The organism is Alcanivorax sp. UBA3183, assembly GCF_002364155.1.
In the GTDB taxonomy this organism is placed as follows: domain Bacteria; phylum Pseudomonadota; class Gammaproteobacteria; order Pseudomonadales; family Alcanivoracaceae; genus Alcanivorax; species Alcanivorax jadensis.
In genome coordinates, this window is the sequence record NZ_DEXN01000003.1 from 4,689 (window position 1) to 62,359 (window position 57,671).

Consider the following 57,671-nt stretch of genomic DNA (forward strand, 5'->3'; position numbering starts at 1 on the left):
ATACTCGCAGAGCACAGAGAGCGCCGCTCCTACGGCGACATCCATCATCAGGGTTGATAGAACGGTTGGTCGAGGAGTTGTTTGTGTTGGCGCCAGTCGGGCATGCGGGCGTCCATGAGGGCGTGGAAGCCGGGGCCGTGATCCATGTGTTGCAGGTGACACAGCTCGTGCATGACCACGTAATCCAGCGCTGCCGGCGGGTACTGCAGCAGGGCCATGTTCAGGTTGATGTAGCCCTTGGCCGACAATGATCCCCAGCGGGTACGCATTTTCTTCACCCGCAATGCCGGCCGCGAATAACCCTGGCTGGCGAACCAGGAAAACTGGCGGGTGATGCTGTCTTCGAACAGGGACCGTGCCTGCTTGCGCAACCAGCCTTCCAGCGTCTGTTGCACTGCCGCCTCGCTGTCCGGGTCCGCTACCCGAATCTGCAGATAGCCACCGGACACGGCCACCGCGCTGCGCCCGGCAGACACATCCATGGTCAGAGGCTGCCCCCGGAACGGGAATGACGCCCCATCCTGCCAACGCTGGCGAGGCCGGCTGGCCTGGCGCTGCTGCTGACTGTGAATCCACTGGCTGCGACTGTCCACAAACGCCTGCACCATGCGCAACGACGCCCGCTGCGGCGCCCGCACTTGCACCCGGCCATCTTCCAGCACACGCAGCTCCAGGCTGCGACGTTTGCTGCGGATCAGTTCGTAGTCGGTCATGGTTCCTGTAGAGCGTTCTGTAGGAGCGGCGCTTGAGCCGCGAACCGTACTTGGGAAAGCCTACCTCGCTACGCTCGGTTCGCGGCTCAAGCGCCGCTCCTACGGATTATCCATCCTGGCTTTCGTTCACTGCCATCTCTTTATCCAGCTGCTGCTTCACTGCATCCGCCGACGAGGCATAGGGTGCCAGCCACTGGTACAACACCGGAATAATAAAGAGTGTCAGCACGGTGGCAAAGAGCAAGCCGCCGAGAATCACCACGCCGATGGTGAAGCGGCTTTCCGCGCCGGCACCGGTGGCCAGCACCAGAGGGATGGCACCGAAGATGGTGGAGACGCCGGTCATCAATACCGGGCGGAAGCGCACGATGGCGCCCTGGTAAACCGCCTCTTTCACCGCCAGCCCCTGGTCGCGCAACTGGTTGGCGAATTCCACGATGAGAATGCCGTTCTTGGCCATCAACCCCAGCAGCATGATCATGCCGATCTGGCTGTAAATGTTCAGGCTGTCGCCAGTGACCCAGATCGCCAGCACCGCCCCGGCCAGGGCCAGGGGTACGGTGAGCATGATGATCAGCGGATGGATCCAGCTTTCAAACTGGGCGGCCAATACCAAGAACACGATCACCAACGCCAGCGCAAAGGTGACCAGGATGGCGGCGGCGGATTCCTGCAATTCTTCGGCCATGCCCTTGTAGCCAATGCGTGCTTCCAGGGGCCGGCGTTCACGGGCCTGGTCTTCCACATAGGTCATGGCGGACACCAGATCATAGCCATCCGCCAGGTTGGCGGACAGGGTGATGGCCGGCAGCCGATCCACCCGGCGCAGTTCCGGGGCATCGCCGGTGGTGGTCAGCTCCACCACGCTGGAGAACGGCACCAGCTCACCGTTGGCGGCGCGCAGATAAATCGGCAACACATCGTCCGGGCCCTGGCTGTTGCGTTTTTCCGCTTCCAGCAGCACATCGTATTCGCGGCCTCGATCCACATAGGTGGAGGCCGTGAGGGTGGCGAACATGGCTTGCAGGGTCTGACCCACATCGGTAGCGGTGATGCCCAGATCCGCCGCACGCTCCCGGTCCAGCTTCACGTCCAACTGTGGCTGAGTCTGCTCGAAATCTGTATCAATACTGGTCAGCCCCGGATTCTCCTCCATGGCCTCCATCAGTGTTTCGCTCCAGACCAACACCTGATCGTAGTCCGGCCCGGCCACTACCACTTCCAGGGCCTGGTTAAAGGCACTCTGGCCCAGCCCTGGCGGGTTCACCGCAAAGGCACGCAGGCCCGCCACCTGGGACAGCTTGCCCCGCACTTCATTGACGATCTCCTGCTGGGAGCGGTCACGGTCGCCCCAGTCCTTGAGCCGCACGATACTGAAGGCCCTTTCGGTGACGCCACGAAAACCGACGATGGACAGGGCCCGTTCCGCCTCGCCGCTTTCCACCAGCGGCGCCATGATGTTTTCCACTTCCTTCACATGATGCAGGCTGTATTCGGCGGTGGAACCCTGGGGCGCTGACGCGGGGATAATAAAGACACCCCGGTCTTCGGTGGGAGCGAGTTCCTGGGGCAAACCCCGGAATACCAGCAACGCCACCACGCACAGGGCCACGCAGCCCACCACCAGCGGCCAGGGTTTACCCAGGGCCGCCGCCAGACTGCGGGCATAGCCGTTGTTGAGTTTTTGCAGGCCACGTTCGAAGGCATTGCCCTCGCCTTGCAGTTCCTTGACGCTGTGCCGGTGCAGCCAGCGGGAACAGAGCATGGGCGCCAGACTCAGAGCGACGATGCTGGAGATGATCACCGCGGAGGCCAGGGTAAAGCCGAACTCGCCAAACAGCCGACCCACGTCACCGCCCATGAAGGAGATCGGCACGAACACCGCCACCAGGGTCAGGGTGGTGGCCACCACCGCAAAGGCCACCTGGCGGGCACCGCGATAGGCGGCCACCAACCGGGTTTCCCCTTCGTCGATGCGCCGCTGGATGTTTTCCAGCATGACGATGGCATCGTCCACCACCAGGCCAATGGCCAGGATCAACGCCAGCAGGGTAAGCACGTTGATGGAGAAATCCATGATGCCCAGGCCGATAAAGGCACCAATGATCGATACCGGAATGGTCACCGCCGGAATCAGGGTAGCGCGCAGATTACCCAGGAAGGCGAAGATCACCGCGATCACCAGCGCCACGGAAATGCCCAGGGTGACCAGCACTTCCTTGATGGAGGCGCGAATAAACAGGGATTCGTCGTAGTTCACATCCAGGCTGATATCCGCCGGCAAGCTGCTCCTCACCGCCTCGATTTCTGCCTGCACGTTATCGGATACCGCCACGGTATTGGCCTTGGACTGGCGAATGATACCCAGGCCGATGGCGGTCTCGCCGTTGGCACGCAGCACGGTGTCATCGCTTTCCACGCCCAGCTCCACCCGGGCTACATCGCCCACCCGCAGCAGGTAATTGCCCTGGCGACGCACCACCAGATCCTCAAACTCATTCACCGAGGACAGACGATTGTCGGCACGGACGGTAAAGGCACGGGACTGGGATTCCAGGCGCCCGGCGGGCAGCTCCACATTGTTGCTGCGCAGGGCCTGTTCGATATCAGTGACGGTGACCTGGTTGGCGGCCATGCTCTGGCGGTCCAGCCAGACGCGCATGGCATAGCGGCGCTCGCCGCCGATGAAGACTTCCGACACCCCGTCCAGCACCGCGAAACGATCCACCAGGGAACGCTCGGCAAAGTCGGTGAGTTCCTCGGGCGCCAGGGTGCTGCTGGTCAACGTTACCCAGATGATGGGCCGGGCATCGGCGTCGGATTTGGCGATTACCGGGGTGTCCGCTTCTTCCGGCAGACGGTTGAGCACCCGCGACACCGCGTCACGCAGGTCGTTGGCCGCCACGTCCACATCCCGGTCCAGATTGAATTCCACACTGGTACGGGCGGAGCCCAGCCGGCTGCGCGATTCGATCTTGCGCACCCCTTCCACCCCGGCCACGGCCCCTTCGATCACCTGGATAATCTGGGTATCAATGACTTCCGGCGCGGCGCCAGCATAGTCCACCGAAATAGACACTTCCGGCGGATCGATGTCCGGGTATTCGCGCACCGACAATTTCATCAAGGCGCTGATGCCGAATACCACAATCAACAGACTGATGACCGTGGCGAAGACCGGTCGCTTGATGGAGATATCGGAAAGAATCATGCAGCGGCCTCGCTGTCCGCCTTATCGGCGTCCGGCGAAGCAGGCTTCAGCAGGGCCCGCTGGCCCGGCAGCAAGGCCTCCGGGTTATCCAGCACCTGCACCGCCTGGCCGCTGCCCAGACGAGAATGGCCGTTGACCACCACGTCCGGCTTGCCGGTCAGGCCACTGGTGATTTCTACCCAGCCGTCACGACGGCCACCCAGGGTGACCGGGTGGCGCTCGGCAGTGTTGTCCGCGGTGACGGTGAACACATAGCTCTGCGCCCCCTGGGTAATGATCGATTGCTCAGGCACCAGCAGGGCATCGCGCTCGGCCAGCTGCACGGACACGCGCAGGAATTGCCCGGGACGAATCCGGTCCTGGGGGTTTTCCAGCCGCGCCCGCGCAGTGAGGCTGCGGCTGGCCGTGCTGACCCGGGAATCCAGATCGGTGATGTTGCCTTCGAACACCTGATCCGGAAAGGCTTCGTTGCGAGCCTGCACCGGCAGGCCGGAAACCAGCCGGGCCAGGTAGCGTTCCGGCACCTGAAAATCCACTTCGATATAACCCAGATTATCCAGGGTGGTGATGGCATCGCCGGTTTGCAGGTAGCCACCCGCATCCACCTGACGCAACCCCACCACGCCGGCAAAGGGAGCGCGGATGGTGTGATCGTTGAAATTGGCCCGGGCGGCATCGCGGCTGGCCTTGGCACCATCCAGGGTGGTGCGGAAGGTATCCACTTCGGACTGGGAAATAGCGCGGCTCTTGACCAGTTTCTGGCCGCGCTGGAAATCATTCAGCGCGCGCTGGTATTCCGCTTCGCTGCGCGCCAGCTCGGCGCTGGCATTGCGGTCATCCAGAGTGACCAGCACCTTACCCTGTTCCACCTTTTGCCCCTGGCGGAAATGGATCTTCGCCACCCGGCCGGGGACTTCGGTAAGGATGGTCACTGCCTGGGCGGCCCGCGCCGTACCCACCGCTTCCACCCGATCAAACAGGGAACGTTCGATACTCGGCGCCAGGTTGACCACCGTGGGCGGACGCTGCCCCATGGGTGCCGGCGCCGGCGCCAGGGCCCACCAGAGGCCAGCACCTACCAGCACCACCAGAATCAGGGCGGCGATAATCCGCTTCATGAACGTCTCCAAGATATATGATTCACAACAAGCCGTAGGGGAAGTCTAGCGCCCAATTATGCAAGCAATTTGTAGAGGGAGCGTTAAAGTGACAAAGAATTATGAAGGAAATTCAGTTTACGCGCAGATTCTTGCCCTAGGAGCGGAAAAGCAACGGCACTTTCACCACAAAGGGCACAGAGCACACCGAGAAAACCCAGTTCTTTTGTTTATCGCAAATTTGCTCCTGGCGGATGACAGCACCTGCGATCTGAATCCCTGCCCACCGCCACAGATTGCGTAGGGTGCACTGAGCTCAAGGCGAACTGCACCACAACCACCATCTCCAGCAAGTTGGTACAGCAGCCATTTTTCACTCTACTCCACGATAAATCTTCTTTGCCTCTGTGTGCTCAGTGCCCTCTGTGGTGAAAAGGCTTTTGATCATGACCTGCTTTGTTCGCCAATAAAAAGCCCGCCGGGAGGCGGGCTTCTAAGTAGTGTGACGCCGTGGAGACACTACACCATTTCGGCGCGCATCTTCTTCTTGTCCAGCTTGCCCACAGACGTGCGCGGCAGCTCATCCACGAAAATGACGCGGTCGGGGATGCCATAACGGCTGATGATGCCCTTGTCGGCGTAATCGGCCATCAGGGCCTTGATGCCCTCTTCGTCCGCGTCGCCATTCTTGACCACCAGGGCCACCGGACGCTCGCCCCATTTCTCGTCAGGCACACCGACCACGGCACATTCGCCGACGCCGGCGTGCTGCAGGATCATGCCTTCCAGGTCGATGGAGGACACCCACTCGCCGCCGGTCTTGATCACGTCCTTGATGCGGTCGACGATCTTCAGCCAACCATCCTCGCTCATCACCGCCACATCACCGGTGTGCAGCCAGCCGCCGGCCCACAGCTCCTCGGATTTTTCCTTGTCGTGGAGATAGCCCTGAGTCAGCCACGGGGCACGCACTACCACTTCGCCCTGGCTCTTGCCGTCGTGGGGCACGTCGTTCATTTCCGCATCGACGATACGCAGCTGCACCATGGCCACCGGGCGACCAGTGCGGGTACGGTAGTCCGCCTGGGTTTCCAGGTCAGCCTTTTCCAGTTCCGGGGTCAGTTGCGCCAGGGTCAGCAGCGGGCAGGTTTCGCTCATGCCGTAGCCGGTGTAGATATCGATGCCGCGCTCCAGCGCGCCCATGGCCAGAGCCTTGGGCAAGGCGGAGCCACCGATGATCACTTTCCAGCCGCTCAGGTCGATGCTCTTGGCCGCTTCCGCCTGCAACAACATCTGGATGATGGTGGGCACGCAGTGGGAGAAGGTGACCTTCTTGGTAACCAGCAATTTGAGCAGGGAGGCCGGCTCGTAACGACCCGGGTACACCTGCTGCACGCCCATCAGGGTGGCCATGTAGGGAATACCCCAGGCATGCACGTGGAACATGGGGGTAATCGGCATGTAGACGTCGTCTTCGTTGAAACGTCCCTGACCCACACCGGCCATGGAGGAGCGGCCGGCGAAGGTGTGCAGCACCAGCTGACGATGGGAGAAGTACACGCCCTTGGGCAGGCCGGTGGTGCCGGTGGTGTAGAAGGTGGTGGCGCGGGTGTTTTCGTCCAGCTCCGGGAACTCGAAGCGGGCCGGTGCCTTGGCCAGCAGCTCTTCGTATTCGCCGGCCAGGGGCAGCGCATCGCTGCTTTTTACACCATCGTCGTCGAGCAGGATGTAGGTCTTCACCGGCTCGATGCGATCCTTGATGGCTTCCAGGATCGGCAGGAATTCGCTGTTCACCAGGATGGCATCATCCTCGGCGTGGTTGATGGTGTAGAGCACCTGCTCCGGGCTCAGGCGCACGTTCACGGTGTGCAGCACCGCGCCCATCATGGGGATGGCAAAGAACGCTTCCAGGTAACGGTTGGTGTCCCAGTCCATCACTGCCACGGTATCGCCGGGCTTGATGCCCTGGGCGGCCAGCGCGCCAGCCAGACGATGCACCCGCTCTTCAAATTCCCGGTAGGTAAAATCCCGGTCGCCGTAGGTGATGGTCTGTTCCGGCGCCTTTTGCACGCCCGCTTCGAGAATACGGTTGATCACCAGCGGCGGCTCCACGGCGGAAGGGGTGCGCTGGATGGTGAGGTTACTGCTCATAGTGGCTCCGTTACCCTGTTATTCTGGCGATATGGGCGGGGCGAGGCGTCCATACCTGTGAGTATGTAAGGCGTCCCAGACTGACACAGTCCCCCGCACGGGTCATCCGTTCAGCTACGCCTGAGGTAACAAAATACTACTCGGTGTAGACGCTGTGTCTAGGGATAAAAGCACAAAGCAATGAGGGAGACGCAGGGTGTACTGCGCTGGAGGCGAGCCAATGGTGCAGTTCGCCTTGGGCTCAGTACACCCTGCGGATTCAGGGACGGGTCAGGCGTTTCGGGTCCAGCAGTTTTTCCAGCTCCTGCCGTGACAGGTCGGACTGTGCCTCGGCCACGTCGATCACCGGCCGGCCGCTGGCAAAGGCTTCCTTGGCGATCTTCGCGGCCTTCTCATAACCGATCACCGGATTCAGGGCGGTGACCAGAATCGGGTTCTTGCCCACGCCCTCGGCCAGACGGTCTTCATTGAAGGTCATGCCGGTGATCGCCCGGTCGGCCAGGTTACGGCAGCTGTTGGCCAGCCACGCGGTCATGTCCAGCAGGTTGCTGGCCACCAGCGGCAGCATCACATTGAGCTGGAAGTTGCCGCTCTGGGCCGCCACCGCATTGGCCTGATCCAGCCCCATCACCTGGGCCGCCACCATGGTCACCGATTCGCAGATCACCGGGTTCACCTTGCCGGGCATGATCGAGGAACCAGGCTGGGTGGCCGGCAGCTGCAGCTCGCCCAGGCCATGGATGGGGCCTGAGTTCATCCAGCGCAGGTCGTTGCTGATCTTCATCATCACCACTGCCAGCCCGCGCAAGGCCGCGGACAGATTCAGCGGCGCATCCAGAGCGCTCTGGGCCACAAAGGGATGCGGCAAGGGCTTAAAGCCCAGGCCGGTTTCGTCCGCCAGTTGCTCCGCAAAGGTGGTCGCAAAATCCGGGTGGGCATTGATACCGCTGCCTACCGCCGTACCGCCCTGGGGGATGGCCAGCAGCTCATCCCGGGCGCGGGCCAGCCGGCTGCTGGCATCCTGTAACTGCAGCACCCAGGTCTGCAGCTCCTGCTCCACCGTCACCGGCATGGCATCCATCAGATGGGTGCGGCCGGTCTTGACCAACTCGCGACCTTCGCGGGCACGCAGCCCCAGAGTCGCGATCAGGTGTTCCAGACCGGGGAGCAATTGCTCGGTGACAGCCAGTACGGACGACACATGAATCGCAGTGGGAACAGTGTCGTTGCTGCTCTGCCCCAGATTCACATCATCATTGGGATGAATCTCGGCGCCGGCATCCGCGCACAGGTGGGCAATCACCTCGTTCACGTTCATGTTGGTGCTGGTACCGGAACCGGTCTGGAAAATATCCACCGGGAACTGATCCAGATGGTGGCCGTCGAGCAGATCATTACAGGCGCCGACGATGGCAGCCTGCTTGTCCGCCGGCAATTGTTCTAGCTTGAGATTGGCTTCCGCTGCGCAGCGCTTGATGCGAACCACCGCAAGAATGAAACGCTCCGGCAACGGGCGACCGCTGATGGGGAAATTATCCACTGCTCGCTGGGTCTGGGCGCCCCAGCGAGCGGCTTTGGGTACCTGCACCTGGCCCAGGGAATCGGTTTCGATACGGGTGTCGGTGTCGTGGCCGCTCATGGTTGCCTCCTGGCAATGCATTTTCTCCATCATGGCACGGTAAAAATATCAGATCATCCATCTCGCCTTCACCACATCATGGCGTTTCCCCATGGACACTACCGGCATGTACCCAGATTCAGATGCCTCCCCGGTCGACCCGGGCCTGTTTGCTGACCTGCCCACCCTCCCCGGCATTTACCGGTTTTTTGGCGAGCAGGACGAACTACTCTATGTGGGTAAAAGCATCAATTTGCGGCAACGGGTAAAAAGCCATTTTTCTGCCCGGCATCGGGATAAGAAGGAAGGGCGGCTGTGCTACCTCACTCGCCGCATCGAGCATCAGGTCACCGCCGGCGAACTGGGCGCGCTGCTGCTGGAGAATCGGGAAATCAAACAACGCCAGCCGATTTTCAACCGTCGCCAGCGCCGGTATCGGCAGCTGCACACCTGGCGACTGGAAATCGATGCCCGCGGTTTTCTGGTTCCGGTTTTATACCGACCGCTGGTGGATGACGATGGCTGGCAACAGGACAGCTTCGGCCTGTTTCGCAGCCCTCGCCAGGCAAAGACCATGCTGGACAGCAAAGTGCGCGACGCCGCTCTTTGCCCGCGTATCTGCGGGATGGAAACGGGACGCCACGGTGCCTGCTTTGCGCACCAGCTGGGCCGCTGTCAGGGTGCCTGTTGTGGCAAGGAAACCAGGAATAGCCATAACCAGCGGTTGCGGAAAACGCTTGAAGACCAGCATATCCACGCCTGGCCTTACTCTGGAATGCTGGTGATTCGTGAAGAGAGCCCCCGGCAAACCGACTACCATCTGATTGATCAGTGGTGTCATCTCACTACCTTGCAGCGTCAGCCTGAATCCGCTGTGATTACGCCGGATGCGGATGCCAGCTTTGATCTGGACAGCTACCGCATGTTGATCCGGTTTCTGGATCAGGGTGTCGAGCATTTTGTGTTGCCGCCGGAAACCTAGGGCGGAGGCACCTTGGCAATGATTTCACTGTGCCAGGTGCCACCGGGCATGGCGATGCGACCATACTGCTGATCGCCGAATCCCACCTGCCCGACCAGCGGGTTGCCACCGCCGCTCTGACCAAAGTCGGCACTCTGCCCCAGCAACAGTTCGTTTTCGATGGTCAGGCTGGGCAAGCCGTCACTGTTCTGATCGCCGGATTTCAGCACCACGTTGCCGTTTCGCCAGCCGATACTACCGCTGACATTGGATAGCCGGAACGCTGACTGGGGGCTGGATACTTCTGCCAGTGACAGGTACGCATTGCCATCCAGATTCATATAGCCCTCAAAGCCCAGAGTTGCCAGACCATCGGCAGTGGCCGGGTAGAGCACGAAACGAAACTGGTCCGCGGACAGATTGAAATCCCACAGTGCCACATTGGCGGTGGTTCCCCCCAGGTCACTGAGACTGCCCGCCCCGAGCAGGCCCCGTACCTGGTAGTGAGACAGGGTATCGGTGCGCAGCATGATCCCTGACGCCAGATCCGGAAAGGCCGGGTCGGTGTCCCCCAACGTAAGGTACAGGTCCCGGGCTTCCCAGAGCAGGTCATTATTGAGCAGGCCTACCGCCACATCGCTGGCGGTGTTGGCGAACAGGAAATGGGAATGGGTCTGCCAGTTATCCGCCGCCGCCGCGCGCACCAACGGATCTGCGCTATTCGCCGCGTCCCAGAATCCTGGCGACTGCACCATAACGGTAGCGTCTGCCCGCAGACCCACATTGCCGGCGGGCCCTTGCGGATAAGCCAGGATATCGGCATCGAGCTTGCCCAGAGTGAGAACAACGCCCCAGTCATAACTGTCCGACCAGCCGCTGGTGGGGTTGGCAACGGTCAACTGTTCACTGTAGGCATGCAGATGGCCATTGCGCAGCAGGACGGCAAACGCCGATTCCCCGGCGGCGACCCGGGTCGGATGAAACACGCCCCCCGCACTGGTACACAAACCACTATCCGGCTGCCCGCCGCTAAAGCCGCCACCAAAGCACAATCCAGCCGGGCCGTTGTTGTTCTGCACCACATCCAGAATGGCATCCAGTGCGAACATGGGACCGGAACCATTTCCCAGTCGGCGCCAGTTCACCAGTTCCATGCGGGTACGGTCACCGTCCGCATGGCCCAGGCGAAGCTGGAAATCCGTGTCGTAATCCCACTGGGTCTGTATCGTCAGTCCTTCTGAGCGGGGGGTATTGATTCCGGCATAATCCCAGTTGCCATTTGGCGCTGTACCATCATAGCCATAGCCGAGCCCACCAGCAGACACCCGCACACGAGCGTCCTTCAGCCCACCGAGCCAGGCGCCGTAGAGCAGAGGCTGACGATCCGTTCGATCAAAATTTGTCGGCGCTGCCTTGTACATCAGGTCGAATTCCAGCGCGGTATAAGTGTGATCCGCTTCCAGCAACAAGCCATTGCTGTCGATACCGATGACGCCAGTGGCTGGTGCATGCCCCCCGGCGGGGCCGTTGGTAAACCGGTTCTGTATGATCAGATTACCAATGCTCATCTCCGCACTGCCGGCTCCGCCCTGGCGGTATATCCAGTCACCAGTCATGGAAAAGTCCAGATTGGCATGCTGGCCATTCGTGCTAAATAGCCCTTGGTTCACCAACGTCAGGTTGCCTTGCGAATACAACCCAACCTGGCCCAGAGAGTGGCCCGCATAAGCCGGATTGGTCCCGGTTTGCAGGGTCATCCCGTCCAGGGTGAACAAGGAAGGCTGCCAGTCATACTGCAATGCCAGTAACGGAACGCCGCCATCGCTGCCCACATCCAGCTGTAGTTGTGCACTCAGAGGATTGCCGTCACCTTGCAGGGTGAGGCCATTCAGTTGTGTGCAGGCATGCTGGTCAGTCACACCGCCACTGCAGGTACCGGCTGGTGCGTTACCCCTATCGGTTATCCAGTTCAGCTGTTGGGCTTGAATGGCGCCATTGCTTTCCAGATTGACGGTGAGACCGTCCTGACCGCGGATATCAGCCAGACCACTGTCATCAATAGGCGTCATGGCAGTGACCGCAGCGGACAGTGGCAATAGAGTCAGGATCCACAGACGTCGGTGATCAGAAACCATACAGAAACGCCCTCCCGTCAAAACGCATCTGCATGTCGCCGTTGGCGCTCGCCGAATCACTCATTCGAAACGCCAGTGCACTACCAGGATTGTTATCCAGCATGAAACCGGGCGTAGCGCCATCGTCCACTTCCACAGCCATGCGTCCGATATTCAGAAAGGTATGCATATCCTGGTATTCGCCCGGCCCTTTCGCAAAGGGGTAATCCAGCTGAATTGCCGGCAGACCATCAGGGTTACAGGGGGAAAGCAGGCAGTTACCGTCAGCATCTTCAAAACGACTCAGGTCACGGTAGCTGGATCCGCTATTACTCAGATATGCCCCTTCCAACCGGACATCTTCAATGGCCAGGCTGCCGTAGAATTCTTTCAATACCAGCCAGTTTCCTTCCCTGGCGACAAACTCCAACCCAAGACGACAGGGGTCCGGGGTGCCGCCACATGCAGTATCCGGTGCATTGTCCTCACCAACATTATTTCGCAGCCGCAGGGTTAGCTGAATGGCATCACCGCCAGTGACTGACTGAAGCTCACTGTCGTTAAGAGGAACCATGGAATCGGTTTTCCCCGTCTGCGGATAAATAATGCTTAGCAGCAACCATAGCGCCACAAACATAAAAGGGATGTATTTCGATGGCATACCATATCCAGACATATTTCCCTCTCTCAGCAGAACATGGTGCTGCCGTAGCAGTTTTGTTTCGGCGCCAGATCAAACTCGGGGTGCTCCAGCAGCAACCCCGGCGCCCCCAGCAATGCAATGGCTTCATCAATGCCGCGGTTACCAAGATCCGCATTGGGGTTGTAAACATCCAGCAGCTTCACGGAAGGGGCGTTGAGCCACCATCCGGTATTCGCCGGAACCGCATAACTGCTTGAGCAACGGGGGGTAGCATTACTGGTGGCACAGATATCAAAAGCGCCAGGAGGCAACTCTTCCGTCGGCGTCAATTTGCTGTAACGGGGGTATGCAATGGGCTCTCTCTGGAAGGAAAGAAAGAAATCCGAGGTATCTTCAAATGTCAGTTTATGAACGTTACGAAGATCGGTATTGAGGCTGGCGAAAACCGTATCCATTACTGCTTCAGCGGCACAGGCAAGGGGGTTAAAAAAACCACAACTTCCCCCCAGGAACTCAAGGTTGTTGGTTTTCAGTTCTGCAGCTTGCAGGCCAAGCGTCTGCATTCTTGTGCCGGCAATATCAACAAAGAGTGCATCAGAAAGATTATTGCCACAGTCATCATGTCCTATGCTGGTCCTTCCCGTACATCCTGTTGCTCTTATTGTAAAAATACTCAGCAACCGAGCCTCAATATCCATGGTCAGTGATAACTCAGAACCCAGAAATCCGCTGACACTGTTTATCCCGGAATGGCACCCCACAACGCCAGAACCTGTTACGGCACTGGGGTTACAGGTAGTGGCAAACGCTGTATTTTCCTGATTCACCGCATTGTTCGTGTAGTACCGCCGCCCTGCACTGATGGCTCCATCTGCGGATTGCGCGCCAATCTTTATGCCGGCAATCTCCCGCAAAGTTGTGGAATTGTCATTCTTTACCGCAAATTCAATATAGGGCCTGTCCAGTGTAAATGGGCTTCCTGGATCGCCGATATCCGTGCCGTTTCTTCCCATCAGGCTCAGGTAATCAATATCGATATCACAACCTGCATGGCCGGAAAGGTGGTCGTTAATTCCACCGCAACCAAGTTGCAACTTTGAAACGTTAAGATTCAACTGAAGCTCACCGTCCAGGCCAATTCGATAAAACTCAAAGGGTGTGGAGTAGGCATTAGGATTCGACAATGCGTTGCCTGATATTTTGTCGGAAACGATCAGTCCCTGACCCGTAACAGCTCTCATCTGATCCTCATCAAGAGGACTCATACCTCCAGCATTGAACGCGTAGGAAGATGAAAACCAGAACAATATGAGCGCAGCTGATATTTTTACTGACGGAATTTTTTTTGTTTTATTTTCCATAAAAATTCTCTAATTCCCTGCACCATAGCTGGTAAATTTCATGTAATTCACCTGTAAACCTTCTGCTCTGGCATCTCCAAGGTTTGCAACACCAGTATGAATAACGGGAAGGGTGTTGGTACCGGGAACCCCCAACAACGTTGATGGGTTCATCTTGTTCACCGTGGTGTAATCAGACCCGGCACTGATGTTGTAGCTGCCTCCATAGCCACATTGGTAATCACTCCCGCTATTAGCGGTACAATTAACTGCCTGACGATAATAGCGATCCGCAACACCTCCGGAGCCTCCACGCGGGGCATAATCACCACAGTTGCTTCCCCCCGGGCAGGAGTACTGATCCTGTCCTGGCCGAACATCCACCGCCGTGATCATGTAAGCGAACGCATCAAAGTCATCGCAGCTTTCACACTTGCGAAAGAAGATGCCGTCATCGGTATCGTTGTAGGTATTGCGATTGGGAGAAACCGTTGTCGATACCGCTGGACAACCAACCCCACGACAGGGATACCAGTCCCCCCAACGTGAGTAGCCATGGGTAACAAAGTAGGAATCATCCACCGCATGAGAAGGCGTTGCGCCAGGGGTGTTGCTCAATAACGCTGCCCGGGCAGTGATATAGCCCGCATCCGCACTGTCCGGTACGGCCAGCGAGTAGAAATGATCATGAACCGCTGTATGGGTAGGGACATCGGGTAGACGCGGAATTTCCAGAATGAAATTACCGTCCTGAGACGGCACCGTATCCAGGGTCAGCGCCTGATAGTAAAGCTGTCCCAGCGGAACATAGGCATCCACATTTTTGAAATGCAGACCTTCGAGGGCATCAAACCTCACCGGTTGCCCCACCACATCGCTGGCGCCCGGACCATCATGCTGTGCTGCAGAAAACCGGAAGTCGCCCTGCAGGCGACTGTGGTAAAGGATGGCAAAGGTTTCGTTACCCGGTTGGGTAAACTGGAAAAGGCGGAAGGCTGAATTGGCCGCATTACCGCGAATGATGGTCTGGGTTTTCAGCAAATCCCCGGTACCGACGGCCAGGTTGTCATTATTACCGGAGCGACCTACTTCCAGTTCTCCCCAAAAGGAAAAGGTGTATTCCGGCTGGGCACTGGGCGCCAGATATTCATAGATGGTGCTGTCCGGGTTATTGGGATCACTGTTGAGGACGGTGCCATCGTAGCTGACCCCGCGGGGCGAAAATGCGCGCAACAGGTACGGGTTATCATGGGGCGCAAAGTCACTGATCAGTCCACCACGAGGGCAGCCGAGGCTGGAGGCATCACAGGACGTGCCGAAATTGCCGCCGCTTTCATCCCAGTGAAATCCCCCGCTACCCGCACCGGAGATGTTCACGCCATACCAGCGCAGGTCCCCCCGTTGCAACGTGGTGCTGCCTACCGGATCCGAGCCTACCTGCTCGAAATAACTGGTGGGCTTGATCAGCCAGCGAAAATCCTCGAAGCCGATAGCCAGGCCCGTGCCGGTCACCTGAGACAGGCTTTCTTCATCCAGGGATTCCAGTGCAGCCTTACCCACCATGGGGCCAGCCGCGAGGACAACCAGCAAAACACGGAATAACCTTATGCAGTGTCTGTATTTGGGTCTGGTGAGCATGCTCACCTCATTGCGTTGTTATTGTTTTATGTACAGCCGTTCACTTTTGTGACCGCCCGGTCACAACCAAACCTAGCGCAATGAATATGCAACTCAATGCTCAAAAAAAACAATATGTTTACCAGGCAGATAGGCTTTTGATTTGAAAGGGCTTCGCCACTTATTTCTGTGATGAGCGGTTTGGTCAGGAATGGGGGATATTTGGCCAACCGGGAAGGTTGTGGGTAACTATTGCGGACGGGAGAGTGCTCCGCCCTGAATCCACGGCGGCTATGGCTCTTTCTTATTTACCAATACAGAAGGAGGAAAAGATACGCCCCAGCAGATCATCGGCAGTAAAGGCACCGGTAATTTCTTCCAGGGCTTTTTGAGCGGCGCGCAGGTCTTCGGCCAGCAGTTCGCCGGCGGCATGGCCGTGCAGTTGCTGCTCCCCTTTGTCCAGGGCGGCCAGGGCTTGCTCCAGAGCAGTGATGTGGCGGCGGCGGGCGGAGAACCGGCTCTGCCCTTCGCCCTGGCCCGCACCTTTAAACCCCGCAGCGGCTTTCAGGTGATCGCGCAGATCAGGGAGTCCATCACCGGTGGTCGCAGAGATCACGAAACAGTCGCTATCAAGGGGGCCAGTGGCCATACCGGACAAATCTGCCTTGTTGAGCACCACGGTGACCGGCAGATCCAGGTTTTCCAGTTGTTGCTGACTCTGCGGCAACAAGCTGTGGATATCTTGTGGATTAACCTCACCCTCACGGGAATCCACCATCACCAGCAAACGGTCCGCTTTTCTCATTTCTGCGTAGGCGCGGCGAATCCCCTCCTGCTCCACCACGTCAGCGCTGTCACGCAGGCCGGCGGTGTCGATCAGGTTAAGCGGCATACCATCGAGCTGGATGGATTCGCGCAACACATCCCGGGTAGTGCCAGCGATATCTGTGACGATGGCGGCATCGAAACCCGCCAGGGCATTCATCAGCGAAGACTTGCCCGCATTGGGTTTACCGGCGATTACCAGAGTCATGCCCTCGCGGACCAGGCGGCCCTGGTTGGCTTCATCCAGTACCCGCAGGCACTGCGCTCGCAGTTCGCGCAGATCGCCGGCCACCTTGCCGTCGGAAAGAAAGTCTATCTCCTCTTCCGGGAAATCGATCGCTGCTTCCACATAGATACGCAGGCCGATCAGGTCTTCCACCAGGCGATTCACTTCGTCGGAGAACACCCCCTGCAGGGAATGTAGAGCGGCACGGGCCGAGGCGCTGGTACCTGCGTCAATCAGATCGGCAATGGCCTCGGCCTGGGTCAGATCCATCTTGTCATTGAGGAACGCCCGCTGGGAAAACTCCCCGGCACGGGCCTGGCGGGCGCCGGCGGCAATGCAGGCCGCCACCAGCATATCCAGGATCACCGGACCGCCGTGGCCTTGTAGCTCCACCACATCTTCGCCGGTAAAGGAATGGGGGGCGGGAAAGGCAATCACCAGCCCCTCATCGATAACCTCGCCACCCGCACCCCGGAATCTGGCGAAATGCGCCATTCTCGGGGTCAGTGAGCGATCACGAACAATCTTGCCCGCGATACCTTCAGCGTCAGGCCCTGACAGACGCACCACGCCAACACCACCTCGCCCGGGCGCAGTGGCAATCGCAACAATGGTGTCCTGGGCTGTATTCGACATGAAGTGATTCTGAAAGGCCGGAAAAGGAGCATCAGCATAAAACAAAACCGGCCGGGAAATCCCGGCCGGCTTGCAAAGAATAGCGGGTTGAGCCCGTTATCCCTCGTTTTCGATCTTGCGGGTGATTACCCACTGCTGGGCAATGGAGAGAATGTTGTTGGTCAGCCAGTACAGCACCAGACCGGCAGGGAACCACAACATGAACACGGAGAACACCACCGGCATCCACTTCATCACCTGGGCCTGCATGGGGTCGGCCGGGGTCGGATTGAGGCGAGTCTGCAGGAACATAGAGGCGCCCATCAGGATCGGCAGGACGAAGTACGGATCCATTACTGACAGATCGTTGATCCACAGGAAGAAAGGTGCCTGACGCAGCTCCACGGATTCCAGCAACACATAGTAAAGAGCGATAAACACCGGCATCTGAACCAACATCGGCAGACAACCACCAAGCGGGTTGATCTTTTCGCGCTGGAACAACTTCATGGTTTCCATTTGCGCTTTCTGCTTGTCGTTCTTGTTCTGCTCCTTGATGCGCTGCATTTCCGGCGCCACCTTGCGCATTTTCGCCATGGAGCGATAACTGGTGGCGCTGAGCTTGAAGAAGATCGCCTTGATAATGAGCGTGAGCAGGATAATGGCAACACCCCAGTTACCGACGCCCATACCAATATCGATATCCATGCCGAACACGGACACTTCACCACTTTGCAGGAATACCAGCAGGGCGAAGATGGGCTGGGAGATAAACCACAACCAGCCGTAATCCACAGTCATATTCAGACCGGGGCTAATTGCCTCCAGCTTGTCCTGCTGCTTGGGCCCGGCATAGAACTCGGCGTAAAGCACCTTCTCTTCGCCTGGTGCCACCTTGAGGGTAGGAGACACAAACCGCAGCAGGTACTGACCGCGTTTTTCCAGGTGCACGCTGGAGTAATGGTTCTTCTGCTGGGCATCAGGCACCCAGGCAGTCACAAAATAGTGCTGCGCCATGGCCAGCCAGCCGCCCTGGACCGTCAGGTCCAGCGGGTTTTCTGACATGTCTTCAAAATCGAGTTTGTTGTAAGGCTTTTTACTGTCCCAGTAGGCCCCCCCCAGATAGGTGGGCATGGGGATAAAGCCACTGTTGGACAGACCAGGATCTTCGCTGCCATCACGCTTGATCTGGCCATACAAGGCACCGGACCACTCGCTGTTGCCCTGGTTACGGACAATATGGCTAACGCGCACCAGGTAGCTGCCGCGTTCAAAGGTGAAACGCTTGACCAGCTCGGCGCCATTATCCTGACGCAAGGTCAGGTCCACGTTCAGTTCCTGGGTGCCTTCATCCAGCTGGTAGCTCTGTTTGGCTGCACTCCATAGTGGACGGCCGGCGCTGGAATCGGTGCCGTTCTTGCCAATCAGGCCACTCTGAGCCACATAGGTGCGGCTGGCATCCTGCTCAAGCAACACGAAGGGCTGGTCCGGGGTATCCACATGATGGGGGAACTCAGGCAGCGCCAGGCGAACGATATCACCGCCCTGGGGATCGATTTCCACTCGCAACACATCGGTGTTGACCCGAATGCGTTGCTGGCGAGTTGTGGTTTCCGTGGATTCGGAAGAAGGGGCTTCAACCCGCTCTGACTGTGCAGAGGGAATACCGTTATCCACCTCATCTGCCTGAGGGGAAGGCAGGTCGAGTCCGTCGCCATTGCCTTGCGCGCTCTGCGCAACCTCCTCAACGGGGGCTGGCTGGGTCGGGTTGGCATAATCCTGTTGCCAGGCCTGAATCATCAGGTAGGAAACGATGGCAATGCCGGTAATTACAAGGGCGCGCTGGATTTCCATAACAGACTATTCTGTGGCGAGAAAAACGGGCCGCAGTTTCTCAAGCTTGCCCGCACTTAGCAAGCAGCTTGTCGAATAGCTTGCCAAGCTGGTCGGTGACTTCTGCCGGGTCCGGATGATCCACTCGTCCGCGAACCAGCAAAATAATGTCCAGACCTGCCAGTTGATCCTGCCGCAATCGGAACTGTTCCCGGGCTCTGCGTTTGACGCAACCACGGTCAACGGCACGTTTGGCACGCTTGCGACCAATCACCAGTCCCAACCGGGGCAGAGCCTGCTGGTTGGGGCAGGCCAATAGCAAAAACGCCGCATTCCCCACCTTCCATTTGGAGTGGTCGAATACGGTCTGATATTGGGGTCCGGTGAGAAGTCTGTGCTGGCGGGTAAAAGCCCGGGTTATTGGCACTGTTACCTCAGCCAGGAGGGCAGAGTAAAACGGTTGGCTCAGGCAGCCAACCGCTTACGACCCTTGGCACGACGAGCGGCCAGGATTTTGCGACCGTTTTTGGTCGCCATGCGAGCACGGAAACCGTGGGCACGTTTGCGCTTGAGTACGCTGGGCTGAAATGTGCGTTTCATGGTGTCTTCCCCATGGAATGAGACAGCAATTGGAAGGCCGGCAAGTCTAGGGAAAGCGAAATCCCCTGTCAATCAGCTTTTCAGGCAAGTTCGAGACGTGCTGGAGAGAACTGTTAATAGAACTTAAATATTTAAATGTTTTTTGTAGTAGTAGTTATTATAGGGGAAAGCACTTTTTGTGGATAAGCGTGAAATCCCTATTTATATCATAAGTTTGCGTCGTTAATAACTTGCGTACCATTGTGTGTAAGTACTGGGGACGAGCGGGGGACGACCTGTCATTAAATGTGGGTATAAGTTGTACATCCAGTTGTCCACCGGGTTGTACCTGCATTCCCGCACAGGGTTATGGTCCTAGTTATCCACAGAAATAAAGCCGGAAAAATCCCGGCTGCCCTGTGGATAGTTATCGCTCTGAGGGGGTAGAATAACGGGCTCGATTCCGGTTCTTTGACCGAATTTTCATTCAGTTCATAAAAGACGATTCAGGGCCCAAGAGTGCCGCTGGACTGTGATTTCTGTCGCGGTCGGGTCCCTTGTTCTTCCTCTTTTTGCCTTCGTGTAGAGAGAGGGGCGCAGTATCGTTCCAGGATAATAAGGCGTGTGCGTGTCTGAAGAGCTCTGGCAACGCTGCCTGACTCGACTCGAGGATGAGTTGCCGTCACAGCAGTACAATATGTGGATTCGGCCATTACAGGTGGCTGCATCTGCGGATGGCGCCGAGCTGACGCTGTTTGCACCCAATCGGTTTGTGGTTGACTGGGTTCGTGACAAGTACATGGATCGCATCGGCGAGGTACTGGGCGAGCTGCAAAGTGGCGCGCTGCCCCAGTTGCGGCTGGAGGTGGGATCCAGCCGGATGCCTGCTCCGTCTGCCCAGTCGTCCTCCCCTGCCCCTGCCAGCCCCGCTACGCCATCTTCCGGTCATATGCGTACACCGGAGCTGGCGGAGAGCAAACCGCAGCCTACGGAGCTGGGAGGCGCCCGCAAGCATCGCAGTAATCTCAACACCGGGTTCACCTTTGCCACCTTTGTGGAGGGCAAGTCCAACCGCATGGCGGCGGCGGCGGCCCAGCAGGTGGCTGAGAACCCGGCCAGCCACGGCTACAACCCCCTGCTGTTGTACGGGGGCGTGGGCCTGGGTAAGACCCACTTGATGCATGCGGTGGGCAACGAGTTGCTGCGACGCAACCCCAACGCCAAGGTGGTGTATCTACACAGTGAGCGTTTTGTCGCGGATATGATCTCGGCCCTGCGCAACAAGACCATCAATGAGTTCAAGCGCTTCTACCGGTCAGTGGATGCGCTGCTGATCGATGATATTCAATTCTTTGCAGGTAAAGAGCAGTCCCAGGAAGAGTTCTTCCACACCTTCAATGCGCTGCTGGAAAATGGCCAGCAGATCATTCTGACCTGTGACAAGTTTCCCAAGGAAGTGGATGGTCTCGAGGAGCGCCTCAAGAGTCGGTTCGGCTGGGGGTTGTCCCAGCCCATGGAGCCACCGGAGCTGGAAACGCGGGTAGCGATCCTGAAAAAGAAGGCGGAAGAAGCCAAGGTGGATCTGCCCAATGACGCGGCCTTCTTTATCGCGCAACGAATCCGTTCTAATGTACGGGAACTGGAAGGGGCGTTGCGCCGGGTGATCGCCCATGTGCGTTTCACTGGTGCACAGATAGATATCGGCCTGATCAAGGAAGCGCTGAAGGATCTGATTGCCCTGCAGGCGCGACAGATCAGCATCGACAATATTCAGCGTGTGGTGGCCGAGTACTACAAGATCAAGATCAATGATCTACTCTCTCCACGACGGACCCGTTCGGTGGCGAGACCGCGGCAGGTGGCCATGGCGTTGTCCAAGGAACTGACCAGCCACAGCCTGCCGGAGATCGGTGAAAATTTTGGTGGCCGTGATCACACCACCGTGTTGCATGCTTGTCGTAAGGTGTTGCAGCTGCGGGAATCCAATCCGGAAATCGAGGAAGATTACCAGAGCCTGTTACGGACGCTGACGTCCTGACAGGGCCCCGGCCCGGTGGCCGGCTCTGTGCATCATATGTAAAGGAAGGGCCTGGGAGCCTCTGGCCCAAATAACCAGAACGGGAAAGCGCGATGAAATTCTCAATCAATAGAGAACAACTGCTCAAGCCCCTGCAACAGGTGGCTGCAGTGGTGGAAAAACGGCAAACCCTGCCGGTGCTGTCCAATGTCCTGCTGGAGGTGGGGGATGGGCAGCTTTCCATGACAGGCACCGATCTGGAACTGGAGCTGGTGGCTCGCCTGCCACTGGAAGGGGAGCATCAGGCCGGGGAAACTACGGTACCGGCACGCAAGCTGGTGGACATTGCCAAGAGTCTGCCGGCGGAAGCCGACATCCGTTTCGAGGTGGATGGCGAGCGCATGCTGGTTCGTTCCGGTCGCAGCCGTTTCACTCTCTCCACCCTGCCCGCGTCCGAGTTCCCCAATCTGGAAGAAGATGCTGCCGGTTCCAGCCTGGATATCCAGCCAGGCGTATTGCGCAGCCTGATCGACCGTACTGCCTTTTCCATGGCCCAGCAGGACGTGCGCTATTACCTCAATGGCATGCTGTTCGAGCTCAAGCCGGGCCGTCTGCGTGCCGTGGCTACCGATGGCCACCGCCTTGCCCTGTGCGATGCGGAGCTGGATGTGCCGGTAGAAGAAGCCTCGGTGATCCTGCCACGCAAAGGGGTGATGGAGCTGTCCCGTATCCTGGGTGATGCTGGCGAAAATGCCCGCCTGACTGTGGGTCGCAACCATGTCCGTATTGTGGTGGGCGCGATTACGTTTACCTCCAAACTGGTTGATGGCAAGTTCCCCGAGTATGACCGGGTGATTCCCAAGGAAGGCTCGCGCACCATCATTGCCGACCGGGAAACCCTGCGCCAGGCCCTGGCCAGGGTAGCGATTCTGTCCAATGAGAAATACCGGGGTGTGCGGGTTCAGTTGTCCGAAGGCAGCCTGCGCATCGTGGCCAACAACCCGGAGCAGGAAGAAGCGGAAGAAGAAGTGTCCGTAGACTTCAATGGGCAGCCCCTGGAGATTGGTTTCAACGTGAGCTACCTGCTGGACGTGCTCAACACCATGGCAGGGACCCAGGCAGAGCTGGAGATGGGCGACAGCAACAGCAGCGCCCTGGTGCTGGATCCCGAGAGCAAGGCTGCCCTGTATGTGGTCATGCCCATGCGGCTCTGATCAGCAAGCCCCCGCTCCTCCCCAATACCCGGCCATCGCGCCGGGTATTTTTTTGCCCGGCATCAGCCGGCTGCGGTAAAGGTATCGTTACCACAGAGCGCTCAGGGGTGAGATCCTTTGCGAAGCAACACGGCGCCCTTTTGGTCGGAAATGGGGTTTCCTCAGTGAGCTCGGTGTCCTCTGTGGTGGAAACAGGTGTTAGCATCATCGCCCCTGCCCTCTCCCTGAGCTACAATCGGTGCAGTCATTTCTTGCTGCTGCGGCGGCTTCCCTGGTTGTTGTGGGTGGATTCCTTTCTATGTTGAGCCGTCTCCAGCTTGGAGATTTTCGCAATTACCGCCAGTTGGATATTGCCCTCTCCCCTTCCCTCAATGTGATTCTTGGTGATAACGGCAGCGGCAAGACCAGCCTGCTGGAAGCCATCTATTTCATTGGTAGCGGGGGGCGGTCATTCCGTGGTGGCAGGTTGTCCCGGCTGGTCCGCGACGGAGCGCCCGCGGCCACCCTTTATGCGGAAGTGTCGGCAGGCGAGAATATCCACCGTTTGGGTGTGCGCCGGACTCCGGGTGGGATCGATGCCATCAAGCTCAACGGGGAAACCCCTAGGGCCCTTAGTGAAGTGGCGGGTCTTCTCCCTGTTCTGGCCTTGCATCCCACGTCGGTAGAGCTGGTGTTTGGGGCTTCAGCCCTGCGCCGGCGGTTTATGGACTGGGGAATGTTCCACGTGGAACATGAATTTATGCCGGTATGGCGCACGGCTTCTGCGGCCCTGAAGCAGAGAAACGCCCTACTCCGTACCGGGCGTCCGAACCCCCGTGAACTGGGGTTTTGGGACCAGCAACTGGCGCAGACTTCTGATAGAATCGAAGGGTTGCGTCGTAGCTATCTGCAAGCCTTGCAGTCAGGCCTGGATGCGGTGTTGTCTCATCTTGCGCCGGAGTTGAAAATTCGGGTGCATCTACAGACGGGACTACAAAAAGATGAGAGCTATGCGGATGCCCTGGCTCGCCTCCGTCCTGACGATATCCGACGTGGGTTCAGTCAGGCAGGGTATCACCGCAGCGATATTCGTATCGAATCCCGGGGAGTGGTGGCGCGAGATCGCCTTTCCCGGGGCCAGGCCAAGCTGGTTGCCTATGGTCTGGTGCTGGCTCAGTTGCCGTTGATCAGCGAGGCAGGGAAAGTTTGTACCCTGCTGGTGGATGATCTGGCTGCTGAGCTGGACGAAGAACACCGTAATCAGATGCTGGGGTATCTGGCTTCCACTGGCCACCAGACCCTGATTACCGCACTGGATCAGCCCCAATGGGAGGCTGTGGTGCAGCAGAATAAAGCGTTACGGGCGATCGAGAGCAAAATGTTCCACGTGGAACATGGCCAACTTCGGCCCCTCACCGGGAGTGAATAAGGAAATACCATGGCGGAGAAAAATTACGATTCATCCAGCATCAAGGTGCTGAAAGGGTTGGACGCCGTTCGCAAGCGCCCTGGCATGTACATCGGGGATACGGATGATGGCACTGGCCTGCACCATATGGTCTTCGAGGTGGTGGATAACTCCATCGACGAGGCGTTGGCTGGCCACTGTTCCGAGATCAAGGTGGTTATCCACCCGGATGAATCCGTGTCCGTTCAGGACGATGGCCGGGGTATTCCCGTGGACATGCACGAAGAAGAAGGCATGTCCGCCGCCGAAGTGATCATGACCGTGCTCCACGCCGGTGGTAAATTCGACGACAACAGCTACAAGGTGTCCGGCGGCCTCCATGGTGTGGGCGTTTCCGTAGTGAATGCCCTCTCCGAAGAGCTGAAGCTGACCATTCGTCGTAATGGCCAGGTCCACGAGCAGCTCTACCGCCACGGTGTACCGGCTATGCCTCTGGAAGTGGTAGGCAATACCGACAGCAGCGGGACGGCCATTCACTTCCGCCCTTCTCCGGAAACGTTTACCAATATCAAGTTTCACTATGACATTCTGGCCAAACGCCTGCGGGAACTGAGCTTCCTGAACTCCGGGGTGCGTATCCACCTGCTGGATGAGCGCAATGGCGAAGAGGATGTGTTCGAGTATGACGGCGGTTTGAGTGCCTTCGTCAGCTACTTGAACCAAAACAAGACGCCCCTGAACCAGGTGTTCCACTTCCAATTCGACCGGGAAGAAGATGGCATCGCTGTGGAAGTGGCCATGCAGTGGAACGATTCCTACCAGGAAAACCTGTTCTGCTTTACCAATAACATCCCCCAACGGGATGGTGGTACTCACCTGGCGGGTTTCCGCGCGGCTCTCACCCGTACTCTGAACAGCTATATGGAAAAGGAAGGGCTGCTCAAGAAGGAAAAGGCCAATCCTACCGGTGATGACGCCCGTGAAGGCCTCACCGCGGTGATTTCCGTGAAGGTGCCGGATCCCAAATTCTCCAGCCAGACCAAAGACAAGCTGGTCTCGTCCGAAGTGAAAAGTGCGGTCGAGCAGACCATGGGTGAGCTGTTCCAGGATTATCTGCTGGAAAATCCTCAGGAAGCCAAAGCCATTTCCTCGAAGATCATCGATGCTGCTCGCGCCCGGGATGCGGCGCGCAAGGCGCGGGAAATGACCCGTCGTAAGGGTGCCCTGGATATTGCCGGCCTGCCCGGCAAGCTGGCGGACTGCCAGCAGAAAGACCCTGCCCTCTCCGAACTCTATATTGTGGAGGGTGATTCTGCGGGGGGCTCTGCCAAACAGGGCCGTGACCGCAAGAATCAGGCGATCCTGCCGCTGAAGGGCAAGATCCTCAACGTGGAAAAGGCGCGTTTCGACAAGATGCTCTCCTCCCAGGAAGTGGGCACCCTGATCACCGCTCTGGGCTGCGGCATTGGCCGCGACGAATACAATGTGGAAAAACTCCGCTACCACCGCATCATCATCATGACGGATGCGGACGTGGATGGTTCTCACATTCGTACCCTGCTGCTGACGTTCTTCTTCCGCCAGATGCCCGAGCTGATCGAGCGGGGCTATATCTATATTGCCCAGCCGCCGCTTTACAAGGTGAAGAAAGGCAAGCAGGAGACCTATCTCAAGGATGATCCGGCCATGGAGGAGTACCTGACCACCCTGGCTCTGGAAAAAACCGCCCTGTATCCGGGTGACGATGCGCCGCCAATCAGCGGGGAGCCTTTGGCCAACCTGATTGCTGAATACCGCAACGTCATGAAGATTGTCGATCGCCAGTCCCGGGTCTTCCCCAAGGAAGTGCTGGAGCAGATGATCTACATGCCTTCGGTCAGCGAAGAAGGCTTGAAGGATCAGGCGGGCATGGAAGACTGGTGCCAGGTGCTGGGTAAACGGGTAGATGCCATTACCGATGCCACCCAGACCTTTACCATCACCGCCGCGCGAGACGAAGAACGTGGCCTGTACCTGCCACGTGTGCAAGTGCTCGCTCACGGTGTACCCCGCGAATATCGCGTGACCCTGGATTTCCTGCAGTCGCCGGATTATCAGAAGATCAAGGCCCTGGGGGAAACCCTGGAAGGCTTGCTGGCTGCGGATGCCTATATCCAGCGTGGCGAAACCCAGCGCCCCATCCGTCACTTTGCCGACGCCCTGGAGTGGCTGATGATTCAGGCCCGCCGTGGTACCAGCTTCCAGCGCTACAAGGGGCTGGGGGAAATGAACGCGGAGCAGCTGTGGGAAACCACCATGGACCCGGAAAGCCGGCGTATGCTGCAGGTCACCATCGAGGACGCCATCGCCGCAGACCAGATCTTTACCTGCCTGATGGGTGACGATGTGGATCCGCGTCGGAAGTTTATCGAGTCCAATGCGCTGCAGGTCTCCAATCTGGATGTCTGATAACGAGTCGTTTTGATCGCAAAAAAAGGGGCCGTTTGGCCCCTTTTTTGTTGCTGCCCTACTCTCTTCCCCTTCTGCCCGTTCCTGTTCCGTTATTCCCGGCGTTGCCAGCAATCGTAAAAGCTGCTTTGAACATTATTCAATTTTTAACTATGTACGTGTATTTTGTAAGTGTGGCTGACGCAGTACCAGCTGAAAGGGCGTTCATGAGGGTCAGTGCCCTGGTAGCCGTACAAGGATGTTGTGAACTATCCGGACTCTTTGCCCGGACTATCCGCTGCTATGTGGCGGCAATGCGAGGACCCGTAAAACCTCTCTGGTGATTAGGGATTCAAGGAGTCGCATGGTGAATAAGGAAAGGGATTACCGCGGCCAGCAGCGCCACAGGGAAAAGCGGAGTATCGGGATACACCTGTTACGGCAGTTACCTCTGACGGGTATCACTGGCTTGCTGCTATTGGCAATGGTGACGGTATTGATTCCGGCCTGTCAGGGACTCAAGGCATCGGTTGGGCAGGAAGGCACATTGCCGCATAACTGGTTACCAGCGGCGCTAAGGGGGGTAATAAGCGCATAAAAAAAGCGAACCCTGACGGCTCGCTTTTTTTGTCGCGTATTGGGTAAACGTTGCTGTTTACTCGACCGCGAAATCTTCCAGCTTGGCGCCCTTCTCCAGTGCGCCCTGCAGCCACAACGGACGTTTGCCGCGGCCGGTCCAGGTGTTGCTGCTATCGTTCGGATCGCGGTATTTCACCTTGGCCGGACGACGCACACCGGTTTTCTTCTTGGCGGCTTTTTTGCGGGTGGTTTTCTTTTTGCCGGCGGCATCCTTCAGCAATGCTTCCGGAGAGACGCCCAGATCCTTGGCCATTTTCTCAAGTACCGCCTGAGCATTTTTCAGCTCTGCCTTGCGCTTCTTGTCCAGTGCGGTTTCCGCTTGCTTGATCAGTTTTTCCAGTTCATCAACGGAAAGTTCATCAAGATTAATGCTCATTGAGTAGCCCTTGTTATCGATGATTAACAGCGGCACAAACTCTAGTTATTTTACCGGGGAAAGGCAATTAAACTCGTGGCAGGTGGACAATAAAAAACGATTTTAAAATTATTGAGGGTAATGCTGGCGAATCCAGTTATTGGCTTCTTCGGTAATTTGTTTTGCCTTTTTGCCGTCACTGTCAATTGGTGGACTGATGCGCAGGGTAATCGTACCGGGTAAACGCATCCAGGAACGCGCTGGCCAGCAATTGCCACTGTTATGGCTGATGGCCACAACCGGGACGCCAGCCTGACAGGCCAGCATGGAGCCACCATGATTGAACTTGCCCAGGGTGCCAGGTGCCTGGCGAGTGCCCTCCGGATAAATCACCACGGGGATACCATCGTGCAGCCGTTGCTTGCCTTGCTGCAGTACGGATTTTAGTGCGGCACTGCCATTGCTACGATTGATGGTAATCGGTTTGAGCAGGGCCAGACCCCAGCCGAAGAACGGCAGCCACAGCAACTCGCGTTTGAGCACGGTGGCCTGTGGCCTGATCAGCAGTTGCATATAAAAGGTTTCGAAACTGCTCTGGTGATTGGCCAGAACCACGAAAGCCCCGGCAGGCAGATTCTCACGTCCTTCCACTTGAATGCGTACGCCGTTAAGCCGTTGCAGCAACCACATGGCAAAGCCGGTCCACAGATTGACGAAATTATAGCGGCGGCGGTAGGGAAGGAAGGGGCCAATCAGTACGCAGAAAACACTGTGGATAATGCCGGCCAGGTTATACAGCACAAAAAACAGAACGCTGCGGATTTTGATGGGCAGCGAATAATGCGTGTGCTGGGTCATGCCTAATCCTTCAAAATATGATCCGTAAAATCCGCCAGGGAGCCGTATACATCGACATGGCCCAGCGCAGTCGGCAAGCCCTTGTCTTGTGTCTTTGCTCCCTTTCCGGTTAATACCAGTACAGGTTGGCAACCACGGGCTACCCCGGCTTCCAGGTCTCGTAGGCTATCACCAATCAGGGGTGCGCCGGTGACATCGCCATACTCGGTAACAATCTGGTCGATCAGGCCGGGAGCGGGCTTGCGGCAGTCGCAACCATCGTCCGGCCCGTGGGGGCAATAAAACACCTTGCCCATCTCGCCGCCCGCTGCACGGACCAGTTCGCCCATCCGTTCATGCATGGCATCCAGTGTTGCCACATCAAAGTAGCCCCGGGCAATACCGGACTGGTTGGTAGCCACCACCACGGTATAGCCTGCCCGGCTGAGACGGGCGATGGCGTCAATGCTGCCCGGTAATGGAATCCACTCGTCCAGGGTCTTGATATAGGCGTCGGAGTCTTCGTTGATGACACCGTCACGGTCGAGGATGATGAGTTTGTTCATGGATTCTTGCCCAATACCAATCATGTCCGTAGGAGCCATGCTCGCATGGCGAAAGGGTTACAGGTTACCAACACGCTAGCGGAAAACGGGAAAGCCTTTCGCCATGCAAGCATAGCTCCTACAGCGGGTTTCGCTTCGCGTTCAAATCACAAAGGCCGCTAGAAAGCGGCCCTGTGTTTTTGCGTGCTTGCGTGCAAGCGCCAATTTATTCCTGCAGCAGACTGATATCCGCCACATTCAGGAACAGGTCGCGCAGGAACGCCAGCAGGGCCAGGCGGTTGTTGCGCACGGCTTCGTCTTCCGCCATCACCATGACGGTGTCGAAGAAGGCGTCCACCGGCTCACGAAGTTCGGCGAGCATTTCCAGTACGCCCTGATAGTCGCCTTTTTCCAGCAACGGTTCGGACTGCTCGTAGCTGGCCACCACCAGATTGGTGAGGGTCTGCTCGGCCTCGTCTTCCAGCAGGGCGCCGTCGATTTCCTCCGGCGGTGCCTGGTCCAGCTTGGCGAGGATATTGGACACCCGCTTGTTGGCAGCGGCCAGGGCCTGGGCTTCTTCCCGTGGCTGGAAGGCGGCTACCGCTTTCACCCGGCGATCGAAATCCAGCGGTTTGCGGCAGGCATCGTCGATAGCCAGCACCGACAGGATCACCGGGGTGGCAATGCCCTGCTCCTGGTAGATGGCCCGGTAGCGACCCTTGATGAACTCGAAGGCTTCCGCTGCCTGGCTGCGGTTGATGCGCAGTTCCAGCAGGTCACCGGCTTTCTCCAGCAGATGCTGCAGGTCCAGATCCAGCTGGTTTTCGATGATGATACGCAACACACCCAGGGTAGCCCGACGCAGGGCGTAGGGGTCCTTGGTACCGCTGGGCTTCTGGCCGATGCCGAAGATGCCCACCAGGGTGTCGATCTTGTCGGCTAGAGACACGGCCATACCGGTCTTGCTCTGCGGCAGCTTGTCGCCGGCGAAGCGTGGCAGGTACTGCTCGTAGAGGGCCTGGGCCACCTCTTCCGGTTGACCTTCCAGACGCGCCAGATAGAAACCCATGATGCCCTGCATGGTGTCGAACTCACCGACCATCTCGCTGTTCAGGTCAGCTTTGCTCAGCTCGCCGGCCAGCGTTGCCTGCTCGGCATCGCCACCGATCTGTTCGGCGATAATGGCTGCCAGGGCACCAATCCGTGCGCACTTGTCGGCCACGGTGCCCAGCTGTTGCTGGAACACCACATTGGCCAGACCTTTACCATGCTGGGCCAGGGTTTTCTTGCAGTCGTTGTCGTAAAAGAAGGCCGCATCCGCCAGACGGGGACGAATTACCTTCTCGTTGCCATGGATCACCTGTTGAGGATCCTTGGACTGGATATTGCTGATAGTGATGAAACGGGGCATCAGCTTGCCGTTGGCATCCAGTACCGAGAAATATTTCTGGTGCTCTTCCATGGCGCTGATCAGGGCTTCCTGGGGAACACGCAGGAAGTCTTCATCGAAGCTGCCCATCAGGGCCAGAGGCCATTCCACCAGGGCGGTGACTTCGTCGAGCAGGTCCGGGTCGATCTGCGCAGTACCGCCGGCTTCCTTACCGGCGGCGATGGCCTGTTCTTCAATCATCGCCTTGCGGCGAGCGAAGTCGGCAATCACATGACCGTCTTTTTCCATGCGCTCGGCGTACTCGCTGGCAGTAGCCAGCTCGATGGCGCCGGGGGCATGGAAACGGTGGCCGTAACTGGTGCGGCCGGCCTGCAGATCCAGCAGCTCGAAGGGCACCACGTCATCACCGAACAGGGCCACCAGCCAGTGGGCAGGACGCACGAACTGTACCTTGCGTTTGCCCCAGCGCATGCGCTTGGGAATCGGCAGCTTCTGTACTGCCTGGGCAAAGAAATCGGGAATCAGCTCGGCGGCGGGTTTGCCCTTTTCGGTGATCTGCGCCACCAGGCGCTCCCCTTTGCCGGTGTCCTGACGACCCAGCTGGTCCACGGTCAATCCCAGAGAGGACGCAAACCCTTGCGCCGCCTTGGTGGGGTTACCGTCCTTGTCGAAGGCAGCCTGAACGGCAGGGCCCTGGCGTTCGATATCCCGATCCGCCTGCTTGTCATCCAGGCCACGCACCAGCACGGCCAGACGGCGCGGGGCGGCAAAGCTTTCTACCTCACCGTGGTTGAGGCCGGCTTCATCCAGTTGGCGGACAAATTCTTCCGTCAGCGCCGCACTCAGAGTGGGCAGCGCCTTGGGGGGCAGTTCTTCGGTGCCCAGTTCAATCAGCAAATCCCGGGACATTATTGCTTCCCCTTCTTTTTGGCGGCCTGCTTTGCGGCCTTTTCATCCTGCTTTTTCAATTCCGTCTCCACTTCCTCGCGGATGCTGGCATCCGCCATGGGGAAGCCAAGCGAACGACGCTTGTCGAAGTAGGCCTGGGCCACGGCCCGGGCCAGGGTGCGCACACGCAGAATAAAGCGCTGACGTTCGGTGACGGAGATGGCCTTGCGGGCATCCAGCAGGTTGAAGGTATGGGAGGCTTTCAGCACATACTCATAGGCGGGCAACGGCAGCCCGGCCTCGATCAGTTTGGTGGATTCGCCCTCGAACAGGTCGAACTGCTTGAACAGCTCGTCCACATTGGCGTGTTCGAAGTTGAACGTGGACATCTCGATTTCGTTCTGCAGGAACACATCACCGTAGGTGACCTTGCCGAACGGACCATCGGACCACACCAGGTCGTAGACCGAGTCCACCCCCTGAATGTACATGGCTAGACGTTCCAGGCCATAAGTGATCTCGCCGGTGACCGGGTAGCAGTCGATGCCGCCTACCTGCTGGAAGTAGGTGAACTGGGTGACTTCCATGCCGTTCAGCCACACTTCCCAGCCCAGACCCCAGGCACCCAGGGTGGGCGACTCCCAGTTGTCTTCCACAAAGCGGATATCGTGGACCAGTGGATCAAAACCCAGCATCCGCAGGGAGCCCAGATACAGCTCCTGGATAGCGTCCGGAGACGGTTTCAGTACCACTTGGAACTGGTAATAGTGCTGCAGCCGGTTGGGGTTTTCCCCGTAGCGGCCGTCGGTGGGCCGGCGGGAAGGCTGCACATAGGCACTGTTCCAGTTTTCCGGGCCGATGGCGCGCAGGAAGGTGGAGGGGTGAAAGGTACCCGCGCCCACTTCCATATCCAGGGGCTGTACTACTACGCACCCCTGTTCGGCCCAGTACTGTTGCAGGGCCAGAATCAGGCCCTGGAATGTCATGATGTCCGTCTGCGGTTGTTCCGCCATGCTGAATCCTGTTGTTCGAGTTCGATTGCCGCGAAAGGCGCCAAGTATACCGGGCCGACCGGGCCGGTGATACCGCTGGCCGGACCCCTACTGACAGCAGGGTGTCAGGAGTGAACCGGTAGAATGACGCACCAGGCCAGCTCCGGTAATGTCGATGCAGCACTCACCTGATAGCAAGGAAGTGCCATGCGGCCTGTAAACGGCTTGTTCAGGTGCCCCTGCTTTATCGGCATGGGTCGAGGCTGCGCAGTAAACCGGTGATCTGGCCGTTTGCTGATGACGAAGCGTCCTTTTATTGTGAAAAACGCGAAGAGAGATGCCATGAACGAACGCTGTCCCTGGTGCGGGGATGATCCGCTCTACCAGCACTACCACGACCATGAGTGGGGGGTTCCCGAATACGACGATCGGGCCCTGTTCGAATGCCTGAACCTGGAAGGTGCTCAGGCGGGCCTGAGCTGGATTACCGTGCTGCGCAAGCGCGAGCACTATCGCAAGGTATTCGATGGTTTCGACGCGGAAAAGATCGTTCGCTACGACGACCGCAAGGTAGCCGCCCTGCTCCAGGATGCGGGGATTATTCGCAACCGTCTGAAAGTGGCTGCCACCATCGGCAACGCCCGGTCCTATCTGGCCCTGCGTGATGAAGGCCTGACGCTGAGTGATTTTCTCTGGGACTTTGTCGATGGTAGCCCGCAGATCAATCATTTCCATACTCTTAAGGAGGTGCCCGCTGTCACCCCGGTGGCAGAGGCCATGAGCAAGGTCTTGAAAAAACGCGGCTTCAAATTTGTTGGCCCCACCATCGTCTATGCCTTTATGCAGGCCACCGGCATGGTCAACGATCACCTCACCACCTGCCCGCGGCATCGGGATTTGAGTTGAAAGTTCAAAATTGAAAGTTCAAAAGCGCGATAAAGGCGTCTGCTAACCGTTGAACGCTTTTGCCGCGCCGCAACGGGAAAAGCGACGGAACCGGTTGCTGGAGCCGACGGCTCTTTGCTCTCTTTGCGGCGCGGCGCCAGCGAGTATCCGTTGGCACCATAACCTGTCCGCGCTTTTCAACTTTGAACTTTCAACTTGCTACTGAAAAGTTGGTACAGCCCTTGCTCTGTATAAAGGAAACCAGACAAGGACAGTACGGTGGAAAGGCCATGAATCACAGCAAACCCATTGCCATCATCAAGACCGGCAGCACCTTCCCGCAGATCAGCGCCCACTACGGTGACTTCGAGGCCTGGATACACCAGGGACTGGGGGCGGCCACCGGTGTCATGGTGATTGATGCGGAACAGGGAGGGCCGTTTCCTGCTCTGAGCGAGCTGGCGGGTGTGGTCATTGCTGGTTCCCACGCCATGGTCACCGATCAGGCGCCATGGATGCGGACATTGATGCGCTGGTTATACACCCTGGTCCACGAGGCGGTGCAGATGCCGGTTTTGGGGCTGTGTTTTGGTCACCAGCTGCTGGCTCGCACCCTGGGTGGCGAAGTAGCGGATAACCCCATGGGTCTGGAAGTGGGCACGGTTGCCCTGCGATTGACCGGTGCCGGTCGACAGGATGCCCTGTTAGGCGCCATTACCGGACACCCGTGGGCACAAGTGGTGCACCGTCAGTCAGTACTGACTCCGCCCCCCGGCGCCATGGTCCTGGCCAGCAACGGCCACGACGCCTGCCAGGCCTTTCGCTACGGAGACCGGGTCTGGGGCGTGCAGTTTCATCCGGAGTTCAGCGCTGATGTGATGCGTGCCTACCTGCAGGCCTTGCGCGGTGAGGGCCTCACTCAGCAACAGGTGGATAGCCATTTGCCGGAAGTGCGCGAATGCGACGATGCCAGCACCATCCTCAATCGTTTTGCCCTGCTGACGGCAGCGCAGGTGGCGTAACCAACCGATGCCGTAGGAGCGTCGCTGGCGGCGCGATCCCCCGCTTCTTAAACACCGCCACACTTTCTACGACGCTCCTGTAGGAACGGAGCGTAGCGGAGTAACGCACGTAGTGCAGTGCGGCCCGGAGGGTGAGCGTAGCGAATATACCTCTTGAGGGGCGAACCGAGCGTAGCGAGGCGGGTCCGCATTGGAGCCTGCCAAGCTCTGATATTCCTGATCGCCCTGCGGGCGATTTTCACGCTGACGCGTGGTTCGCCCCTCAAGAGGGGCTCCTACAGCGGCTTCAAAACAGTTCGGGCAGCATGTTCCACGGGTAATCGCCAACGCGCCTACTTAAAACCCCCGCTTTACTCGTCCTGGTCTGCACCAAATATCGCGCCGATCAGCGCACTGCCCTGTTGCATGGGGTTCTGGCGGATCAGGGATTCCTGTTCGCCAATGCGGGTGTAGAGCTCGTCCATGCTGTTGTCGATGACGTAGCTTTCCAGGTTCATATTGGGCTTGTTAGTGAGTGGTAACTTATCGTACACCGTAAGCAGGCTCTTGTACTGGTCATAGAAACCGGTCTTTTTCAGGTTGTCTTCCACAATCGGCTGATAGCGCTGGCGCAGGCTGCTTTCGGTCTCTCCCCGAAAATAGGCGGTGGCTGCGGTATCGCCGCCGCGAATAATCCCCAGGGCATCATTGACGCTCATGTTGGTAATAGCCTGCTTGAAGACCGGGGTGGCTTCCGCCACCGCCTGTTCCGCGCCCCGGTTCATGGCGGTTTCCAGCTTGTCCACATAGCTGCCGAAGCCGAACTGGCGAAGGGTATCCGCCACTGGCTGGGCGGCGGCGGGCAGTTTCAGATTGAACGCACCGGTTTGGGAGAGCTGAGTGCTGGCCCGGTCGGTGCCGGTGATCAGGGTTTCCTTGATGCCTGCTGCCAGTTTCGAGTCGGTGTCATAGCCGGCGTTCTTGGCCATCTGGTTGCCCATGTCCACCCAGGGCATCATGCCTTCCATATTCTGACAGCCGCCCAACGCCAACAGTCCCACCACTACCCAAAGCTGTTTCATGCAACACACTCCTTATGATTTGCGGACAATGCTACTGCATTCCGGGCTGGCTGCTAAACTCGTATTGTTAATTGTAGGAGCGGCGCTTGAGCCGCGAATCTACCTGCGAAGACCTCGCAAGTATGGTTTGCGGCTCAAGCGCCGCTCCTACGGATATATCGAGAGTGCCATGACTCACCCCGACTACCGCGAACAACACAAGAAACGCCTGGCTTATATGCCCTGGCTGTACGGTCGCCTGAAAGCGAAGCATCGTGCCTGGGCAGAGCCCTGGCAGCGGGATATTCAGCACAGTCTGATGGCGCTGGAGACGGTGCGCTTCGGGCAGGACTGTTTTGTGGCGCCCCAGGCGGTGCTGCTGGCTGAGCCGGGTCGCGACATTATCGTGGGTGATGGCAGCCAGATCGCCGCAGATTGCGTTATTCATGGTCCGGTCCGCCTGGGCGAACGGGTCAGCCTCAACCATCATGTGACCCTGGATGGCGGTGCAGAGGGCATCCATATCGGCGACGACAGCCGCATTGCCGCTTACTGCACCCTCTATGCGTTTAACCACGGACTGGATGCGGATCGGCTGGTTCGCGAGCAACCAGTGACCTCGAAGGGGATCCGCATCGGCCGGGATGTCTGGGTCGGGGCTCGGGCCGGTATCGTGGATGGCGTCACCATTGGCGACCATGCGGTGGTTGGCATGGGCGCGGTGGTGACCCGGGATGTGGAACCCTGGACCATTGTCGCCGGCAACCCGGCCCGACCGGTGGGTCGTCGCCCCGGCGCGCCGGATCTTCCTCGCTGACTGAGCCTCCCCATCCCTATTGAACCCCCCGCCACATAATCGGTAACACCCTCTTTATTGAACGATGTTTAGTAATGGTGTTTATTAAACGTCGTTAAATAAAACAACGATAGATACCGAGAGGGAACCCCCATGGATGAGAGTGCGATTCAACGCCATTCCGGCGGCTGGTTGTTCTATGTAAAGGCGGCCTTTGGCATCAGCCTCGGCCTGATGGTGCTGGGCATCGTCTGGTTGCCAACGGACCTGTGGATCAAGGGCTACCTGGTGATGGGCATCATGTTCGTGGTGGGCTCCACCATTACCCTGGCCAAGACCCTGCGCGACGACCACGAAGCCCGGCGACTGATCAACCGCATCAGCGAGGCGAAGACCGAGCGCCTGCTCAAGGAATACACGGAGTGAACAACGCCTGACGCCGGCCTGGTGAAACCCTCGTGGTGTCGTCAGGCCTCTGACTAACGACCAAGCTCTGGAGAATCATCATGGCCACCGCCTGGAACAAACTGAAAACCCTGATGCGCGGCCAGGCCCGTGTCAGCATGGAACAGATCGTCAATGCCAACGATATGCTGTTGCTCGATCAGCAGCTCTATGAAACCGAGCAGTCCCTGCGTGATGCCCGCCGGCAGCTGGCGCGTTTGATGGCGGAGCAAAAACTTAACCGCCGTCGCAGCGACGAGCTGCTCGGTCAGATAGGCTACTACGAAAAGGGTGCCCGCCAGGCCCTGGCCGCCAGCAAGGATGCGCTGGCGCTTGATATCGGCAAACGGCTGGCGGATCTTGAACAGCAACAGGCTCGCCTGGAACAACAGGGCATTGCCCTCAACCAGCAGGAAGCGGAATACCAGCGCTTCATCCAGCAAGCGGCAGACCAGTTGAAAACCCTGCGTCATGACCAGTCCCTGGCCAGAACCCAGGAGGCTCTGTTCGGGCAGAGTCAGAATCGGGACGCTCAGGGGCGCGGTCTTGCCGAACGACTCAGCGACAGCAAACAGACTCTGCAGCAAATCCAACAACGGCAGGAAGAATGCCGTCTGTTGTGGCACAGTGAGATCCACTGTGACTGGCAGACCGGCGAGAGTCAGAGCGACAGTCTGGACAGGCGCATGGCCGATGCCGGCATCGGTGACAGTCAGACCGAGCGGGCGCGGGTGATTCTGGCAAGACTGCAAACGTCCTGAACCAGATCATCCGGGGGAGCGGTCGAACGACCGCTCCCACAAGGACTATGTGGAAATGGCATCAGCGATAAGGAAGACCGGTGGCACGTCGTAACCAACACAGCCGCGAGGAACTGCAGGCGCTGGCCGTTCATGCGGTGCGCGAACTGGTGGCGGAACAGGGGCTGGCGAAACTCAGCGTGCGCAAGGTGGCGGAACGTATCCGTTATACCCCGGGCATGCTCTATCACGTTTTCGCCAACCTGGATGACCTGATCCTGCATGCCAACGCGGCCACATTGGATGCCTTGCTGGCGCAGATGGAGACCGGGAAAACCGCCTCCCCGCAGCAGGCCCTGCATCACATGGCCAGCGCTTACCTGGACCTGGCCCGGGATCAGACCGCCCTGTGGCAGATGGTCTTTATGCATCGCATGCAAAAGGCGGCGCCGGTACCGGACTGGTATCTGCAGCGCACCGCCCGGTTGTTTGCCCAGGTGGAACAACAAGTGGCCCGACTGGCCGATGGTCAATCCAGCCCGATGATTCACCTGGCTGCGCGGACCCTGTGGAGCAGCGTCCACGGCATTGCCGTACTGGCGGCGGAAAACAAACTGGATGTGGCCGGGGATGTGGATGAGCAGGCCATGCTGGATTCGTTGCTGGAGCATTACCTGAATAGCTGGCCGGGAAAGTAACAAGCTACAAGCTTTATGTTCCAACACGGGCCCAGGCTTTGAGAGTCTGGTTGCCATGGATCCGCGCTGAAAATCGGGGGCGCGGGCAAGGCGTTTTTAACAAACAAGAATCGTGGTTCGTGTTGCAGCTTGAAGCTTGTCGCTTGCTCATGCCTCACGGGACAGGAATAAAAAGGCGAGAAAATGAAAAAAGGGTTGTTCTCTCTGCTGGCGTCACGCCGCTTCGGGCCTTTCTTCTTTACCCAGTTTCTCGGGGCTTTCAACGACAATGTGTTCCGTCAGGCACTGATACTGTTGATTGCCTCCGGGGCGGTCACGGCGGTTAGCGTCAACACCCTCAACAACGTGGCCCTGGCCCTGTTTATTCTGCCCTTCTTCCTGTTCTCGGCCCTGGCGGGTCAGGTGGCGGACAAGTACGACAAGGCGTCGCTGGTCCGCAAGATCAAGTTCGTGGAAGTCTGCATCATGTCTGCCGCCGCCGTGGGTTTCTTTTTCGATGCGGTGTATTTCCTGCTTGGCGTACTGTTTTGCATGGGTCTGCAGTCCACCTTCTTCGGGCCCATCAAATACTCCATCATTCCCCAGCAGCTGGATGACAAGGAGCTGGTATCCGGTAATGCGCTGGTAGAAATGGGCACCTTCCTGGCCATTCTGCTGGGTTCCATTTCCGGGGTGCTGTTGAAGATGGACGGTGTCGGCGATGGTGTGGTGGCGATCACGGTGGTGGCGCTGGCCCTGCTTGGCTACCTGGCCGCACGTGGCATTCCTTCGGCACCGGCGGCGGACGATGGTCTGAAAATCAACTGGAATCTGTGGAAGGAAACCTGGCATATCGTCGGCTATGCCCGGGAGGTGAAATCGGTCTGGATGTGCGTGCTGGGCATCTCCTGGTTCTGGTTCCTCGGCGCTGCCTATACCACCCAGCTCAAGGTCTACGTGGATGACTACCTGTTGGGCACAGATGGTCTCTACGCGGTGCTGCTTGGCACCTTCTCCATCGGCATCGGGTTGGGCTCCTTCCTCTGTGAAAAACTCTCCGGCAAGCGGGTGGAGCTGGGGCTGGTGCCGCTGGGCTCCATCGGCCTGAGCGTATTCGGAGTGGATCTGTTCTTTTCCTATGCCGGTCTGCAAGGTAATGGTCAGGTAGATATCGCCGGCTTTCTGCAACAGGCTGGTGGCTACCGGGTACTGATGGATTTGCTCGGCATCGGTGTGTTTGGTGGTTTTTATATTGTGCCGCTATTCGCCTTTATCCAGCACCGCAGCAACCCCAAACACCTGTCGCGAATCATCGCCGCCAACAACATTCTCAATGCCTTGTTGATGGTAGGGTCGGCAGTGGCCGGCATCGTGCTGGTGGGCGTGCTGGAACTGACCGTACCCCAGTTCTTCCTGGCGTTGGCGCTGGCCAATGTCCTGGTAGCCAGCTACATCTATACGGTGGTGCCGGAATTTCTTATCCGGCTGCTGGTGTGGATGCTGACCCATACCATGTACCGGGTAAAACACCATGGCATGGAGCATATTCCCGACGAAGGGCCCTGCATGCTGGTGTGCAACCACGTGAGCTATGTGGATGCCCTGTTATTGGCTGGCGCGATCCGCCGGCCGGTGCGCTTTGTCATGTTCAAACCGATCTATGACATGCCGCTGCTCAATTATATTTTCCGTACCGGCAAGACCATTCCCATTGATTCCAAAACCCGCAACCCGGTGATCTATGAACGGGCCTTTGTGCGCATTCGCGAGGAGCTGGAGGCCGGCGAAGTGGTGTGCATCTTCCCGGAAGGCAAGCTCACCGAGGACGGTGAGGTGGCTGAATTTCGCGCCGGCATTGAAAAGATTGTCGCCGATTATCCGGTGCCGGTGATCCCCATGGCCCTGTCCGGACTGTGGGGCAGTTTCTTCAGCCACAAGGGCGGCAAGGCCCTGACCCGGTTGCCGAGCCGCTTCTGGTCTCGCATTAAACTGGCAGTGGGGGACGCGGTGGCACCGGAACAGGTACGCGCGGATGATCTGCGCGAACGGGTCATGACATTACGCGAGCGGCCCTGAATTCATGGCGTTGCGTAAAACATACGGACAGTAACTTGCACTAAAATGAAAACCGAGCACACTCAATAATAAAGCGGTCTTTGTTTATCTCCGGCGATACCGGGAAAACATCGGTAAGCCACAAAGGCCCGAAACCACAATAAGAACAGGAAACAACCGTGTCTGATTCCCCTCTCTCGCCCGCCGCCCTGCGGGCGCGAATACAACATTTGTTGTATCAGTTGCCGCCCGTGCAGCGTGCCGATGAACGCCTGCATCAAGTGGAACAGGATGTCCTGCAGGGGCTAAAACATCGCCTGGAAGGGTTGGAGCCGCCCGGTAGTCTGGGCGGTGCGGCGGACAGTTTTCAGCAGTTGCTGGAAGTGTCCATGGAGCAGAGCCAGGAGCAGGCTCGCGCCATGCTGATCAGCCAGGTTCTGGCCGGCACCACGGCCGATGAAGCCCGCTTGCTGGCCGCCTTGTCCGATGGCAGTGGTTTTCCCATGCTGACGCTGTTCACCGGCGGTCGTCTGTCACGCGGGGAAGTGTTGCACCGACATTCCAACATCGGTCGGGCTGCCGGTATCCAATGCACGGATTTCATCGCCTTTTATCTTAGTCGTCTTTTTGCCCGCGGCCTGGTGGTGGCATCCGGGTTCAGCGAGGAGCGGCGCACCGATTACGAACTGCTGGAAGGCGACAGCGATTATCGCAACGCGGAAGCGGCGCTGAAGGCGCACTCCCCGAAATTGAAAGTGCGCCGTGAAACTCTCCACATCAGCCCGGTGGGCAGCAAGGTGTGGGCGTTGTTGAGCGAAGCCGCAGTGAGTGAGGAGTAGCCTGTGATTACCGATCCCAATCTGATTCTGGCGGACCTTCAGGCCAACTGGCTGCTCTATCTGGCCATGCCGTTTGTGGCCGCTGCCATTGGTTATTACACCAAGGTGGTGGCCATCAAGATGATGTTCAAACCACTGAAGTTTGTGGGCTGGCGACCGTTTCTGGGCTGGCAGGGTATCGTACCGCGCAAGGCCGCCACCATGGCGAGCGTGGCCTGCGATCTGATGATGGAGCGCTTACTCAAACCTGAAGATGTGTTCGATAAGCTGGACCCCCAGCGGGTGGCGGCCGAGATTCGCGATCCGCTGATTCGCGCGGTGGAAGACATTACCCGCGAGGTCGCTGCCGAATACCAGCCAGGGCTATGGGAGTCAGCCCCGGAATCCGTGAAGAACCTGCTTATCCAGCGTATCCAGAATGAAGCGCCGCACATGGTCGAGCAGATCATGACGGACATCAAAAGCAACATTACCCGGGTGTTCGATCTCAAGGATCTGGTCACCAGCGCGCTGGTGCGCGACAAGGAACTGCTTAACCGGGTGTTTCTGGAAGCCGGTCATGTGGAATTCAAGTTCATTCGTAACTCCGGCATCTATTTCGGTTTTGCCATCGGTATTGTTCAGGCCATCGTCTGGGCCTTTACCCATAACATCTGGGTGATTCCGTTGTTTGGTCTGTTCACCGGCTGGTTTACCGACTGGCTGGCGCTGAAGATGATCTTCAACCCGAAACAGCCGGTGCGTTATCTGGGGCTGTTCGAATGGCAGGGCCTGTTTCTGCGCCGCCGCAAACAGGTGGCGGCCCGTTATGGGGAATTGGTGGCCACGGAGATCGTTACTCCGGCGGCGGTGATCGGCGCCATCCTGACTGGCCCCATGTCCGACCGTCTGTTCGGCCTGGTCCAGAAACAGGTGCAGCGCACCATGGATGAACAAGCCGGTCTGGCCAAGCCGCTGGTGGTGTTCGCCGTGGGCAGCACCCGGTATCAGGAAATGAAGCGCTCAGTGTCCGAGAAGGTGATGCAGCACCTGCCGGAAACGCTTACCCACATGGAAGCCTATGCGGAAGAGGCCATGGACCTGAAAAACCTCATGGTAGAAAAAATGCAGGAGCTTACCGAAGAGGAATTCGAGGGGTTACTCAGGCCGGCCTTCCAGCAGGATGAATGGATTCTGATTACCGTGGGGGCGTTACTCGGCTTCCTTGTTGGTGAGCTGCAGGTGCATGCGATGATTCACTTTGCGGTGCCGGTGGGGTGAGTGCCGGGTCATGAGCTACGAGTTGCGAGAGCCAGCTTATGCGGGGTTTTCGTGGCTCGACCCTTCCTGATTTAAGTCTCTCCTTATCATCAGGGTCAGGTTCGTACCTCTGAAGGTGCTGTTACATTGTCCCTTGCCCCGGTTTCCCCGCAGCCGCTACAGTACCTCCATGCTGCAAATCACTCCCAACCTGTCCCTGGCGGAACATGAGATCGACCTTCAGGCAATCCGCGCCCAGGGCAGCGGTGGCCAGAATGTGAACAAGGTCGCCTCCGCGATTCACCTGCGCTTCGATATTCGCGCCTCCTCCTTGCCAGATCGCTATAAGGAACGCCTGCTGGCACTTAGCGATCAGCGCATCACAGCCGACGGCGTGGTGGTGATCAAGGCCCAGCAGTTTCGTACCCAGGAAATGAACAAGGAAAACGCCCTGGCGCGGCTGGCCCAGTTGATCAAAAGCGTGACCGTGGAGCAGAGGCCCCGCAAAGCCACCCGCCCTACCCTGGGCAGTAAACGCCGGCGCATGGACAGCAAAACCAAGCGCGGCAAGACCAAATCCCTGCGCGGCAAGGTCGACCCAGGGTAGATAGTATTTCAATGGCCCTGTAATGGCGTACAAGGTGCCGATTCAGGTTCCAATGACAGACAAATAACGGCGAAAGGCGCATTGTTGGAGATAACAAAAAGGACAGGCTCTTCTGCTTTTATCTTGCATATACAGAGTGTGAGCAACCACTGAATGATCACACACATGGTTAGGGTGATTCGCAGTACGTTGGCATTCGTTCTCCCGCCAATAGTTGGCATGCTGTTGTTCTTGTTGAGTGCACCTTTCGGCCGCCGGCGGGCAGCGAATCTGGGCATTGCCGTAGTGACTCGTCTGGGGCTCGGCCTGGCGGGCATCCGCCTGCAAGTCAGCGGCGACACCGCGTTGCTGAATCAACGCCCGGCGGTGTTCGTGATCAATCACCAGAGTGGTACCGACCCGATTATCGTGGCGTCCCTGTTGCAACGAAATATGGTGGCTATCGCCAAACATGAATTGCGTTATCACCCCTTGCTGGGTCCGCTCATGCGCATGTTGGGCACGGTCTTCGTGAAACGGGAACAGGGCATCGGGCCCCAGGTGTTGGCACCGTTACTGCCCGCGTTGGCACAGGGATATGCGGTGGCGCTATCGCCGGAAGGTCGCCGTAGCCGAGATGGCACCTTACAGCCCTTCAAGCCCGGCGCATTGTGGCTCGCTCAGCAGGCCGGAGTGCCCTTGATACCAGTGGTGCTGCACAACAGCAGCGATATTCTGCCGGCCAGGGGTCTGCTCATGCGTTCGGGAACAGTGCGAATCACCCTGCTACCGGCACAGCCGGCCACTCTCACCCCGGATCAACTACGCCAGGTCTTTGCCGATGCGCTGGCCGCATAACCTCCTGCTGATCAGCCTGCTGTCAGTGGCCGGATTGTCGGCGCAGGCGGCAGACCCGGTCACACGCACGGCCATGCCGGGACCGGATCAATTCGAACTGCGGGCGGTGTTGCCGGTCAGCCTGGATGCGTTATTGCCAGTGTTGGAGCAGCCCTGCCACGTTCGCCAATGGATGCCGGGGGTGGAAACCCTCACCATTCTCAAACGTCCCTCCGCTACCCAGACCCTGGTGTACATGGCGCGCCAGGCTCCCTGGCCCCTCAGTGGACGCGATGCGGTTACACTGTTTGAACGGCACCCCGGCGAACCGGTTGTGTTGACCATGCAGGGCGAGCCAGAGGCCTGGCCCAGGCAGCCGGGCCATGTGCGAGTACCGTTTACCGAAGGCAGCTGGACCTTGCAGACTGAGCCTGGAAACGGCAGCACCCGTGTGGTGTATCGGCAACGGGTCAATCCCGGCGGCGGCATCCCCCAGTGGCTGGCGGACCGATTCGCCCCGGGGCACATGGAAGCGGCGCTGGCCGCGCTGGAGAACTATGTACGCAATCCGCAACGCACTGACTGTACTGCTGCTGAGCCTGCCCGTAACGGCGCTGGCTGATACCCCTTGTGAGAAAGGTTTTTTTGCGCTGCAGCAGGCGTTGAAGCGCGCTGATATCCATGATGCCCAGGCGCAGGCGTTGCCGGGTTACCCGCATCTGGGCGTGAATCGCTGGTTGGCCTTTCTGCAACAGCAGGCCGTTAGCGAGTCCCAGCAACAACAGTGGATTCGTCTGGCCACCGCAGAGGCCTGGCGGGATCAGACAGTGCTGGCCCAGCGCCTACCTGCCAACAGCAACGGGGTCTCCCCTCAAGCAGCGCAAAAATTGTTGGCTACTTGTTTGCCCGTACTGGCTGCCCGCACCGATTTTTCCACCTTGCCTCAGGCCGAGATCCCGGACAGCTACGCCACCTGGCTTCGGGTTATCGGGATGTACCCCCTAACGGCCTGGTTGGCGACGGGTTCCATCGACAACTATCACCAGGATATGACCGCTCGTTTCACTTCCCCTGCGCCGCAACCCCGACGGCAGTATGCGCCGCCAACAGGAGCACCGGCCCCAGTGGCGCCGCAAACGCTGGCCTCGAATCCTCTGCAAGTTCCCCTGCCGGATGCAGAGCAGTGGCAGGCACTCTTGCAGCACTACGGCCCGGTGCTTGCCGTGGCTGACACACAGAGTTGGAATACGCCGGGCCGTGTGCAGCTGGATGACACGCATAGGCCTGTGATCAACACCCAGCAACCCGTCAGTTACAGCTGGCCCAGCTGGACCCACTTTCGCGGACAAAATCTGCTGCAGCTTAACTACCAGTTCTGGTTCAGCCAACGCCCGAAAAGCGGGTGGCTGGATAGTTACGCGGGCACCCTCGATGGCTTGATCTGGCGGGTGACCCTCAAGGCCAATGGTGAGGTGCTGTTCTATGACAGCATCCACCCTTGCGGTTGTTACCATAAAATCTACCCGGTAGACCCGACATTGACCGCTGCCGAGATGGACGGCGACAAGCCGGTGTTCTATCCCGGAAACGTGGCTGATGCCCGTGACCAGCGACTGGCCCTGTTATTGGAGCCGGATACCCATTATCTGGTGCGGGTTACCGCCGTCGATGACTCACTACCGACCACTGCCTATCAACTGGCCGATGCAGATGACCTTCGTGCCCTGCCGGCCCCGGATGGCAGTGTCGACAGCCTTTTCAATGCCAACGGTTTGGTGCCGATTTCAAAACGGGGGGAGCGGCTCTTCCTCTGGCCGATGGGCGTGCCGTCCGCCGGGGCCATGCGTCAACCTGGCGAACATGCTATCGCCTTCAAGGGCCGGCGCCACTTTGATGACGCCACACTGACAGACACCTTGTTTGAATGACGGCGACTAAAGCGTGAGCCGCGTCATGCCAGGGGTGCCCGTTCCTGACAATCGCTGAAGCATTGACTGAATCTCACCCCTTGCTTGGCGTTATCGGACCATTCGCTTGGCGCGACCCTTTGCTAAGCTTGGTGCCGGACTTTTTCTTGGAGCTACATCATGAAAGCCATTGTCACCACCGGTTGGAGCCTGTCTCCCACCCTTAGCCTCACCGACAGGTCAGTGCCTGAAAGGCTTGGCGCGAACGATGTGCTGGTGCAAGTGCATGCGGCCTCCGTGAATCCCAAGGACTGGAAGTTGAACTACCATGCAGCGGTGGCGTTGTCGCCCCTGCTAGTTAACAAGCTGCCGCCCTTCTTCGGTGATGATCTGGCTGGCGTGATTATCGACAAGGGCAGCAAGGTGCGGGATTTCGAGATCGGCGATGCGGTTTACGGGATGGACATGCGCCCGCGCACCGCGTCCCTGGCGGAACTGACGCGCATCGACCAGAAGCGCATCGCCAAAAAACCGTCGTCGCTGACGTTCCAGCAGGCAGCTTCCATGCCGCTGGCGGCGCAGACGGCTTTGCAGGGGCTGCACAAGGGCAAGGCAGAAGCCGGCAAGAGAGTATTGATCATCGGCGCCTCCGGCGGTGTCGGCACCTTCGCCGTGCAGATCGCCAAGGCCATGGGCTTACACGTTACCGGGGTCTGCAGTGGCCGCAACGCTGACTTCGCTCGCGAACTGGGTGCCGACGAGATCATCGACTACACCCTGGGCGACTACCGCCACACCGCCGGCGCTTTCGACCTGGTTTTCGACGTGACCTCCTACGAATCCCCGCGCACCTGTGATGCCCTTATAGCTGAAGATGGCTGGTTCATCTCTACCGGTGGTGACGCCCGCTCCATGCTGATCACACCGTTCTACCGTGTGTTCGGAAAGCACTGCGGCACCGTGGTGGTGGAGTCCTGGACGCGGGATCTGGATACACTGTCGGGCCTGGTGGAAAGCGGCAAACTGCGCCCCATCATCGACAGCGTTTTTCCTCTGGCGGAAAGCCAGCAAGCTTATGATCGCAGCCGCACGGGCCGGTGTCGGGGGAAGGTGGTGATTGAGGTGATGGCCTGAGAGTGAATCATCCGTAGGAGCTATGCTTGCATGGCGAACCCTTCCGCAAGCCTGTTCGCCATGCAAGCATAGCTCCTACAGCAATCGGTATTGGGGGCTGGTTACGCCACCCCCGCCTTGGCCGCCCTCGCCGCATGCAGTTTCTTGTAGCTTTCAATAAGACGCTGATGTTTTTCCAGGCCTTCCAGCTGCATGTTGGTAGGCGTCAGGCCATGGAAACGGACCGTACCATTCACCGAGCCAACCACCGCCTCCATAGTGTCATTACCAAACATGCGCTGGAAGTTAACCAGATAATCCTCCAACTCCAGCTCGTCATCCAGGGTGATTTCCAGCACCGCACGCATGGCCTGGTAGAACAGCCCGCGTACCACCGTGTTGTCGTTGAACTGCAGGAACATATCCACCAGTTCCAGCGCTTCTTCATGACGCTGTAGCGCCAGGTTGATCAGCAGCTTCAGTTCCAGCACGGTAAGCTGGCCCCACACGGTGTTCTCGTCGAACTCGATACCGATCAGGGTAATGATGTCGGTGTAGTTGTCGATCTGGCTTTCTTCCAGGCGCTCTGTCAGCTGGCTGAGCTGGTCGTCGCTAAGGCGGTGCAGGTTGAGAATGTCTTCCCGGTAATCCAGCGCCATGTTGGTGTTGTCCCAGATCAGGTCTTCCACCGGGTAGACCTCGGAAAAGTCCGGCACCAGAATCCGGCAGGCCGATGCACCCAGCTGGTCGTAGACCGCTACGTAAGCCTCTTTTTCCAGATCATCAAGAATAGCGAACAGCCGCGCGGCTTCTTCCTCATTGCTGCCGGAAAAATCCCACTCGCAGAAATTTTCATCTGCCGTGGCGCTGAAGAAGCGCCAGCTCACCACCCCGGTGGAATCAATAAAGTGCTCCACGAAATTGTTGGGTTCGGTGACTTCCTGGCTATTGAAGGTGGGTGGCGGCACATCGTTGAGGCCTTCGAAACTGCGGCCCTGCAGCAGCTCGGTAAGGCTGCGTTCCAGTGCCACTTCAAAACTCGGGTGGGCGCCGAAGGAGGCAAATACCCCACCAGTGCGCGGGTTCATCAGGGTCACGCACATCACCGGGAACTGGCCGCCCAGGGAGGCATCCTTCACCAGCACCGGGAAGCCCTGCTCTTCCAGCGCCTGGATGCCTTCCACAATCGCCGGGTATTTGGCGAGCACGGCGTCGGGGACATCCGGCAGGGTGATTTCTTCCTCGATGATGTGCTTCTTCACCGCCCGCTCGAAGATTTCCGAGAGGCACTGCACCTGCGCTTCGGCCAGGGTATTGCCCGCACTCATGCCGTTACTGAGGAACAGGTTTTCAATCAGGTTGGAGGGAAAGTACACGGTCTCGCCATCGGAGTGGCGTGTAAAGGGCAGCGAGCAGATGCCCCGGTCCACCCGACCGGAGTTGGTATCAATCAGGTTGGAGCCACCCAGCTCCCCCTCCGGGTTGTAGATGCCCAGGCAGTAGTCATCCAGGATTTCCGATGGCAGCGCATCGTTGGGCCCGGGTTTGAACCACTTCTCGTCGGGATAATGCACGAAGTCGCTGTTGGCGATCTCTTCGCCGAAGAACTGGTCGTTGTAGAAGAAGTTGCAGTTGAGCCGTTCGATGAACTCGCCCAGCGCCGAACAAAGCGCCGCTTCCTTGGTGGCGCCCTTGCCGTTGGTAAAGCACATGGGCGAGGCCGCATCGCGGATATGCAGGGACCAGACATGGGGGACGATATTGCGCCAGGACGCGATCTCGATCTTCATGCCTAGTTCTTCGAGGATGGCGCTCATGTTGGCGATGGTCTGCTCCAGCGGCAGGTCCTTGCCCTCGATAAAGGTGCGATGTTCCTCGTCCGGCGTCACCATCAGCAGCGCCTGGGCATCCTCGTCAAGGTTTTCCACCTGTTCGATCTGGAATTCCGGCCCGGTCTGGATCACTTTCTTCACCGTGCAGCGATCAATGGAGCGCAGGATTCCCTGCCGGTCCTTGTCGGAAATATCCTCCGGCAGCTCCACCTGAATCCGGAAAATCTGGTTATAACGGTTTTCCGGGTCGACGATATTGTTCTGCGACAGGCGGATATTGTCCGTGGGGATATCCCGCGCCTTGCAGTACACCTTCACGAAATAGGCCGCGCACATGGCCGACGACGCCAGGAAATAGTCAAACGGACTGGGTGCCGAGCCATCGCCCTTGTAGCGGATGGGCTGGTCGGTGATGACGGTGAAGTCGTCGAACTTGGCTTCCAGGCGAAGGTTATCGAGGAAGTTGACGTTGATTTCCATGGCGGGGCTACCGGGGTTGCGAAATGGCGGGCGAAGGGTCGCCATTATCCCGGTTTTAAACGCTGTCGTCTTGGTTGTTGAATCCGGGCCTTCTGACGGGGCCCATGCCATGGCCATTATTTTTGCATAACAAGGCGGCAAGTGTGCGACAAAATGCCACATGTCCCCGCCCCGCGAATCCCCATACACTCTGCCGCCGTTATCGGGCCCAGTGCCCTGCCGTCCTTGCCGAATACCCTGGGGAATCGTTCATGCTGTCTTCATCGCGCCAACCGTTGCTTGCCTGCCTGTGTCTGTTGATCTCCGTGGATGCCATCGCGGCAGACGACGAGGCCAATGTGCTGGCGCCGGTGACCGTAGAGGGCTCCGCGGAAAATGCCGCCGCGGAAACCCCAATCGAACTCCAGCGCGAGCAGGCCCTGACCCCCGGCGCGGTGACTCTGGTGGACACGCAGACGCTCAATGAGCGCAACGTGGTCAGTATCGGAGACATGCTGCGCTATGTGCCGGGCATATGGACCGCCACCGGTGCCACCGGCGATGCCACCTTTCTGTCCAGCCGGGGCTCCAACCTGGATGCCACCAACTTCGATGGCAACGGCGTCAAACTGATGATTGATGGCCTGCCGGTGACCGCTGCCGATGGCAACAACCACAACAGCTTTATTGATCCGATGGCCGCCCGCTATGCGGCCATTGCCCGGGGTGCCAATGCGCTTACCTACGGCGCCAGCACCCTGGGTGGGGCCATCGACTTTATCAGCCCCACGGCCCGTAACACCAACAACCAGATTTCCCTTAGTGGTGGCTCCCACGGCACCGTGCAAAGCCGGATTACCGGTGGTGTCGTGGCCGGTGACAAGGATGCGCTGGTGACCGTGGAGCAGCGCAGCTATGACGGTTACCGGGAGCACCAGGAGCAGCAGCGCGGCAGCGTTTATGCCAACACCGGCTGGCAGATCAGCGATACGGTGGAAAACCGCTTCTACTTTTCCTACACAGATAACGATCAGGAGCTTGCCGGCTCTCTCACCCGGGCCCAGTTCGATGAGGACCCCTACCAGGCCGGGGAAAACAACGAGCGCGGCAACTTCCTCAAGAATGTGGAAACCTGGCGTGTGGCCAACCGCACCCGCTGGCAACTCAGTGACACCAGCAATCTGGTGGTGGGCGTTTCCTTTGAAGACCAGTCGCTCTATCACCCGATTGTCGAGAATCCGTTCTTCAGCTTGTTGATCGACAACGACCAGACCACCTTCGGTACCACCGTGCGTTTCGACAAACAGATGGGCAACCATGATCTGCTGCTCGGGCTCAACTACGGGCAAACCTGGGTGAAAGGCGGCAACTACACCCACAGCGGCGGCATCCGCGATGCCCTGACCACCAAAGTGGATAACAAGGCGGACAACCTGGAAATCTTCGCCATGGATCGCTGGCACTTTGCCGAGCGCTGGACACTGGTCTACGGGGCCCAGGCGGTCACCGGGAGCCGGGAGGTAGATAATGTAAACGTATCCTCCGGTGCACAACGCAATCCCAACGACACCTACGAATCCTTCAATCCGCGCCTTGGGGTGATCTACCAGGTGGCCGATCGCAGCGAGCTGTTCGCCAATGTGAGCAAGCTCTATGAGGCGCCCACCCTGTACGAGCTGGAAGACGAGGTCCAGGCGAACAATGACACCCTGGATGCCATGCAGGGTGTGGTCGGGGAAGTGGGAACCCGGGGTGTGGCACCGTTTGGCCAGGATAACGAGTGGAATTGGGAAGTGGCGGTCTACTACGCCCAGATCGAGGATGAAATTCTCTCTGTAGATAATCCGGCTGCACAGGGCACCAGCCTGGTCACCAACGTGGAAGACACCATCCACGCCGGCGTGGAAGCCCGGGTGGGTGCCAGCTTTGCCCTGGGCGATGGCCGCCACCGCATCGAACCGCTGTTGAGCATGACCTATAACGACTTCACCTTCGATAACGACCCGGTCTACGGCGACAACCAGCTGCCGGTGGCCCCGGTGTTCTTCATCAAGGGTGAAGTCATGTACCGCCATGCCAACGGTTTCTTTGCCGGCCCCACCTTCGACATCGTCGATGACCGTTTTGCCGACTTTGAAAACAGCTATGAGGTGGACGGCTACGAACTGGTTGGCCTGCGTACCGGTGTCACCCGTGATGCCTGGGAAGTCTATCTGGAAGGCCGCAACCTGACCGATGAAGCCTACGTGGCCAACCTGACCGTACGGAATGACGCGAACATCAACGATGCCCTTCTTCAGGCAGGCGAACCCCGTTCCGTGTTCGCGGGCATCCGCTTTGATTTCTGACGAGAGGGTCTGCCCATGAACGCTGTCAATCCAGCCGGATCCGGGCCCACCCGTTTCTACCGGGCGGTGTGGCGCTGGCATTTCCTGGTCGGCATGCTGGTGCTTCCCTTCCTGTTTATGTTGGCGTTCACCGGCCTGCTGATGTTGCTAAGCAAGCCGCTGGATACGGCCCTGAACGCGTCACTGCAGACGGTTGAAGCAGGGACCAATCCCCTGCTCGCCTCCGTGTTGCTGGAAACCGTGGAGCAACAATATCCGCATGCCGCAGTAAAACTCTACCTGCCGCCCCAGGCTGCCGATGAGTCCGCACGGTTTTCTCTGCAGCCCCATTCCCATGCCGGCCACGGTGGCCATCATGCGCCGGCCACCGTAGTCTATCTGAATCCCTATACCGGACAGATACTGGGTGACCGGGATCCCGCTGCCAGCCTCTATGCGCGTATCAAGACATTCCATGGCTCCCTGTTCCTCGGTGACCTGGGAGATGCCCTGATCGAAATCGCTGCCGGTCTGGCAGTACTGATGATCGTCACCGGCCTCTATCTGGCCTGGCCGAAGGGCGGCCTGCGCGCCCTGATTCCTTCCCGGACCGTCAGCAGCCGGGCGGACTGGCGCGGCTGGCACCTGGGCATTGGCTGGCTGATTGCCCTGCCGTTGTTGTTCTTCCTGATCTCCGGCCTGGCCTGGACCAACATCTGGGGTGGCAAACTGGTGCAACCCTGGGGTTCCCTGCCGGGCACCCGCTTTGATGCCACACAGGTGGTCCCGGAGGCCGTCGACAGCCATCACGCCATGAACGAAGCCGGCCTGCATCGCGTGCCCTGGGCGGTGGAGCAGACCCCCATGCCGCAGGGCAGTACGGGTGATGGGTCCCTGCGACTGGATGATGTGGTGAGTCAGGCCCGTGCACAGGGGTTCGGCAATTTCCGTGTGCATTTCCCGCAACAGGACAATGGTGTCTGGACGGTCTCGGCCACCACCATCGCCGGCGACCTGACAAACCCGATGGACGAGCGCATCCTGCACCTGGATCCCGCCACCGGCCAGGTTCTGCAGGAAATCCGCTTCGCCGACTATCCGGCCATGGGCAAAGCCATGGCCGCCTCCATTCCGCTGCACCAGGGGGACCTGGGTCTGTGGAACTGGCTGCTCAATCTGCTGCTGGTGACCCTGATACTGGCGCTCACCGTCACCGGGGCCCTGCTCTGGTGGAAGCGCCAGTCCCGCCGTGCCCCGCCCCGCGCCGAACCGGCCCCGGCACGCACCGTGGCTGTGATCATGCTGGTGGTGGCTCTGGCCTTCCCGCTCTCCGCCGCGGCCTTGCTGGCCATTATTCTGGTGGATGCGTTGCGGGCGTTACGCAAAGCCGCCCCAGCGGCACCGTAACAGGGGTGGCCCGTCGACGCCGGGAGGACGCAACGGCCGCCAGGCAGTTCCCCCCTGTCTTTCGCGCACAAACCTTGATCCATATCTACATTCGCCGTTTCGCCCCCTGCTAGCGTCAAGAACCTGCAGCACGGCAAACGGAGAGGGATCATGCGCATCGTATGGGGCCCGGCCTATGAGCTGGGTATCCTGGTCATCGACCAGCAGCACAAACGCATCGTGGACTACATCAACGACCTGGACCGTCTGGTCGGCCAACCTGGCGCCCAACTGGGCGTGGCCCGGGTGCTCTATGATCTGGTGGACTACACCGAATCCCACTTCAGCTTTGAGGAAGCGCTTATGGAGCGGGCCGGTTATGACGAGCTGGATGATCACCACTCTCTGCACCGCAAGTTCACCTTTCATATCGAGTCTCTGATGCGCCGCCATGAAGAAGGTGAAGCCGTGGCAGAGCCGCTATTGCAGGTGCTGGAGAAGTGGCTGTTGCATCATATTCTCGAAGAAGATCGTGACTATACGGAGCAGGTACGGGATTTTATCGACGGTATTGGTCGGGAACGGCTTGGCGGGTGGGTCAACGAGAATCTGCGCAAGCATTTTCGGGTGACGTAATCGCGGGTACAGCGTTATTGCCAAGCGCCGATCATGGCGCGATGGATGGAGCAGGTCGTGCAGCGGCTGGTCTGCGGTTGCGTTACGTAGGGAGTTACGCGGAGAATCAAGCGAGGACACACACAAAGTGAGGGAGTCACGAGTGGTAGAGTCGCGTAGCGTAACCGTGTTTTATGACGAGGTAATGCTCGGCCATAACCCCCAGGTGGATTTGCCCTTTCTTCCCAGCCGGGTGGAAAAGCGGGTAAGAAGTATTCTCGGTGGGCTGAACTTCAAATGGGACTACCCGGAACACCCCGGCCGGCTCACCGCCATCATGGACTTGCTCAAGCAGGAACCCATCGAGGGCGTACAGTTCCAGTCAGGCTCACCCGCCACCTACGAACAACTGGGACGTGTCCACACCACCACCTACCTGGATCATATCTTTTCCCTGGCAGGCAAACGCGCCTGGCTGGACAGCGACACCACCGCTGTTTCGCCGGAAAGTATTTCCGCAGCCAGCTCCGCGGCGGGGAATGCCATTGCCGCCGTGGAGAGCGTGGTAAAGGGCGAAACGAAAAGCGCATTCGCTCTGGTTCGTCCTCCCGGCCATCATGCCGAACCGGTGCGAGCGCGGGGATTCTGCCTGTTCAATAACGTGGCCGTGGCCGCCGCCCATGCCCAGGCAAAACTGGGTTGCGAGCGCATCCTGATTGTTGACTGGGATGTACACCACGGCAACGGCACCCAGGACATCTTTTGGGCCGACCCGGATGTACTGTTCTTCGACACCCACTGCGCCGCGCCATTTTATCCGGGCTCCGGTAATTTGAATGAGGTGGGCGCCGGCCTGGGTGAGGGGTATACGGTTAACGTTCCCTTGCCGGAGGCTTCTGGTGATATCGCCATGGAAAAAGCCTTCCGCGACATTTTGATTCCCGCTGCAGACCGTTTTGAGCCCGACCTGGTGCTGGTCTCTGCCGGCACCGATCCCCACCACAACGACATGGCGTTCAATCTGAGCTACGACGGCTTCGCCGCCCTCACCGGCATCGTCCAGGGCATTGCCGACAAACATTGTGACGGCCGCCTGGTACTGGTGCTTGAGGGTGGCTACAACCTGACCTCGCTCGCCCGCGGCGTACATACCATGCTGACCGTAATGGCCGGCGGCGATGTGCCGGAACTGATGGAATGCGGATTACGTGAGGTGATGGAAGCGGCGGAGTTTCATCGGGATGCGTTTGAGGAGGAGTAGGTATTGCGGGCTGTGCGGGTAGTATTTTTTGCTATCTGTAACCGCTAAATGGAGTCAAAAATTTCTGCGCTTGTACATGATCAAAGGCCTTACCCATTTTCCTGTTTTGATCATGTCACGCTGGGCAGTTAACTGCCCGGCATGGCCAACCACTAAAACAGTTTTCGCCATGAAAGCATCATGGTGATGTGCTCTGTTTCCATCGTCTCATCGGTGGAGTGGAAGCGGTGTTCGGGTCGTCAGGCGACGGAGCCGAACACCTGAATGATATTCCCCAGTCGCGCGGTAAACTTGTCGCCGCTGTTGAGCGGGCCGACGCCGGCGGGGGTGCCGGTGAAGACTACGTCGCCGGGTTCCAGGGTGAAGGTCTGGCTGATTTCGCTGAGTAACTCGAAGGTGGGGAACAGCATCTGGCCGGTGTGACCGTGCTGGCGCACCTCGTCGTTGATTTCCAGGGTGACGTTGAGTTTCTGCTTCACGGAAATGCCGCGGGCATCGATGAAACCGGATACCGGGGCGGCGCCGTCGAAGGCTTTGGCCCGTTCCCAGGGGTGGCCTTTTTCTTTCAGGGTGTTCTGTACGTCACGCAGGGTCAGGTCCAGGCCGACGGCGTAGCCGGCGATGCTGAAGCGGACGTTGTCCAGGTCGGTTTCCTTGTGAATCCGTTTGCCGATCAGCACTACCATTTCCACTTCGTGGTGCACCTCGCCCTGCCCTTTGGGCAACTCGAGGGGTTCGTGCAGGCTTACCAACGAGGTGGCCGGCTTCATGAACAGGATGGGGGCGTCCGGGACGTCATTGCCCAGTTCTCTGGCATGGTCGGCGTAGTTGCGGCCCACGCACACCACCTTGCCCACCGGGATGTCGATGGGCGCGCCGTCGATCCAGCGGTGTTTATAGCCGTCCTGATCCACCGGGGTGTTCACTTCATCAAACATCGAACAGTTTCCCCGGGTTCATGACGTTGTTGGGATCGAAGACGTGTTTTACCGCTTTCATGCAGGCGATTTCTTCCGGGCTGCGGGAATATTCCAGATAGGGTTTCTTGGTCATGCCCACGCCGTGCTCTGCAGAGATGGAGCCGTTGTATTTCTCGACAATTTCGAACACCCACTTGGAGACGTTGTTGCACTGGGCGAAGAAGTCTTCCTTGGCCAGGTCTGCGGGCTTGAGGATGTTCAGGTGCATGTTGCCGTCGCCGATGTGGCCGAACCAGACGATCTCGAAATCCGGGTAGGCGTCCTGCACCACGGTGTCGATGTCTTCCACGAAGTCCGGCACCTTGGAGACAGTGACCGAGATGTCGTTCTTGTAAGGGGTGTGCGGAGCGATGGATTCGGAGATGCGCTCACGCAGCTGCCACAGCTGGTCGAGCTGCTGCAGGGACTGGCTCATGACGCCGTCCAGCACCCAGCCTTCTTCCACGCACTTTTCGAAGATGGCCATGGCCTGATCGCCGGTGGCCTCTGACAGCTGTTCGAATTCCAGCAGGCAGTAGAACGGGCACTCGGTGTCGAAAGGTTTGGCAACGCCGTGTTCCAGCACGTGGGCCATGGCCTTGTCGGAGAAGAACTCGAAGGCGGTCAGGTCGATGTCCTGCTGGAAGGCGTGCAGGATCTTCATCACTTCGCGGAAACCCGGTGCACCCAGCACTAGCGCGGTCAGGTCTTTCGGTTCGCGGGCCAGTTTTACCGTGGCTTCTACCACAAAGCCCAGGGTGCCTTCGGCGCCGATGAACAGATGACGGAAGTCGTAGCCGGTGGCGTTCTTGATCAGGCCCTTGTTCAGGTCCAGCAGTTCGCCCTTGCCGGTGACCACTTTCAGGCCGGTGATCCAGTCGCGGGTCATGCCATAGCGAATCACCTTGATGCCACCGGCATTGGTGCCGATGTTGCCGCCGATCTGGCTGGAGCCGGCAGAGGCGAAGTCCACCGGGTAGAACAGGCCCTTCTCTTCGGCGAATTCCTGCAATTGCTGGGTGATGACGCCGGGCTGCACGGTGACGGCGCGGTCGAATTCGTTGAAATCGAGCACCTTGTTCATGCGATCGAAGGCCACCACCAGCTCGCCGTTGGCGGCTACCGCCCCGGCGGACAGGCCGGTGCGACCCCCGGAGGGCACCAGGTGCAGGCCGTGGTCGTTGGCGATTTCCACGATCTGCTGTACCTCGTCGATGGTCTCCGGCAGCGCTACCGCGCAGGGGGCCGGCGCCCATACCTTGGTCCAGTCGACCCCGTAGCGCTCCGCGCTTTGCGGGTCGGTAAGGAGGCGATTGCCAAGCAAATCAGTCAGTTGCTCCAGCGCAGCATGGGCATGGGCGGTCATCAACGGGTCTCCTGCAGGGGTAAAACGCACGATGTTGAGGCGTTCTCACGGCAACTTGAGCAATCCGACGGCTCGGCTGCTCTCAATTTGAGCGGGCTATGTTAACATACGCGCCCATTTCACAGGCTACCGAGACTGAATCATGGCCGATACTTCTCTTGAGAAGGACAAGATCCGCGTTCTCCTGCTCGAGGGCATCCACGAAAACGCCGTGGAGAACCTGAAAGCGCACGGCTATAGCAATGTGGAGCTGCTGCCCACCGCGCTGACCGGCAACGATCTGGCAGACAAGATCAAGGATGCCCATTTCGTCGGCATTCGCTCCCGCACCCAGCTCACCGAAGAGGTGTTCCAGGCTGCGGAGAAATTGATCGGTGTGGGTTGTTTCTGTATCGGTACCAATCAGGTGGATCTGAATGCCGCCCTGAAGCGTGGTATCCCGGTATTCAATGCCCCCTATTCCAACACCCGCTCGGTGGCTGAGCTGGTGATTGCCCACACCATCAACCTGATGCGTGGCATTCCCGAGAAGAACGCCTCTGCCCACCGCGGTGGCTGGCTGAAGTCTGCCAAGGACAGCTACGAGATCCGTGGCAAGACCCTGGGGATCGTGGGTTACGGCAACATTGGCGCTCAGGTGTCGGTGCTGGCCGAATCCATGGGCATGAAAGTGAAGTTCTACGACGTGATTCCCAAGTTGCCGCTGGGTAATGCCGAGCAGGTGAGCAGCCTCACCGAGCTGCTGGGGCAGTCCGACGTGGTCAGCCTGCATGTGCCGGACACCGCCGCCACCCGCTGGATGATCAAGGAAGAACAGATTCGCGCCATCAAGCCCAAGGGTTACCTGATCAACTATGCCCGCGGCAAAGTGGTGGACATCGATGCCCTGGCCGGTGCCCTGCGCGACGGCCACCTGCTGGGCGCTGCCATCGACGTGTTCCCGGAAGAGCCAAAGGGCAACGACGACGAGTTCATCAGCCCGCTGCGTGAATTCGACAACGTGATCCTGACCCCGCACATCGGTGGCTCCACCCAGGAAGCCCAGGTGAACA

At 58.7% G+C, this 57,671-nt stretch carries 46 protein-coding genes (1 of these 46 only partly in view); 24 read left to right on the forward strand and 22 right to left on the reverse strand.

Features of this window, described 5'->3' with window-relative positions; translation table 11 throughout:
* Positions 1 to 47 precede the first annotated feature (47 nt).
* The 5 genes from B3Q33_RS00175 to B3Q33_RS00195 all read right to left on the reverse strand — a co-directional run bounded on the left by B3Q33_RS00175 (position 48) and on the right by B3Q33_RS00195 (position 8,811).
* The gene (locus B3Q33_RS00175; RefSeq protein ID WP_272963010.1) at positions 48 to 713 is read right to left on the reverse strand and encodes a M48 family metallopeptidase; all 666 of its coding nucleotides are present in this window, start codon (positions 711 to 713) and stop codon (positions 48 to 50) included.
* A gap of 106 nt (positions 714 to 819) precedes the next feature.
* The gene (locus B3Q33_RS00180; RefSeq protein ID WP_273009965.1) at positions 820 to 3,924 is read right to left on the reverse strand and encodes an efflux RND transporter permease subunit; all 3,105 of its coding nucleotides are present in this window, start codon (positions 3,922 to 3,924) and stop codon (positions 820 to 822) included.
* Positions 3,921 to 5,042, reverse strand: coding sequence for an efflux RND transporter periplasmic adaptor subunit (locus B3Q33_RS00185; protein ID WP_272963012.1), 1,122 nt, complete (start codon positions 5,040 to 5,042; stop codon positions 3,921 to 3,923). The genes B3Q33_RS00180 and B3Q33_RS00185 overlap by 4 nt, the downstream gene beginning before the upstream one ends.
* A gap of 498 nt (positions 5,043 to 5,540) precedes the next feature.
* Positions 5,541 to 7,172: a fatty acid--CoA ligase gene (locus tag B3Q33_RS00190; RefSeq protein WP_272974648.1), complete on the reverse strand. Its 1,632-nt coding sequence runs from the start codon at positions 7,170 to 7,172 to the stop codon at positions 5,541 to 5,543.
* Positions 7,173 to 7,431: 259 nt separating this feature from the next.
* Positions 7,432 to 8,811, reverse strand: coding sequence for a class II fumarate hydratase (locus B3Q33_RS00195; RefSeq protein ID WP_272963015.1), 1,380 nt, complete (start codon positions 8,809 to 8,811; stop codon positions 7,432 to 7,434).
* A 106-nt stretch (positions 8,812 to 8,917) separates the two neighbouring features.
* On the opposite strand from B3Q33_RS00195, the gene B3Q33_RS00200 reads away from it, so the two are divergent.
* Positions 8,918 to 9,772, forward strand: a complete 855-nt coding sequence (locus tag B3Q33_RS00200) for a GIY-YIG nuclease family protein (RefSeq protein ID WP_198030618.1) — start codon at positions 8,918 to 8,920, stop codon at positions 9,770 to 9,772.
* Here the strand turns inward: B3Q33_RS00200 and B3Q33_RS00205 are convergent.
* The 8 genes from B3Q33_RS00205 to rpmH form a co-directional block, all read right to left on the reverse strand.
* Positions 9,769 to 11,886 (reverse strand): DUF6160 family protein, encoded by a 2,118-nt coding sequence (locus B3Q33_RS00205; RefSeq protein ID WP_273009967.1) that lies wholly within the window; start codon positions 11,884 to 11,886, stop codon positions 9,769 to 9,771. The two genes, B3Q33_RS00200 and B3Q33_RS00205, sit on opposite strands and share 4 nt — an antisense overlap.
* Positions 11,876 to 12,526 carry a hypothetical protein gene (locus B3Q33_RS00210; protein ID WP_156964831.1) on the reverse strand — a complete coding sequence of 217 codons (651 nt, stop codon included), beginning with the start codon at positions 12,524 to 12,526 and terminating at the stop codon, positions 11,876 to 11,878. Before B3Q33_RS00210 ends, B3Q33_RS00205 begins: the two co-directional genes overlap by 11 nt.
* Positions 12,527 to 12,552: 26 nt before the next feature.
* Positions 12,553 to 13,869, reverse strand: coding sequence for a hypothetical protein (locus B3Q33_RS00215; protein WP_273009968.1), 1,317 nt, complete (start codon positions 13,867 to 13,869; stop codon positions 12,553 to 12,555).
* 9 nt (positions 13,870 to 13,878) lie between these two features.
* Positions 13,879 to 15,438: a hypothetical protein gene (locus B3Q33_RS00220; RefSeq protein ID WP_273009970.1), complete on the reverse strand. Its 1,560-nt coding sequence runs from the start codon at positions 15,436 to 15,438 to the stop codon at positions 13,879 to 13,881.
* A gap of 331 nt (positions 15,439 to 15,769) precedes the next feature.
* Positions 15,770 to 17,152 carry a tRNA uridine-5-carboxymethylaminomethyl(34) synthesis GTPase MnmE gene (gene mnmE / locus B3Q33_RS00225; protein WP_273009972.1) on the reverse strand — a complete coding sequence of 461 codons (1,383 nt, stop codon included), beginning with the start codon at positions 17,150 to 17,152 and terminating at the stop codon, positions 15,770 to 15,772.
* A 96-nt stretch (positions 17,153 to 17,248) separates the two neighbouring features.
* Positions 17,249 to 18,985, reverse strand: coding sequence for a membrane protein insertase YidC (gene yidC / locus B3Q33_RS00230; RefSeq protein WP_273009973.1), 1,737 nt, complete (start codon positions 18,983 to 18,985; stop codon positions 17,249 to 17,251).
* Between the two features lie 40 nt (positions 18,986 to 19,025).
* Positions 19,026 to 19,391 (reverse strand): ribonuclease P protein component, encoded by a 366-nt coding sequence (rnpA, locus tag B3Q33_RS00235; RefSeq protein ID WP_272963023.1) that lies wholly within the window; start codon positions 19,389 to 19,391, stop codon positions 19,026 to 19,028.
* Positions 19,392 to 19,429: 38 nt separating this feature from the next.
* Positions 19,430 to 19,564 carry a 50S ribosomal protein L34 gene (gene rpmH / locus B3Q33_RS00240; RefSeq protein WP_011590025.1) on the reverse strand — a complete coding sequence of 45 codons (135 nt, stop codon included), beginning with the start codon at positions 19,562 to 19,564 and terminating at the stop codon, positions 19,430 to 19,432.
* Positions 19,565 to 20,171: 607 nt separating this feature from the next.
* Between rpmH and dnaA the strand changes: the two genes are divergently transcribed.
* The 4 genes from dnaA to gyrB all read left to right on the forward strand — a co-directional run bounded on the left by dnaA (position 20,172) and on the right by gyrB (position 26,609).
* On the forward strand, positions 20,172 to 21,581 hold the full coding sequence (dnaA, locus tag B3Q33_RS00245) for a chromosomal replication initiator protein DnaA (protein WP_035245691.1): 1,410 nt from the start codon (positions 20,172 to 20,174) through the stop codon (positions 21,579 to 21,581).
* Between the two features lie 92 nt (positions 21,582 to 21,673).
* On the forward strand, positions 21,674 to 22,774 hold the full coding sequence (gene dnaN, locus B3Q33_RS00250; protein WP_035245693.1) for a DNA polymerase III subunit beta: 1,101 nt from the start codon (positions 21,674 to 21,676) through the stop codon (positions 22,772 to 22,774).
* 298 nt (positions 22,775 to 23,072) lie between these two features.
* Positions 23,073 to 24,182 carry a DNA replication/repair protein RecF gene (gene recF, locus B3Q33_RS00255; RefSeq protein WP_272963024.1) on the forward strand — a complete coding sequence of 370 codons (1,110 nt, stop codon included), beginning with the start codon at positions 23,073 to 23,075 and terminating at the stop codon, positions 24,180 to 24,182.
* Positions 24,183 to 24,191: 9 nt separating this feature from the next.
* Positions 24,192 to 26,609, forward strand: a complete 2,418-nt coding sequence (gene gyrB, locus B3Q33_RS00260) for a DNA topoisomerase (ATP-hydrolyzing) subunit B (RefSeq protein WP_272963025.1) — start codon at positions 24,192 to 24,194, stop codon at positions 26,607 to 26,609.
* Between the two features lie 634 nt (positions 26,610 to 27,243).
* On the opposite strand, the gene B3Q33_RS00265 is transcribed toward gyrB, so the two are convergent.
* The 5 genes from B3Q33_RS00265 to glyQ form a co-directional block, all read right to left on the reverse strand.
* On the reverse strand, positions 27,244 to 27,603 hold the full coding sequence (locus B3Q33_RS00265; RefSeq protein ID WP_272963026.1) for an H-NS histone family protein: 360 nt from the start codon (positions 27,601 to 27,603) through the stop codon (positions 27,244 to 27,246).
* A 108-nt stretch (positions 27,604 to 27,711) separates the two neighbouring features.
* Entirely contained in the window at positions 27,712 to 28,440 is a 729-nt protein-coding gene (locus tag B3Q33_RS00270; RefSeq protein ID WP_035245702.1) for a lysophospholipid acyltransferase family protein, read from the reverse strand.
* Between the two features lie 2 nt (positions 28,441 to 28,442).
* On the reverse strand, positions 28,443 to 28,985 hold the full coding sequence (gene gmhB / locus B3Q33_RS00275; RefSeq protein ID WP_272963027.1) for a D-glycero-beta-D-manno-heptose 1,7-bisphosphate 7-phosphatase: 543 nt from the start codon (positions 28,983 to 28,985) through the stop codon (positions 28,443 to 28,445).
* A 205-nt stretch (positions 28,986 to 29,190) separates the two neighbouring features.
* On the reverse strand, positions 29,191 to 31,263 hold the full coding sequence (gene glyS, locus B3Q33_RS00280) for a glycine--tRNA ligase subunit beta (protein ID WP_272963028.1): 2,073 nt from the start codon (positions 31,261 to 31,263) through the stop codon (positions 29,191 to 29,193).
* Complete coding sequence (gene glyQ / locus B3Q33_RS00285; RefSeq protein WP_272963029.1) at positions 31,263 to 32,255, reverse strand: glycine--tRNA ligase subunit alpha; 993 nt, start codon at positions 32,253 to 32,255, stop codon at positions 31,263 to 31,265. Before glyQ ends, glyS begins: the two co-directional genes overlap by 1 nt.
* A 321-nt stretch (positions 32,256 to 32,576) precedes the next feature.
* On the opposite strand from glyQ, the gene B3Q33_RS00290 reads away from it, so the two are divergent.
* Both B3Q33_RS00290 and B3Q33_RS00295 read left to right on the forward strand, forming a co-directional pair.
* Positions 32,577 to 33,140, forward strand: coding sequence for a DNA-3-methyladenine glycosylase I (locus B3Q33_RS00290; protein ID WP_272974654.1), 564 nt, complete (start codon positions 32,577 to 32,579; stop codon positions 33,138 to 33,140).
* A gap of 269 nt (positions 33,141 to 33,409) precedes the next feature.
* Positions 33,410 to 34,141: a glutamine amidotransferase gene (locus B3Q33_RS00295; protein WP_272963031.1), complete on the forward strand. Its 732-nt coding sequence runs from the start codon at positions 33,410 to 33,412 to the stop codon at positions 34,139 to 34,141.
* Positions 34,142 to 34,491: 350 nt separating this feature from the next.
* Here the strand turns inward: B3Q33_RS00295 and B3Q33_RS00300 are convergent, their stop codons facing one another.
* Positions 34,492 to 35,202, reverse strand: coding sequence for a DUF4197 domain-containing protein (locus B3Q33_RS00300; RefSeq protein WP_272963032.1), 711 nt, complete (start codon positions 35,200 to 35,202; stop codon positions 34,492 to 34,494).
* A 169-nt stretch (positions 35,203 to 35,371) separates the two neighbouring features.
* On the opposite strand from B3Q33_RS00300, the gene B3Q33_RS00305 reads away from it, so the two are divergent.
* The 12 genes from B3Q33_RS00305 (at position 35,372) to B3Q33_RS00360 (ending at position 46,435) form a co-directional block, all read left to right on the forward strand.
* Positions 35,372 to 35,998, forward strand: a complete 627-nt coding sequence (locus B3Q33_RS00305; RefSeq protein ID WP_272974655.1) for an acyltransferase — start codon at positions 35,372 to 35,374, stop codon at positions 35,996 to 35,998.
* 132 nt (positions 35,999 to 36,130) lie between these two features.
* Positions 36,131 to 36,403, forward strand: a complete 273-nt coding sequence (locus tag B3Q33_RS00310; protein WP_272963034.1) for a YiaA/YiaB family inner membrane protein — start codon at positions 36,131 to 36,133, stop codon at positions 36,401 to 36,403.
* A gap of 80 nt (positions 36,404 to 36,483) precedes the next feature.
* The gene (locus tag B3Q33_RS00315; protein WP_272963035.1) at positions 36,484 to 37,182 is read left to right on the forward strand and encodes a PspA/IM30 family protein; all 699 of its coding nucleotides are present in this window, start codon (positions 36,484 to 36,486) and stop codon (positions 37,180 to 37,182) included.
* 80 nt (positions 37,183 to 37,262) lie between these two features.
* Positions 37,263 to 37,859 (forward strand): TetR/AcrR family transcriptional regulator, encoded by a 597-nt coding sequence (locus B3Q33_RS00320; protein WP_272974656.1) that lies wholly within the window; start codon positions 37,263 to 37,265, stop codon positions 37,857 to 37,859.
* Positions 37,860 to 38,042: 183 nt separating this feature from the next.
* A complete protein-coding gene (locus B3Q33_RS00325; protein ID WP_272974657.1) occupies positions 38,043 to 39,914 on the forward strand; it encodes an MFS transporter in 1,872 nt (623 codons plus the stop codon).
* Between the two features lie 158 nt (positions 39,915 to 40,072).
* Entirely contained in the window at positions 40,073 to 40,732 is a 660-nt protein-coding gene (locus tag B3Q33_RS00330; protein WP_272974658.1) for a hypothetical protein, read from the forward strand.
* Between the two features lie 66 nt (positions 40,733 to 40,798).
* Positions 40,799 to 41,992 carry a DUF445 domain-containing protein gene (locus tag B3Q33_RS00335; RefSeq protein WP_289622860.1) on the forward strand — a complete coding sequence of 398 codons (1,194 nt, stop codon included), beginning with the start codon at positions 40,799 to 40,801 and terminating at the stop codon, positions 41,990 to 41,992.
* Between the two features lie 169 nt (positions 41,993 to 42,161).
* Positions 42,162 to 42,578 (forward strand): alternative ribosome rescue aminoacyl-tRNA hydrolase ArfB, encoded by a 417-nt coding sequence (arfB, locus tag B3Q33_RS00340; RefSeq protein ID WP_272963284.1) that lies wholly within the window; start codon positions 42,162 to 42,164, stop codon positions 42,576 to 42,578.
* A gap of 219 nt (positions 42,579 to 42,797) precedes the next feature.
* On the forward strand, positions 42,798 to 43,415 hold the full coding sequence (locus B3Q33_RS00345) for a lysophospholipid acyltransferase family protein (RefSeq protein WP_272974659.1): 618 nt from the start codon (positions 42,798 to 42,800) through the stop codon (positions 43,413 to 43,415).
* Positions 43,399 to 44,016 carry an START domain-containing protein gene (locus tag B3Q33_RS00350; RefSeq protein WP_272974660.1) on the forward strand — a complete coding sequence of 206 codons (618 nt, stop codon included), beginning with the start codon at positions 43,399 to 43,401 and terminating at the stop codon, positions 44,014 to 44,016. The genes B3Q33_RS00345 and B3Q33_RS00350 overlap by 17 nt, the downstream gene beginning before the upstream one ends.
* Entirely contained in the window at positions 43,952 to 45,322 is a 1,371-nt protein-coding gene (locus B3Q33_RS00355; protein WP_272974661.1) for a hypothetical protein, read from the forward strand. The genes B3Q33_RS00350 and B3Q33_RS00355 overlap by 65 nt, the downstream gene beginning before the upstream one ends.
* A gap of 159 nt (positions 45,323 to 45,481) precedes the next feature.
* Positions 45,482 to 46,435 (forward strand): NAD(P)-dependent alcohol dehydrogenase, encoded by a 954-nt coding sequence (locus B3Q33_RS00360; protein ID WP_272963280.1) that lies wholly within the window; start codon positions 45,482 to 45,484, stop codon positions 46,433 to 46,435.
* Between the two features lie 101 nt (positions 46,436 to 46,536).
* Here the strand turns inward: B3Q33_RS00360 and B3Q33_RS00365 are convergent, their stop codons facing one another.
* A complete protein-coding gene (locus B3Q33_RS00365; RefSeq protein WP_272974662.1) occupies positions 46,537 to 48,726 on the reverse strand; it encodes an OsmC domain/YcaO domain-containing protein in 2,190 nt (729 codons plus the stop codon).
* Between the two features lie 251 nt (positions 48,727 to 48,977).
* On the opposite strand from B3Q33_RS00365, the gene B3Q33_RS00370 reads away from it, so the two are divergent.
* The 4 genes from B3Q33_RS00370 to B3Q33_RS00385 all read left to right on the forward strand — a co-directional run bounded on the left by B3Q33_RS00370 (position 48,978) and on the right by B3Q33_RS00385 (position 54,294).
* Positions 48,978 to 51,053: a TonB-dependent receptor family protein gene (locus B3Q33_RS00370; RefSeq protein WP_273009975.1), complete on the forward strand. Its 2,076-nt coding sequence runs from the start codon at positions 48,978 to 48,980 to the stop codon at positions 51,051 to 51,053.
* Between the two features lie 15 nt (positions 51,054 to 51,068).
* Positions 51,069 to 52,439 (forward strand): PepSY-associated TM helix domain-containing protein, encoded by a 1,371-nt coding sequence (locus B3Q33_RS00375; RefSeq protein ID WP_272974663.1) that lies wholly within the window; start codon positions 51,069 to 51,071, stop codon positions 52,437 to 52,439.
* Positions 52,440 to 52,589: 150 nt separating this feature from the next.
* Complete coding sequence (locus B3Q33_RS00380) at positions 52,590 to 53,054, forward strand: bacteriohemerythrin (RefSeq protein WP_272963098.1); 465 nt, start codon at positions 52,590 to 52,592, stop codon at positions 53,052 to 53,054.
* Between the two features lie 142 nt (positions 53,055 to 53,196).
* A complete protein-coding gene (locus tag B3Q33_RS00385; protein ID WP_272974664.1) occupies positions 53,197 to 54,294 on the forward strand; it encodes a histone deacetylase family protein in 1,098 nt (365 codons plus the stop codon).
* 239 nt (positions 54,295 to 54,533) lie between these two features.
* Here B3Q33_RS00385 and B3Q33_RS00390 read toward each other — a convergent pair whose 3' ends face one another.
* Positions 54,534 to 55,232: a fumarylacetoacetate hydrolase family protein gene (locus B3Q33_RS00390; protein WP_272974665.1), complete on the reverse strand. Its 699-nt coding sequence runs from the start codon at positions 55,230 to 55,232 to the stop codon at positions 54,534 to 54,536.
* Entirely contained in the window at positions 55,225 to 56,619 is a 1,395-nt protein-coding gene (locus B3Q33_RS00395) for an FAD-binding oxidoreductase (protein ID WP_272974666.1), read from the reverse strand. The genes B3Q33_RS00390 and B3Q33_RS00395 overlap by 8 nt, the downstream gene beginning before the upstream one ends.
* A 142-nt stretch (positions 56,620 to 56,761) precedes the next feature.
* Between B3Q33_RS00395 and serA the strand changes: the two genes are divergently transcribed.
* Positions 56,762 to 57,671, forward strand: partial view of a phosphoglycerate dehydrogenase gene (gene serA / locus B3Q33_RS00400; RefSeq protein ID WP_035245729.1) — the 5' portion only. 320 nt of this gene lie beyond the right edge of the window; only the first 910 of its 1,230 coding nucleotides appear in the window; the start codon lies at positions 56,762 to 56,764; its stop codon lies beyond the right edge, outside the window.

Bases quoted from the DNA above. Each gene is read 5' to 3' on its own strand.
- B3Q33_RS00375 (WP_272974663.1), top strand. From the start codon at position 51,069: ATGAACGCTGTCAATCCAGCCGGATCCGGGCCCACCCGTTTCTACCGG.
- glyQ (WP_272963029.1), bottom strand. From the start codon at position 32,255: ATGGCGGAACAACCGCAGACGGACATCATGACATTCCAGGGCCTGATT.
- rpmH (WP_011590025.1), bottom strand. From the start codon at position 19,564: ATGAAACGCACATTTCAGCCCAGCGTACTCAAGCGCAAACGTGCCCAC.
- B3Q33_RS00265 (WP_272963026.1), bottom strand. From the start codon at position 27,603: ATGAGCATTAATCTTGATGAACTTTCCGTTGATGAACTGGAAAAACTG.
- arfB (WP_272963284.1), top strand. From the start codon at position 42,162: ATGCTGCAAATCACTCCCAACCTGTCCCTGGCGGAACATGAGATCGAC.
- B3Q33_RS00350 (WP_272974660.1), top strand. From the start codon at position 43,399: ATGCGCTGGCCGCATAACCTCCTGCTGATCAGCCTGCTGTCAGTGGCC.
- dnaN (WP_035245693.1), top strand. From the start codon at position 21,674: ATGAAATTCTCAATCAATAGAGAACAACTGCTCAAGCCCCTGCAACAG.
- B3Q33_RS00195 (WP_272963015.1), bottom strand. From the start codon at position 8,811: ATGAGCGGCCACGACACCGACACCCGTATCGAAACCGATTCCCTGGGC.
- B3Q33_RS00345 (WP_272974659.1), top strand. From the start codon at position 42,798: ATGCTGTTGTTCTTGTTGAGTGCACCTTTCGGCCGCCGGCGGGCAGCG.
- B3Q33_RS00370 (WP_273009975.1), top strand. From the start codon at position 48,978: ATGCTGTCTTCATCGCGCCAACCGTTGCTTGCCTGCCTGTGTCTGTTG.
- B3Q33_RS00290 (WP_272974654.1), top strand. From the start codon at position 32,577: ATGAACGAACGCTGTCCCTGGTGCGGGGATGATCCGCTCTACCAGCAC.
- B3Q33_RS00205 (WP_273009967.1), bottom strand. From the start codon at position 11,886: ATGGTTTCTGATCACCGACGTCTGTGGATCCTGACTCTATTGCCACTG.
- B3Q33_RS00175 (WP_272963010.1), bottom strand. From the start codon at position 713: ATGACCGACTACGAACTGATCCGCAGCAAACGTCGCAGCCTGGAGCTG.
- B3Q33_RS00325 (WP_272974657.1), top strand. From the start codon at position 38,043: ATGAAAAAAGGGTTGTTCTCTCTGCTGGCGTCACGCCGCTTCGGGCCT.
- B3Q33_RS00270 (WP_035245702.1), bottom strand. From the start codon at position 28,440: ATGACCCAGCACACGCATTATTCGCTGCCCATCAAAATCCGCAGCGTT.
- recF (WP_272963024.1), top strand. From the start codon at position 23,073: ATGTTGAGCCGTCTCCAGCTTGGAGATTTTCGCAATTACCGCCAGTTG.
- B3Q33_RS00180 (WP_273009965.1), bottom strand. From the start codon at position 3,924: ATGATTCTTTCCGATATCTCCATCAAGCGACCGGTCTTCGCCACGGTC.
- B3Q33_RS00310 (WP_272963034.1), top strand. From the start codon at position 36,131: ATGGATGAGAGTGCGATTCAACGCCATTCCGGCGGCTGGTTGTTCTAT.
- gyrB (WP_272963025.1), top strand. From the start codon at position 24,192: ATGGCGGAGAAAAATTACGATTCATCCAGCATCAAGGTGCTGAAAGGG.
- B3Q33_RS00305 (WP_272974655.1), top strand. From the start codon at position 35,372: ATGACTCACCCCGACTACCGCGAACAACACAAGAAACGCCTGGCTTAT.
- B3Q33_RS00390 (WP_272974665.1), bottom strand. From the start codon at position 55,232: ATGTTTGATGAAGTGAACACCCCGGTGGATCAGGACGGCTATAAACAC.
- B3Q33_RS00185 (WP_272963012.1), bottom strand. From the start codon at position 5,042: ATGAAGCGGATTATCGCCGCCCTGATTCTGGTGGTGCTGGTAGGTGCT.
- B3Q33_RS00365 (WP_272974662.1), bottom strand. From the start codon at position 48,726: ATGGAAATCAACGTCAACTTCCTCGATAACCTTCGCCTGGAAGCCAAG.
- B3Q33_RS00355 (WP_272974661.1), top strand. From the start codon at position 43,952: ATGTACGCAATCCGCAACGCACTGACTGTACTGCTGCTGAGCCTGCCC.
- B3Q33_RS00395 (WP_272974666.1), bottom strand. From the start codon at position 56,619: ATGACCGCCCATGCCCATGCTGCGCTGGAGCAACTGACTGATTTGCTT.
- glyS (WP_272963028.1), bottom strand. From the start codon at position 31,263: ATGTCCCGGGATTTGCTGATTGAACTGGGCACCGAAGAACTGCCCCCC.
- gmhB (WP_272963027.1), bottom strand. From the start codon at position 28,985: ATGAACAAACTCATCATCCTCGACCGTGACGGTGTCATCAACGAAGAC.
- B3Q33_RS00360 (WP_272963280.1), top strand. From the start codon at position 45,482: ATGAAAGCCATTGTCACCACCGGTTGGAGCCTGTCTCCCACCCTTAGC.
- B3Q33_RS00300 (WP_272963032.1), bottom strand. From the start codon at position 35,202: ATGAAACAGCTTTGGGTAGTGGTGGGACTGTTGGCGTTGGGCGGCTGT.
- B3Q33_RS00315 (WP_272963035.1), top strand. From the start codon at position 36,484: ATGGCCACCGCCTGGAACAAACTGAAAACCCTGATGCGCGGCCAGGCC.
- B3Q33_RS00200 (WP_198030618.1), top strand. From the start codon at position 8,918: ATGTACCCAGATTCAGATGCCTCCCCGGTCGACCCGGGCCTGTTTGCT.
- B3Q33_RS00210 (WP_156964831.1), bottom strand. From the start codon at position 12,526: ATGCCATCGAAATACATCCCTTTTATGTTTGTGGCGCTATGGTTGCTG.
- B3Q33_RS00380 (WP_272963098.1), top strand. From the start codon at position 52,590: ATGCGCATCGTATGGGGCCCGGCCTATGAGCTGGGTATCCTGGTCATC.
- mnmE (WP_273009972.1), bottom strand. From the start codon at position 17,152: ATGTCGAATACAGCCCAGGACACCATTGTTGCGATTGCCACTGCGCCC.
- B3Q33_RS00190 (WP_272974648.1), bottom strand. From the start codon at position 7,172: ATGAGCAGTAACCTCACCATCCAGCGCACCCCTTCCGCCGTGGAGCCG.
- B3Q33_RS00335 (WP_289622860.1), top strand. From the start codon at position 40,799: ATGCCGTTTGTGGCCGCTGCCATTGGTTATTACACCAAGGTGGTGGCC.
- B3Q33_RS00215 (WP_273009968.1), bottom strand. From the start codon at position 13,869: ATGGAAAATAAAACAAAAAAAATTCCGTCAGTAAAAATATCAGCTGCG.
- B3Q33_RS00295 (WP_272963031.1), top strand. From the start codon at position 33,410: ATGAATCACAGCAAACCCATTGCCATCATCAAGACCGGCAGCACCTTC.
- yidC (WP_273009973.1), bottom strand. From the start codon at position 18,985: ATGGAAATCCAGCGCGCCCTTGTAATTACCGGCATTGCCATCGTTTCC.